45 protein-coding genes, 1 rRNA gene and 1 pseudogene are annotated in these 57,179 nt (G+C 73.4%); 28 read left to right on the forward strand and 19 right to left on the reverse strand.

Features of this window, described 5'->3' with window-relative positions:
* Positions 1–43: 43 nt before the first annotated feature.
* Positions 44–160, forward strand: a 5S ribosomal RNA gene (rrf, locus tag CG736_RS13220).
* Between the two features lie 592 nt (positions 161–752).
* Here rrf and CG736_RS38595 read toward each other — a convergent pair.
* Entirely contained in the window at positions 753–2,873 is a 2,121-nt protein-coding gene (locus CG736_RS38595; RefSeq protein ID WP_100586414.1) for an alkaline phosphatase family protein, read from the reverse strand.
* A gap of 377 nt (positions 2,874–3,250) precedes the next feature.
* Between CG736_RS38595 and CG736_RS37060 the strand changes: the two genes are divergently transcribed.
* Entirely contained in the window at positions 3,251–4,483 is a 1,233-nt protein-coding gene (locus CG736_RS37060; RefSeq protein ID WP_198520484.1) for a C40 family peptidase, read from the forward strand.
* 57 nt (positions 4,484–4,540) lie between these two features.
* Here CG736_RS37060 and CG736_RS13250 read toward each other — a convergent pair whose 3' ends face one another.
* The 7 genes from CG736_RS13250 to CG736_RS37065 form a co-directional block, all read right to left on the reverse strand.
* Entirely contained in the window at positions 4,541–6,391 is a 1,851-nt protein-coding gene (locus CG736_RS13250) for an alpha-keto acid decarboxylase family protein (RefSeq protein ID WP_100586415.1), read from the reverse strand.
* Positions 6,388–8,481, reverse strand: coding sequence for an NAD(P)/FAD-dependent oxidoreductase (locus CG736_RS13255; RefSeq protein WP_100586416.1), 2,094 nt, complete (start codon positions 8,479–8,481; stop codon positions 6,388–6,390). Before CG736_RS13255 ends, CG736_RS13250 begins: the two co-directional genes overlap by 4 nt.
* A 26-nt stretch (positions 8,482–8,507) precedes the next feature.
* Entirely contained in the window at positions 8,508–10,001 is a 1,494-nt protein-coding gene (locus CG736_RS13260) for a Dyp-type peroxidase (protein WP_198520485.1), read from the reverse strand.
* 228 nt (positions 10,002–10,229) lie between these two features.
* Positions 10,230–11,408, reverse strand: coding sequence for an alpha/beta hydrolase (locus CG736_RS13265; protein ID WP_100586417.1), 1,179 nt, complete (start codon positions 11,406–11,408; stop codon positions 10,230–10,232).
* Between the two features lie 145 nt (positions 11,409–11,553).
* Positions 11,554–12,726: an alpha/beta hydrolase gene (locus CG736_RS13270; protein ID WP_100586418.1), complete on the reverse strand. Its 1,173-nt coding sequence runs from the start codon at positions 12,724–12,726 to the stop codon at positions 11,554–11,556.
* Positions 12,727–12,892: 166 nt separating this feature from the next.
* The gene (locus tag CG736_RS13275; protein ID WP_100586419.1) at positions 12,893–14,539 is read right to left on the reverse strand and encodes a PxKF domain-containing protein; all 1,647 of its coding nucleotides are present in this window, start codon (positions 14,537–14,539) and stop codon (positions 12,893–12,895) included.
* Positions 14,540–14,817: 278 nt separating this feature from the next.
* The gene (locus tag CG736_RS37065; protein ID WP_198520486.1) at positions 14,818–15,090 is read right to left on the reverse strand and encodes a hypothetical protein; all 273 of its coding nucleotides are present in this window, start codon (positions 15,088–15,090) and stop codon (positions 14,818–14,820) included.
* 1,573 nt (positions 15,091–16,663) lie between these two features.
* Between CG736_RS37065 and CG736_RS13285 the strand changes: the two genes are divergently transcribed.
* The 10 genes from CG736_RS13285 (at position 16,664) to CG736_RS13330 (ending at position 32,598) form a co-directional block, all read left to right on the forward strand.
* Positions 16,664–17,713, forward strand: coding sequence for an AfsR/SARP family transcriptional regulator (locus CG736_RS13285; RefSeq protein ID WP_100586420.1), 1,050 nt, complete (start codon positions 16,664–16,666; stop codon positions 17,711–17,713).
* 60 nt (positions 17,714–17,773) lie between these two features.
* Positions 17,774–19,987, forward strand: coding sequence for a TOMM precursor leader peptide-binding protein (locus CG736_RS13290; RefSeq protein WP_100586421.1), 2,214 nt, complete (start codon positions 17,774–17,776; stop codon positions 19,985–19,987).
* On the forward strand, positions 19,980–21,938 hold the full coding sequence (locus CG736_RS13295; protein WP_100586422.1) for a TOMM precursor leader peptide-binding protein: 1,959 nt from the start codon (positions 19,980–19,982) through the stop codon (positions 21,936–21,938). The genes CG736_RS13290 and CG736_RS13295 overlap by 8 nt, the downstream gene beginning before the upstream one ends.
* A 61-nt stretch (positions 21,939–21,999) precedes the next feature.
* Positions 22,000–23,610 (forward strand): nitroreductase family protein, encoded by a 1,611-nt coding sequence (locus CG736_RS13300; RefSeq protein WP_100586423.1) that lies wholly within the window; start codon positions 22,000–22,002, stop codon positions 23,608–23,610.
* A 14-nt stretch (positions 23,611–23,624) separates the two neighbouring features.
* Positions 23,625–26,423 (forward strand): lantibiotic dehydratase, encoded by a 2,799-nt coding sequence (locus tag CG736_RS13305; protein WP_369880174.1) that lies wholly within the window; start codon positions 23,625–23,627, stop codon positions 26,421–26,423.
* A complete protein-coding gene (locus tag CG736_RS13310; RefSeq protein ID WP_100586424.1) occupies positions 26,420–27,475 on the forward strand; it encodes a lantibiotic dehydratase C-terminal domain-containing protein in 1,056 nt (351 codons plus the stop codon). The genes CG736_RS13305 and CG736_RS13310 overlap by 4 nt, the downstream gene beginning before the upstream one ends.
* A complete protein-coding gene (locus CG736_RS13315) occupies positions 27,472–28,680 on the forward strand; it encodes a peptidase M50 (protein WP_100586425.1) in 1,209 nt (402 codons plus the stop codon). Before CG736_RS13310 ends, CG736_RS13315 begins: the two co-directional genes overlap by 4 nt.
* Positions 28,681–28,762: 82 nt before the next feature.
* A complete protein-coding gene (locus tag CG736_RS13320; protein ID WP_100586426.1) occupies positions 28,763–29,689 on the forward strand; it encodes an ABC transporter ATP-binding protein in 927 nt (308 codons plus the stop codon).
* Between the two features lie 81 nt (positions 29,690–29,770).
* Entirely contained in the window at positions 29,771–30,520 is a 750-nt protein-coding gene (locus CG736_RS13325) for an ABC transporter permease (protein WP_100586427.1), read from the forward strand.
* A 92-nt stretch (positions 30,521–30,612) separates the two neighbouring features.
* Positions 30,613–32,598 carry a TOMM precursor leader peptide-binding protein gene (locus CG736_RS13330; RefSeq protein WP_100586428.1) on the forward strand — a complete coding sequence of 662 codons (1,986 nt, stop codon included), beginning with the start codon at positions 30,613–30,615 and terminating at the stop codon, positions 32,596–32,598.
* Between the two features lie 87 nt (positions 32,599–32,685).
* On the opposite strand, the gene CG736_RS13335 is transcribed toward CG736_RS13330, so the two are convergent.
* A complete protein-coding gene (locus CG736_RS13335) occupies positions 32,686–32,859 on the reverse strand; it encodes a thiazolylpeptide-type bacteriocin (RefSeq protein WP_073810233.1) in 174 nt (57 codons plus the stop codon).
* 193 nt (positions 32,860–33,052) lie between these two features.
* Between CG736_RS13335 and CG736_RS13340 the strand changes: the two genes are divergently transcribed.
* Positions 33,053–34,339, forward strand: a complete 1,287-nt coding sequence (locus CG736_RS13340; protein WP_100586429.1) for an amidohydrolase — start codon at positions 33,053–33,055, stop codon at positions 34,337–34,339.
* A gap of 96 nt (positions 34,340–34,435) precedes the next feature.
* Here CG736_RS13340 and CG736_RS13345 read toward each other — a convergent pair whose 3' ends face one another.
* Positions 34,436–34,666 carry a hypothetical protein gene (locus tag CG736_RS13345; protein ID WP_100586430.1) on the reverse strand — a complete coding sequence of 77 codons (231 nt, stop codon included), beginning with the start codon at positions 34,664–34,666 and terminating at the stop codon, positions 34,436–34,438.
* Positions 34,667–34,768: 102 nt separating this feature from the next.
* On the opposite strand from CG736_RS13345, the gene CG736_RS13350 reads away from it, so the two are divergent.
* The 3 genes from CG736_RS13350 to CG736_RS13360 all read left to right on the forward strand — a co-directional run bounded on the left by CG736_RS13350 (position 34,769) and on the right by CG736_RS13360 (position 36,960).
* Positions 34,769–35,860, forward strand: a complete 1,092-nt coding sequence (locus CG736_RS13350) for a DUF5937 family protein (RefSeq protein ID WP_100586431.1) — start codon at positions 34,769–34,771, stop codon at positions 35,858–35,860.
* 201 nt (positions 35,861–36,061) lie between these two features.
* On the forward strand, positions 36,062–36,412 hold the full coding sequence (locus CG736_RS13355) for a hypothetical protein (RefSeq protein ID WP_100586432.1): 351 nt from the start codon (positions 36,062–36,064) through the stop codon (positions 36,410–36,412).
* A gap of 182 nt (positions 36,413–36,594) precedes the next feature.
* A complete protein-coding gene (locus CG736_RS13360) occupies positions 36,595–36,960 on the forward strand; it encodes a hypothetical protein (protein WP_157815562.1) in 366 nt (121 codons plus the stop codon).
* A gap of 69 nt (positions 36,961–37,029) precedes the next feature.
* On the opposite strand, the gene CG736_RS13365 is transcribed toward CG736_RS13360, so the two are convergent.
* Together CG736_RS13365 and CG736_RS13370 are read right to left on the reverse strand one after the other, a co-directional pair.
* Positions 37,030–37,671, reverse strand: coding sequence for a carbonic anhydrase (locus tag CG736_RS13365; RefSeq protein WP_043907821.1), 642 nt, complete (start codon positions 37,669–37,671; stop codon positions 37,030–37,032).
* A gap of 239 nt (positions 37,672–37,910) precedes the next feature.
* Positions 37,911–38,192, reverse strand: coding sequence for a hypothetical protein (locus CG736_RS13370; RefSeq protein ID WP_100586434.1), 282 nt, complete (start codon positions 38,190–38,192; stop codon positions 37,911–37,913).
* Positions 38,193–38,453: 261 nt separating this feature from the next.
* Between CG736_RS13370 and CG736_RS13375 the strand changes: the two are divergent.
* A pseudogene (locus tag CG736_RS13375) lies at positions 38,454–39,358 on the forward strand (class I SAM-dependent methyltransferase).
* Here CG736_RS13375 and CG736_RS13380 read toward each other — a convergent pair.
* On the reverse strand, positions 39,318–39,995 hold the full coding sequence (locus CG736_RS13380) for a YoaK family protein (protein WP_369880179.1): 678 nt from the start codon (positions 39,993–39,995) through the stop codon (positions 39,318–39,320). The pseudogene CG736_RS13375 and the gene CG736_RS13380 overlap by 41 nt on opposite strands.
* Before the next feature lie 166 nt (positions 39,996–40,161).
* On the opposite strand from CG736_RS13380, the gene CG736_RS13385 reads away from it, so the two are divergent.
* The 3 genes from CG736_RS13385 to CG736_RS13395 all read left to right on the forward strand — a co-directional run bounded on the left by CG736_RS13385 (position 40,162) and on the right by CG736_RS13395 (position 44,109).
* Positions 40,162–41,817, forward strand: a complete 1,656-nt coding sequence (locus tag CG736_RS13385; protein ID WP_198520487.1) for an FAD-binding oxidoreductase — start codon at positions 40,162–40,164, stop codon at positions 41,815–41,817.
* A 187-nt stretch (positions 41,818–42,004) separates the two neighbouring features.
* On the forward strand, positions 42,005–42,730 hold the full coding sequence (locus tag CG736_RS13390; protein ID WP_100586436.1) for a WXG100 family type VII secretion target: 726 nt from the start codon (positions 42,005–42,007) through the stop codon (positions 42,728–42,730).
* Positions 42,731–42,924: 194 nt separating this feature from the next.
* Positions 42,925–44,109, forward strand: coding sequence for an alpha/beta hydrolase (locus CG736_RS13395; RefSeq protein ID WP_232733976.1), 1,185 nt, complete (start codon positions 42,925–42,927; stop codon positions 44,107–44,109).
* Positions 44,110–44,232: 123 nt separating this feature from the next.
* Here CG736_RS13395 and rox read toward each other — a convergent pair whose 3' ends face one another.
* Complete coding sequence (rox, locus tag CG736_RS13400) at positions 44,233–45,669, reverse strand: rifampin monooxygenase (protein WP_100586437.1); 1,437 nt, start codon at positions 45,667–45,669, stop codon at positions 44,233–44,235.
* A 411-nt stretch (positions 45,670–46,080) separates the two neighbouring features.
* Between rox and CG736_RS13405 the strand changes: the two genes are divergently transcribed.
* Positions 46,081–46,509, forward strand: a complete 429-nt coding sequence (locus CG736_RS13405; RefSeq protein WP_100586438.1) for a hypothetical protein — start codon at positions 46,081–46,083, stop codon at positions 46,507–46,509.
* A gap of 248 nt (positions 46,510–46,757) precedes the next feature.
* Complete coding sequence (locus tag CG736_RS13410) at positions 46,758–48,242, forward strand: SulP family inorganic anion transporter (protein WP_100586439.1); 1,485 nt, start codon at positions 46,758–46,760, stop codon at positions 48,240–48,242.
* A 214-nt stretch (positions 48,243–48,456) separates the two neighbouring features.
* Here the strand turns inward: CG736_RS13410 and CG736_RS13415 are convergent, their stop codons facing one another.
* The gene (locus CG736_RS13415; RefSeq protein WP_100586440.1) at positions 48,457–49,275 is read right to left on the reverse strand and encodes a hypothetical protein; all 819 of its coding nucleotides are present in this window, start codon (positions 49,273–49,275) and stop codon (positions 48,457–48,459) included.
* A 350-nt stretch (positions 49,276–49,625) separates the two neighbouring features.
* Here CG736_RS13415 and CG736_RS13420 point away from each other — a divergent pair, with 350 nt between their 5' ends.
* From CG736_RS13420 to CG736_RS13435, 4 genes are all read left to right on the forward strand, one after another.
* Positions 49,626–50,075 carry a hypothetical protein gene (locus CG736_RS13420; protein ID WP_198520488.1) on the forward strand — a complete coding sequence of 150 codons (450 nt, stop codon included), beginning with the start codon at positions 49,626–49,628 and terminating at the stop codon, positions 50,073–50,075.
* Between the two features lie 185 nt (positions 50,076–50,260).
* Positions 50,261–50,494, forward strand: a complete 234-nt coding sequence (locus tag CG736_RS13425; RefSeq protein ID WP_043907810.1) for a DUF6296 family protein — start codon at positions 50,261–50,263, stop codon at positions 50,492–50,494.
* A 159-nt stretch (positions 50,495–50,653) separates the two neighbouring features.
* On the forward strand, positions 50,654–51,679 hold the full coding sequence (locus CG736_RS37070) for a hypothetical protein (RefSeq protein WP_198520489.1): 1,026 nt from the start codon (positions 50,654–50,656) through the stop codon (positions 51,677–51,679).
* Positions 51,680–51,767: 88 nt separating this feature from the next.
* Entirely contained in the window at positions 51,768–52,733 is a 966-nt protein-coding gene (locus CG736_RS13435; RefSeq protein WP_100586441.1) for a TIGR03557 family F420-dependent LLM class oxidoreductase, read from the forward strand.
* Between the two features lie 87 nt (positions 52,734–52,820).
* Here the strand turns inward: CG736_RS13435 and CG736_RS13440 are convergent, their stop codons facing one another.
* Positions 52,821–53,711: an alpha/beta fold hydrolase gene (locus CG736_RS13440; protein ID WP_100586442.1), complete on the reverse strand. Its 891-nt coding sequence runs from the start codon at positions 53,709–53,711 to the stop codon at positions 52,821–52,823.
* A gap of 110 nt (positions 53,712–53,821) precedes the next feature.
* On the opposite strand from CG736_RS13440, the gene CG736_RS13445 reads away from it, so the two are divergent.
* A complete protein-coding gene (locus CG736_RS13445) occupies positions 53,822–54,493 on the forward strand; it encodes a TetR/AcrR family transcriptional regulator (RefSeq protein WP_232733977.1) in 672 nt (223 codons plus the stop codon).
* A gap of 79 nt (positions 54,494–54,572) precedes the next feature.
* Here CG736_RS13445 and CG736_RS13450 read toward each other — a convergent pair whose 3' ends face one another.
* Both CG736_RS13450 and CG736_RS13455 read right to left on the reverse strand, forming a co-directional pair.
* Complete coding sequence (locus CG736_RS13450; RefSeq protein ID WP_100586444.1) at positions 54,573–55,139, reverse strand: DJ-1/PfpI family protein; 567 nt, start codon at positions 55,137–55,139, stop codon at positions 54,573–54,575.
* Positions 55,140–55,190: 51 nt separating this feature from the next.
* Complete coding sequence (locus tag CG736_RS13455; RefSeq protein ID WP_100586445.1) at positions 55,191–55,766, reverse strand: hemerythrin domain-containing protein; 576 nt, start codon at positions 55,764–55,766, stop codon at positions 55,191–55,193.
* A gap of 254 nt (positions 55,767–56,020) precedes the next feature.
* Here CG736_RS13455 and CG736_RS13460 point away from each other — a divergent pair, with 254 nt between their 5' ends.
* Complete coding sequence (locus CG736_RS13460) at positions 56,021–56,434, forward strand: DUF3788 family protein (RefSeq protein ID WP_100586446.1); 414 nt, start codon at positions 56,021–56,023, stop codon at positions 56,432–56,434.
* Between the two features lie 151 nt (positions 56,435–56,585).
* On the opposite strand, the gene CG736_RS13465 is transcribed toward CG736_RS13460, so the two are convergent.
* Entirely contained in the window at positions 56,586–56,813 is a 228-nt protein-coding gene (locus CG736_RS13465; protein WP_157815563.1) for a DUF6213 family protein, read from the reverse strand.
* Positions 56,814–57,179 lie beyond the last annotated feature (366 nt).

The raw sequence follows: 57,179 nt of genomic DNA on the forward strand, positions 1-57,179 counted from the left end.
ACCCCGTTCACCAACGGGTTCCGGTTCGACAGTTTCATAGTGTTTCGGTGGTCATAGCGTGAGGGAAACGCCCGGTTACATTCCGAACCCGGAAGCTAAGCCTCACAGCGCCGATGGTACTGCAGGGGGGACCCTGTGGGAGAGTAGGACGCCGCCGAACAATTTTTCAGGGAAAGCCCCTCGCCTTTATGGCGGGGGGCTTTTTCGCGTTCCCGGGGGAATCCGGAGATGTGGGGCTCCGACCTGCGGGGATGAAACGGGCCGGGCCGACCCGGGCGTGTGCTGCCCCGACGGCTTCCCGCTCCTCGGCGCTCAGCTGGGCGAGGGCGACCGGGAAGACACCGTCCTGCTCCTTGAGGTGGTGCCGAGAACGGGGCGAGTGGCGGGAGGGCGAAGCCGAGGGCGGTCAGTGCTGGCACCAGGGTCTGCTTGCCAGAGGTTGGCGCGGTGGGTCTGTCCGCGGCACCGCCGTCGGGCCGGCGGACTTCCTGCACCGCGCGCTCACCGAGGCGGACGCCCGCCTGCCGGTCGACTCCGGGGCCGTCCGCTTCGGCCACCCGTACGACACCCGCCTCCGCCCGGTGACGCTCACGGCGGGCACCGCCCTGCCCTCCCGTTCGAGGGCCCGGACATGCTCCGCGGCCTGGCCCTCGTCGGCGCCCTGGCGGTCGTCCCCCCGGGCGGAGTCGCGGCCGGGGGGACGGCGGAGGTGCTGGACGTGCCCGGCCGCTGATCGCGGCCGGGGTGCTGCGTCAGTTCCAGATGTCGTTGAGCGGGGTGGCGAACTGGTCGTTCTGGGTCAGGCGGCCGGGGAGGCCCAGGCCCTGTTCGACGGTGCGCAGGACGCTGTAGTGGTTGTACGGGGCGGGGGAGCGGTAGCCGGGCTTGGTGAGGCCGGGCGAGCTCGTGACGATGGTGGGGATGCGCTGGCCGTGGTTGTTGTCGTCCTCGTCGAAGGTGATGACGAGCACGGAACGCTGCTGCGTCCAGGCGGGGGAGGCGAACAGCTTCGGGAGGTTGGTCCGCATCCAGGTGTCGCCGGTGGCGACGTCGCAGTTGTGCATGGTGTTGCAGCTGTTGGGTTCGAACCAGACGAAGTCAGGGGTGGTGGCGGTGGATTGGAGGTCGGACCAGAGCCGGGTGATCGGCTGCAGCTTGTCCTGGCAGCGGGCCGCGTCTCCGGTGACGTCCTTGAAGTAGACGAACGGGATGTTGTCCGCGTCGTAGTTGCCGCTGGAGCTCAGGTTGCAGGGCGACTTCATGTCCTCGACGTAGCCGCGCCAGGACCGGCCGGCCTGCTCGACCAGGTTGCCGAGGTGCGGCGAGGTGAGCGCGCCGGTCAGCGCCGGGTAGGGGTTGTCGGTCCGGCCGAAGGTGGAACCCCCGGACACGGCGAGGTAGTTGGGGTCGCTGGGGTGGACGACGCCGTAGGACTGGGTGAGCGTGACGCCGCTGTTCGCCAGCTGGTTCAGGTAGGGCGCGGCGGAGCTGCCGATCACCTGGTCGTAGGACCTGTTCTCCAGCATCACGAAGAACACGTGGTCCAGCGACGGCACTTGGGACGCGACCGGGGCCGGCAGGGCGGGGGCGGGGACGGCGGCCGAGATGGTCAGCGACAGGTTGTCGGCGTAGGCGTCGTTGTACGCGGTGCCGGTGCGGCTCGACTCGCGGGTCAGCTGCAGCACGACGGCGATGCTGCGGGTGCCGACGGGCAGCGCGCCGGTGGCGGTGCGCTGGAGCAGGGCGGTGGCCAGGCCGCGGTCGGTGGCGCTGACCGGCCCGATCCGGGTGGTGCCGAGGGACGCGCCGGAGCTGCCCCGGAACGTGGCGGTGAGGGTGGCGGTGGAGTTCTCCACGGCGTAACCGCCCAGCCAGCCCGAGAGGTTGTACGTCACCCCGCCGGCGTCGATCCGGTCGGCCGCCGCCGACACGTCGGCGGTCTGCGAGAGCGTGGAGCTGCCGACCGGGCCGCCGGAGAAGAAAGCGTTGCCGCGGTTGCCCGGCCCGGGGGTGCCGGTCGACGGGAAGCCGTTCGGCGCGCCGTAGGCCACGGCGGTCGGGACGCCGACGGCCTGCCAGCCCGGGAGCGTCACGCCGTCGTAGCCGCTGACGGAGGCGTCGGCGCACTCGGCGTCCCCGTTGACGATCAGGTTGGCGCTGCCCGTGGTCCCGGGCGCGGTGACGGAGAAGCGGGCGGGGCGGGCGAGTGCGGTGTAGCCGCCGCTGTAGAGGTAGTCGGCCAGGTAGGCGCCCGGGGCGAGCGCGTCGGTGGCGAGGGACACCGAGCCGGTCCCGTTCGGCGCGTAGGCCCAGGCGAGTGCCGGACTCCCGCCCGGCTGCTGGCCGTTGTCGGGGTAGACGCCGATCCAGTTGGTCGCGGAGACCCGGCCGGTGCCGTAGGAGGCGACCACCGCCTGGCCCTGGGCGTAGGAGGTCTGGCCGACGCACAGCATGCTGCTCTGCGTGTCGAGGACGGTCGAGGAGGTCACGGTGAACAGCACCGGTGCGGCCAGCGGGGCGTAGCCGTCGTTGGCGAGCAGGTACGTGAGGTAGCTGCCGGGCTGCAGGGAGCCCGCGGCCAGGGTGACCGTTCCGCTGCTGTTCGGCGCGTACGCCCAGGCCAGCGAGGCCGTCCCGCTGCCGGGGCCCTTCGCGGGGTCGGTGGGGTAGATGCCCACCCAGTTGGTGGCGGAGGGCTGACCGGTGCTGTACGTCACCGGCACGGCCGAAGTCCGGCCCTGGACGTAGCTGGTGGCGGCCATGCCGATCGAGCTGCCCGCGGCGGCGGCCGGGGTCGGTAGCAGCGGCACGAGCAGGGCGATGACGGCGAGCAGCAACAGGTGCAGCCGTCGGTGCGCGGAGGGGTTCCGCATGGAGGCACTCTCCTGAGGGTGGGAGGGCTTGGCGAATGGCGCGCGTCAGGATGGCAGGCCCGATGCCGCGGATTCAAGAACGCCCGACGGAACTCCTCGCGAAGCCCGGGTGAAGAGTTGTCCGGCCAACTCCGGTCGGCTCGGGCCGGCTCCAGGCGGCTGGCCTGCGGTGAAGCCTTCGCCGATCTTCCTCCGTTGTGTGACGATACGTCAGTTTCCGCTTTTGGCACGCATGTTGGCAGATCGTTGATAACATTGACAAGACGCCTGTGTCCTTATCGGGTTTGCACAATGTGGTCAACCGCCAATGCGCAGTCAATTCCCCTGTGTGAAATCCCCATTGATGCAATGTCAGGCCGCCGGAAGGATCCGCGGCTATGACTACGCGCGTAAACCTTCTGTCGCGGTGGCTGGTCGCCCCGCTCCGGTGGGCGGCTCTGCTGTCGTTGCTGGTGTCGGTCGGAGTGTTCTTCGCCGGGGCCGGGGCGGCGCAGGCTGCGCCCGCTTGTGGGGTGCTGTCCACCGGTGCGGCATCGCAGGCGACCGCCGCCGTGCGATCCGCCTGCGGGCTGATCGGGACTCCGTACTCCTGGGGCGGCGGCCACGGTTCGCAGCCGGGGCCGACGTACGGGATCTGCGACTCCTCCAACGGCGCGCCCAACGACTGCAACGTCCGCGGCCTGGACTGCTCCGGGATGGTCCGCTACGCCTACTCGCTGGCGGTCGGTGCGGACGTCATCAACGGCACCACGCGGACGCAGTGGCCGACGTCCCGGGCGGTGGCCCGGTACTACCGGGCGGACGGGACGGCGCCGCTGCTTCCCGGCGACCTGGTGTACTTCGGGAACACGGCCTCCACCATCCACCACGTGGCGATGTACCTGGGGCAGGGCTGGATCGTCGAGGCCCCGTACTCCGGCGGGTACGTCCAGGTGGCGGCGCTGTCCTCGCACGGCGACTACTACGGTGCCATCCGGCTGTACGGCTCGGGCAACACCACCCCGGCGCCGAACCCGCCGCCGGCGGGTGGCGGGCAGTACTGGGTGAACACCTTCGCCAACGCGCCGGTGTTCGGCTCCCCGACCTCCACCAGCAGCACGGGGACGCTGTACCAGGGCACCAACTACGTGTACTGCAAGGCGTGGGGGCGCGAGGTGTCGAGCGGCGGCAGCTTCAACCACTGGTGGTTGAAGACCGACCCGGACGTCGGCCCGAGCAGCCAGTGGGTGTCGGCGTTCTACCTGTCCGGGTGGGGCAACGACGTGGCCAAGGACAACAACGGCACCGTCGTCCCGGACTGCGCGGGCGGCGGCGGCACCCCGGCCCCGACCGGCAAGTACTGGGTGGACACCTTCGCCGACGTGCCGGTGTACGCCTCCGCGACCTCGACCAGTGGCGGCCCCACGGGGACGCTGTACCAGGGCACCAACTACGTGTACTGCAAGGTGTGGGGCCGTGAGGTGTCGAGCGGCGGCAGCTTCAACCACTGGTGGTTGAAGACCGACCCGGACGTCGGCCCGAAGGGTCAGTGGGTGTCGGCGTTCTACCTGTCGCGGTGGGGCAACGACACGGCCAAGGACAACAACGGAGCGACCATCCCCAACTGCTAGCGCGGAACGCGGCCGGCCCCCGTCGAGGACGGGGGCCGGTTGCGTCGTTGCGGGAGGCTACGAGGACGGCGGGGGCGGGCAGTTGTCGTCGATCTTGTACTGGAGGGCCCTCGGGTAGTCGTGTCGGCTGAGGCGGACGCGGGCCAGGATCGGGGCGTGGTTGAGCTGGTTGGTGGGGTCGGCGAGGTCGGTGAGGAGGGCGTCGAGTTCGGCGTAGGTGCTGAGCTTGAAGCCGTGCATCTGGTCCTTCTCGCTTCCGAAGACCTGCGCCAGCTTCTCGTAGTGCCACGGGTGCAGCACGTTGTAGAAGTCGGCGCCGTCGGACGGCTTGCCCTGGTAGTAGCAGGGGCTGACCAGCATCTGCTCGATGCCGTAGAAGCCCTCGTTGTCGAGGACGAAGACCACCGGCCGCAGGTGGTTCCGGACCTGGGTGGACAGTTCCTGGCAGATCTCCTGGAACGAGCCGTCGCCGACGAAGACCATCGGGCGCTTGAGCGGCTGCTGCCGGCCGAGGGCGACGCCGGTGGCCGCGCCGACGGAGTAGCCGATGGACAGCCAGCTGTTCTGGGCCAGGAAGCCGGCCCGCTCGTTCATCCGCAGGTTCATCGAGCCGAGCAGCGCGAACCCCGCGTCGGAGACCACGGTGAACGGGGCGGGGGCCTCGGGGTCGCCGCCGGTGGCCTCGTTCTCCAGGAAGTAATTCATGCGTTCGAAGAAGCCGTCGTAGGTCAGCTCGGTCTTCTTGTGGTGCTTGGCGCTCAGCGAGCGCAGGAACTCGGCGGTGGTGGCGGGGACGTCCAGGCCCGCCTTGTGGGCCAGCGCGAAGTGGTCGTCGGGGAACGTCCTCCCCGCCAGGGCGGTCTTCAACGCAGGCACGAAGAACCGGAGTTGGACATCGGGGAAGTACATGGCGCCGACGCTGACGCCGCCGCGGGCCGCCACGATCCAGTCGTCGCCGATGGACTGCTCGCCGTTGAGGTTCTTGGAGGTGGACCACGTTCCCAGGCCGATCCGGCAGCCCGCGTTCTTGAAGGTGTCGCGGATCTCCGGGAGGCTCGCCTTGCCGTTGTAGACGCCGGCGAACAGCGGGTGCCGCTCGGAGACCACGGACTTCGCGCCGACCGTGGTGCAGAACTGCATCTTCGTGGCCTCGACGAACTCCAGCAGCTCGTCCTCCAGCCGCTGGTGCATCAGTTCCTCGCCGGCCCAGACGATCGGCGTCCTGAACTTCGTGATCAGCTCCACCGCCGCTGCGACGGCCTTCGTCAGGATGTCCTGGTTGCGCTTGGTGAACGGCCGCTCGTGCGCGCGCAGTTGACCCTGCGGCGGTTCGCAGGGCGCGTGCCAGAGGTCATCCATGATCTCCAGGTAGACGGGCTTGCGCTCGGTCAGGCAGGCGGTGATGGCGCTGTCGATCTGCGAGGGCGCCAGGCCGGGGTTGGAGAGCACCTGCGCGTCCACCGTGACCTGCCGGTAGACCTCCAGGTTGGCCTCCCGGCGCGGGCTCATGTGCGTGGTGAGCAGGCCCACCGCCTGGAAGTTGAGCCACTGCTCGTAGGACGGCGCGCCGTTGATCGCGATCAGCGGCACGTCCTCGACGTACGCGCCGCCGATGGTGTTGAGCAGGCTGAACGCGCCCACCCCGTACGTCACCGCGACGGCCGCGACGCCCTGTTCGGGCTGGTCGGGGGCGGCGTCGGCGAGCCGTACCCGGGCGTAGCCGTCCGCGGCGTAGCCGGCGCCCATCTCGGTGGGGGTGCCGACCCAGCGCACCGAGGTGGTTTCCTGCATGATCGTCAGGAACGGGCCGAGCAGGTCGCCCGGCACGCCGAACAGGTAGCGGATGCCCAGCTGTTCGAGCCTGGTGGCCAGGTAGCGGCCCACGGTCCATTCGGTGTTGCTGCTCATCGGTGCAGTGCCTCCTGCTGGTTCTCCTGGTGGAGCTGGGCTTCGGGCCGGAGCTGTCGTTTCGTCGCGGCCGGCGGGGCGGCCGCCCCGTGCACGGCGAGGGCCGCCCGGACGGCGGTCTCCACCGCGCCCTCGATCCAGGCGTGCTTGAGCGAGACGTGCTCGCCGGCGAAGTGCACCGGGCCTTCCGACTTGACCGCGTCGAGGTGGAAGCTGGTCATCTGGTGCGGGGTGTACACCGCGGCCTCACCGAAGGCGTACGGGTCGCGCAGCCAGCTCTGGGTCTTCCCGTAGCCGGTGTAGAACACCTCGATCCGACGGCCGTGCACCGACTGGAGGTTGCGCAGCGCGTACACGTACCGCTCGTCGTCCTCCATGGAGTCCCAGCGCGCCGCGTCGTCCGACCAGCTGTAGCTGGCGAGCACCACGCCGCCGCCGTCGCCGTCGGGCACCGGGTGGGAGGGGTAGTACATGAAGCGGTTCGGGTTGTCGGTGGTGGAGCCGCCGCCGAAGCAGTCGGTGGCGGGGCGGACGCTCGCCCGCAGCAGCGGGGTGTGCCGGTAGACCTCCAACTGGCCTTCGCTGATCCGGCGTTCGTCCACGCTGCGGTGGGCGCCGAGCAGCGTCTCCGGCAGGTCGCGCGGCGGCCGGTGGCCGTTGTGGGCGGCCGCCACGGCCGCCTCGGCGTCGTCCTCGCCCGCCCGCTGGTAGTACTCGTACAGGCCCGGTGCGATGGAGTCGAGTTCGGCCTGCCAGCCCGCCTCGGTGAACTCCCACCAGCGGCGGGAGAACTCCAGCAGCACCTTGGTGGCCTGGTCGTAGTGGGTCTCGATGATCGCCCGGCGCTTCTTGTAGGAGAACGGCGGCGTCACCTGGACGAAGGTCAGCGCGGAGAACGGCACCGTGACGATCGCCAAGTCGCCCTTCCAGACGGTGGGTTCGGCATCCGGCTGGTCCTCGGGGACGGTGTGGACGGCGACCTGAGCCCCGACCGGGCCGACGTCCCGGGCTCCCTGGCCGTCCCGGCGCGGGTCCCAGTACTCCATGCGGATCATCCGCCGGCCCATCCGGAGCTCGTCCTGGAGCTGCTCGGCGAGGGTCTCGGGCAGCATCCGGGTGCCGCCCTCGATCTCCCAGTAGGTGGCGTTCGGGTTGATGTCGCTGCGGCCCAGGAAGGAGTGGAAGAAGGCCAGGTGCAGCCGGGAGGTCATGTTCTCGATGGTGCCGATCGCCTCGACGGCCTCGTCGCTGAAGCCGGCGTACTCGCGCAGGAAGCGGCCCATCGAGAAGCCGTCGAAGTCGTGGATCACCCGGGCCCAGCCGTCCAGCCACTCGGCGAACGGCTTGTTCACGCGCTGGCCGTCCTTGAGGTCCGAGTAGTAGTCGCGGACCGGGTCCAGCGCCTGGCTGATCATCGTGGCGGTGGTGATCCGCGCCTCCTCGCCGGTGAGGTGGAAGCCCTCGTTGATGCCGGTCGGGTCGTCGGCGTACTCCTTGCGGCGGGTCTGGATCCGGTTGGTGCGGATCCAGGAGTTGTTGCGCTTGACCGGTTCGCGGAACTCGGGGCTGTCGGCGCCGTACTTCCAGACCGTGCCGTCGAAGGACTCGTAGACCACCGGCGGGACGGGCGCGTTCTGGTTGCCGGTGTCGGGGTCGATGTCGACGTTGAAGAACAGCCGCCGCTTCAGGCCGAGGCTGTCGACCAGGGCGAGGGTGAGCGGGTGGAAGCTGGGCAGCCGCATCGCCCCGGCCTCCGCGTACTGCTTCGGGTCGTGGAACGGGCCGTCGCCCTCGCCCGCGCCGTCGTCGGCGTGGAAGGTCTTGATCCGGCCGCCCACCCGGCTGGCGTTGGCCTCCAGGATGGTGACGTTGTGTCCGGCGTCCTTGAGCAGTTTGCCGGCGACCAGGCCCGCGATGCCCGCGCCGATGATCAGCACGTCCTTGCGGGCGCCGTTCGGCGGGATGCCGTCCTTGACCAGGACGTCGAGGTACCGCAGCTTCAGGTCCTCGTCGTCCGGGCCGATCAGCAGCAGCTCGCGCGCCAGCTGTTGGGAGACGTGCCGGGCGCTGCCGGTGTCCGGGGTCTTCATGGGTGCCTCCTCGGTGGGCGGGTCGGTCAGGAGCCGACGGGCGTGTTGGGGAGGTCCTGGCCCCCGGCCAGCAGCCGCAGCGTGCTGACCGAGGGGGTGAAGGCGTAGAGCGCGCCCGTGGTGCGGACGAAGCGCGGCATGTCGACGGTGCCGTGGGTGCCGTCCGCGAGCCCGATCGAGGCCTCGCCGGCGAGGCCGACGACCTTGTCGAAGCCGTTCGGGGCGGGCGTGGGGCCGTTCGACTGTCCGGGCGGGAACGTGTCGCTGTTGGCCCAGAACCGCTGGACCAGCTCGAACTGCTCCTCCAGCGAGGTGCCGTAACAGACGAACATCAGCCCGCGGTCCACGCCGTCGTCCGCGCCGCCCGGGAACTGCACGCCGTACGGGATGCCCCGGCGCATCAGCCGGTGGCTCTTCGGGTGGCCGTCGCCGATGCCGGCGAAGACCCGCGGGTGGGTGCGGCGGATGTGCGCGACCCACGGGGTGTGCTCGCCCGCCGGGTCGTTGCTGTAGTCGAAGTCGTTGCGGTCGCTGCCGACACCGGTCACGGTGCCGTTCGGCGGGGCGAGCGGCGTGCCGTCCTTGAACCGGCCGACCAGGCAGCCGCCGAGGCGGGTCGGGTCCATCGTCCCGGTGAACTTCGTGGCGCCTTCCACTACGGCCGCGTTCCAGCCCGCGACGTCCTGGCGCAGCCGGCGCACCACCTGGAGCGAGCCGTTCGCCATCCACTGCGGGGCCGTCCGGTCGCCCGCCTCGCTCTTGTGGCCGAAGACGAACTCGCCGGCCTCGATCATTTCGGTGCCGGGGTGGACGTCGCGGAAGCCGGGCTGGTCCGGGTTCTCCTGGTGGAAGTCCTTCACGCCGGGCTGGGAGATGCCGTCCTTGTAGCCGAAGTGCTCGTGGCCCTTCAGCGCGCCCGTCAGGGTGCGGCCCTCGTCCACGTGGACGCGGACGACCTGGTTGGCGGCCTCGACCGCGTCGAGGTTCTTCAGCTTCTCCTGCAGCAGTTCGTCGGTGTCCGCGGCGACGATCAGGACCGCGTGCACCACCTGGTCGCCGGTCCCGGCGCCGAACAGCCACTGCTTGGGGTCGCTGTCGCCGGTGTCCCCGAGGTCGGCGGCCCGGGCGGCGGCGCCCGCGACGAACGACGGGAACGGCTTCTCCAGGTCCGACCGGACCTGGGCGGGGTTCTTGGCGACGGTCGTCAGACCCTCGAAGGTGAGCGAGACCCCGCAGCGGACGACGGTGATGCCGGGGTCGCGGCCGAAGGCCCGGCGGGCCACCGAGAACTGCTCGTTGAAGTCCTCGGTCTCGCTGGTCGTCGCGACGGTGTTGAGGATCGCGGAGAGCCAGCCACGGCCCTTTGCGGCGTTCGGGAAGTGCAGGTACCGGAAGTCCATGAAGTCCTTGTTGAACGCCGCCAGGATGTTGCCCTGGATGTCGGTGCTCGTGCGCAGCATCGGCTGCGGCAGCTGCTCGATGGCGGGGACGGTGCTGGGGCGGGCGGAGGTGGTGGTCACGCTCGGGCTCCTCGGGTGCAGGCAGCGCTGATCACATGATGCGGTCGGCCGGATACTCAACGTAGCTTTCCGGTCGAGCGGCCCGCCAACCGGGCATCGGCCTTCCGAAGCCCTTCAGGACCCGTCCGGCGCACTGACGGTGTGCCATCGAACCAGGGGCGGCGAGGGGCGGCCCGAGCACGCGCGAGGCCGCCGGCGGGGAGCCGGCGGCCTCGGTGGCAGCACGGGTTACGGGTGGAAGGTGATCTCCGGGTTCTGCGGGGTCGGGCCGTCGAGGATCGGCCGGGAGACGCCCTTCAGTTGGAGGTCGAAGAACGCCGCGACGTACTGGCGGGTCAGCTCGACGCCGCGGGCCGCCGCGACGGTGGTGCCGGGCGGCTGGGGCATGCCGAGCGTCTCGAAGAACACCGGGTTGTCGGTGAACGTGCCGTGGTTGGAGCCGGCGACGGTGAGCCAGCGCTTCCAGCCGTCGAGGTGTGCCCAGGTCTCCGTCCAGGTGGGGTCCTCCTGGCCGGGGGCCGGCGGGTGGCCGATCATCAGGAACGGCCGGCCGCCGAGCCCGCCGGCGGGGACGGGGACGTTCATGGTGCCGTCCAGGTTCGCGCCGGCCCGCACCCGCGGGTCGGCCAGCATGGTCGGGACGGCCGCCGCGCCGCCCAGGGAGTGCCCGGCCATGCCGATCCGGCTGCGGTCGATCAGGTGGGCGTAGCGCCAGGCCGGGTGCGGGCGGTCGGTGAGCCGGTCGAGGACGAAGGAGACGTCCTTCGCCCGGCTCTCGTTCAGGGCCACCCGCTGCTGCTCACTGGGCGGGATGTCGCAGGCGGCACAGGTGGTGGTGTGCCCGTCGGGGAAGGTCGTGCCGGCGTTCTCGTAGGTGTGGTCGACCAGCGCGACGACGTACCCGCGGCTGGTCAAGTCCTCGGCCAGGCTGGTCAGTTCACTGCGGGGCATGGTGAAGCCGGGGGAGAGCACGATCAGCGGGAAGCGGCCGTGCTGCGGGGCTGCGTCGGTCCTGGACCAGGTCCGGGCGCCCGAGACCGCCTCGGTGGGGACGGTGTTGCCCGGCAGCTTCAGATCGAGCATGAGCCGTGCGGCCTCGGGCGTCATGTAGGGCGCCGGACTGCCCGTGCCCGGCTTGGCCGGGTAGTACATCGAGACCATCAGCTGACGCGGCCCGGCGGAGGGCACCCACGGGTCGGTCCGGTTCTGGTCGACCAGGTGGACGATCTCCCGGCCGACCGCGAACGGCCCGGTCGGGCGCGGGAGTTCGACGTGGACGTCCGCCGGGGCGCCGGACGCGGCGGCCGGCGCGGGGGCGGCCAGTGCGGGGGCGGCGGTGGCGACGGCGGACAGCGGCAGGGCGAGCAGCAGTGCCGCTGCCGCGGCGGTGCGCGGAATTCGGATCATGGCTCGTACCGTAGGCCGCACGCACGGAAGTTGACGTCCCGTCAGAGATGTAAGGGATTCCACTGAGGCGGCGCGGGGCGGTGGGCCGTCGCCCCTAAGGGATCGCCGGACGGTGCGGTCGGCGACCCCTCGGCGGCAGGGGCGGTTACGGGTGGAAGGTGATCTCGGGGTTCTGCGGGGTCGGGCCGTCGAGGACCGGCCGGGGAATGCCCTTCAGCTGGAGGTCGAAGAACGCGGTGACGTACTGACGGGTCAGCTGGACGCCGCGTTCGGGGGTGATCGTGGTGGTGGGCGGGTGCGGGAGGCCGAGCTGCTCGGCGAGCACTGGGATGTCGGTGAAGGTGCCGTGGTCGGAGCCGGTGACGGTCAGCCAGCGCTTCCAGCCGTCGAGGGCCGCCCAGCCGTCCGTCCAACTGGTGTCCTCCTGACCGTCCTCCGGCGGGTGGCCGAGCATCAGCAGCGGCTTGCCCTTCAGGCCCGTCGCGGGCACGCCGAAGTCCATGCTGCCGTCCAGGTTCACCCCGGCCCGGACCCGGTCGTCGGTCAGCATGGTCGGCACGGTGGCGGCGCCGCCGACCGAGTGCCCGGCCATGCCGATCCGGCTGCGGTCGATCAGGTGGGCGTAGCGCCAGGCCGGGTGCGGGCGGTCGGTGAGCCGGTCGAGGACGAAGGAGACGTCCTTCGCCCGGCTGGCGTCCAGACCGGCCCAGTCCTCCCTGGTCAGGAACTTGCCGCACATCACGCAGGTGGTGGTGTGCCCGTCGGGGAAGGTCGTCCCGTAGTTCTCGTAGGTGTGGTCGACCAGCGCGACGACGTAGCCGTGGCTGGTCAAGTCCTCGGCGAGGGCGGTCAGTTCGGTGCGCGGCATGGTGAAGCCGGGGGACAGGACGACCAGCGGGAAGCGGCCGTGCTGCGGGGCCGCGCCGGTCCTGGACCAGGTCCGGGCGCCCGAGACCACCTCGGTGGGGACGGTGTTGCCCGGCAGCTTCCCGTCCAGCAGGAGGCGCGCGGCCTCGGGCGTCATGTACGGCGCCGGGCCGTCCGTGCCCGGCTTGGCCGGGTAGTACATCGAGACCATCAGCTGACGCGGCCCGGCGGAGGGCACCCACGGGTCGGTCCGGTTCCGGTCGACCAGGTGGACGATCTCCCGGCCGACCGCGAACGGCCCGGTCGGGCGCGGGAGTTCGAGCTGGACGCTCGCCCGGACGGTGGCGGCGGCCGGCGCCGGGGCGGCCCACGCGGGCACGGCGGTGGCGGCGACGGACAGCGGCAGCGCGAGCAGCAGCACCGCCGAGGCAGTGCGACGAAGTCGAGTCATGCCTCGAACGGTAGGCGGCGGTACGGGAGTTGACGTCCGGTCGGAGATGTAGGGGAACCCACGGAGAAGGCGACGGCGTGCCGGCCGCGCCCCCTAGGGATCCACCCGGTGGCACGAGCGACGCCCGCCCCCGGGCGCTCTCCGTCCCGGGGCGGGCGTCTTCGTGTCAGCTGAACTGGAACAGGGCGGTGTGCAGGGTGCCGTCGTTCAGGCCGAGGGTGAACACCTGGCAGGTGCCGGCGTAGGCCCGGTCGGTCTTCCAGACGTAGTGGTAGCCGCCGTCGGCCAGGTCGTACGACAGCGCGCCGTCCCCGGCGGTGGTGGGCACGGGCGGGTCGAGCGGCGCGCCGGTGGTGCAGTCGACGTGCTGCGCGACCGGGTAGTCGCGGGCGATGACGTTCGGGCCGAAGTCGCCGCCCAGGGCGAACTTCATCGGGACCGCCCGCCCGGCGTGCATCCGGTTGACGGCGGGCGAGTTGGCGACCGGCGGCCGGAAGCCGCTGAACGGGTACGCGTAGGTGTACCGGCCGGCGACGGAGGCGGCGCTGGTGCCGGCCGGGGTGGTCACCCTGACGTCGACGGTGCCGCCGGCGCCCGCGGGAACGGTCGCCCTGAGGGTGCCGTCGTTGACGACGGTGACCCCGGTGGCCGGCGTAGCGCCGAACAGGACGGCCCGGGCGCCGGCCAGGTGGGCGCCGACGATCGTGACGGTGTTGCCGCCCGCATCGGGCCCGTGGCCGGAGCGCACCCCGGTCACCGTGGGCGCGACGGGGGCGACGGCCAGGCTGTACGGGCTGCTCCCGGTGGCGACCGTGCGGGTGACCGAGTCGGTGGCGGTGTCGATCACCGACAGGGTGCCGTCGTGGCTGTTGGCCACGTACGCGACGCCGCCGGCCGGGTCGGCCAGCACGCCGACGGGGGTGCCGCCGACCGGGACGGTGCCGGTGACGGTGGAGGTCGCCGTGTCGATCACCGAGACCGTGTTGTCGTACTGGTTCGTCACATAGGCGTGCGCGCCGTCCGGGGCGATCGACACGCTCCCGGGGCCGGTCCCGACGGGGATGACGCCGGTGACGGCGTTGGTGGCGGTCTCGATCACCGAGACGGTGTTGGTGCCGTAGTTCGCGCTGTAGACGCGGCTGCCGTCGGGGGAGACCGCCACGGCGGTCGGCATCCAGATCCGGCTGTCGGTGATCGTCTCGCTCAGGGAGTTGGTGGCCGTGTCGATCACCGAGACGGAACCGCCGATGAGGTTCGCGACGTACGCGTGGGCCCCGTCGGGGGCCACGGCGATGCCGAACGGCTGGCTGCCGACCGTCACGGTGGTGGTGACCGTCCGGGTGGCGGTGTCGATGACGTCGACGCCGCCCATCCGCGCGCTGACGTAGTGCCCGACGTAGGCGCGGGTCCCGTCCGGGGAGAAGGTCACCGGTCCGGGCAGTCGGCCGACCGCGATCGTCGAGGCGACGGTGCCGCTGGCGGTGTCGATCACGGAGATGGTGCTGCTGCCGTTGTTGACGACGTACGCCTGGGAGCCGTCCGGGGAGACCGCGACCGCCTGCGGGTAGGCGCCGACCGGGATGGTCGCGACCGGCGACGCCGTCGACGGGTCGTAGGCCGTGACCGAGTTCGCACGCGAGTTGGCGATGTAGACCAGTCGGTGCGCGGTGGTCTCCGGGGCCGCGTGCGCCGACGACACCGGCACGAGCACGGTGAGTGCGCCGAGCGCGCCGGCCGCCGAGACGACCGTCGCACGGTGCCGCAGCCGTCGAAGACGGCCCGGCGATCCGGCCCGTCCGTGGGGGACTGCCATGTGACTCCACCTCTCTGCTCGGCGCACCGACCGGGGATCTGCCCGTCGGACGCCGTGGGGGCTGTGGGGGTTGGGATGCAGGGGAGCCCCCGAGAAGCCTGGCCGACCGGGGCGCGTCGCACCAGGGCGCGCGACGGCGCTGACGTGTCATGTACCCGGCGCACAACCGCGGCGCGGCCTCGATCAACTTGCCTTGAACGATGGTGAGTTGTTGTTCCCGGCGAGGATGGGCGGTCGCCGGGCGGGAAGGGGCGGCGGTCTCGCGGTGGCGGTGACGGTCAGGAGGCGGGCCGTCGAGGATCGGCCGGGGGACGCCCTTCAAGTGGAGGTCGCGGCGGCGTCGATGGTGGCGCCGGGCCGCGGGGGAGGCCGAGCTGCTCGAAGAGCGGCGCGTGGTCGGTGAAGGTGCTGTGGTCGGAGCCGGCGACGGTGAGCCGGCGCTTCCAGCCGTCGACGCGGGGCCGGCCGGCCTTCCAGCCGGGGTCCTCCTGGCTGTCCGCCGCGCTGCCGATCATCAGGAACGGCTTGTCCTTGAGCCCGGTGACGGGCACCTGAGGGTCCGGGCTGCCGTCCAGGTCGACCCCGTCCCGGTTCCGGGCTGCGGACAGCAGGGCGCGACGGTCGCGCCGCCGCCGCTGGGGTGCCCGGCCATGCCGATGCGGTCACGGTCGACCTGGTGGGCGCGGCGGGGCGGGTGGTGAGTCGGCCGACGACGAAGGGGGCGTCCTTGGCGCGGTTCGCGACGATGCCCGCCCGGTCCGAGTCGGGCGTCAGCGCGTCGCACAGGACGCAGAGCAGGGTCCGGCCGTCGGGGAAGGTGGTGCCGGTGTTCTCGCCTGTGGTCGATCAGCGCGACGACATAGCCTCGGCTGGTCAAGTCCTCGGCCAGGCCGGTCGGTTCGGCGCACGGCATGGTGAAGCCGGGGGAGAGCACGAGCAGCGGGAGCCGGCGCTGCGGCGGCTGCGCGCCGGTCCTGGCCCAGGGCCGGGCGTCCGCGAGCGCCTCGGTGGGGACGCCGACCTCGGGCGGCGTGGCGTCCAGCAGGAGTCGGGCGGCCGCGTCAGGTGCGGGGCCGCCCCGTTCGGCCGGGTGGTACATCGACACCATCGGCCGGAGCGGCCCGGCGGACGGCACCCTGCGGGTCGGGTCCGCCCGGTCGAGCAGGTGCAGGATCTCCCGGCCGACCGCGTACGGACCCGCCGGGCGCGGGAGTTGGAGGTGAACGCCCGCCGAGACGCCCGCCGAGGCGGCCGCGGAGACGGACACCGGTAGCGGGAGGGCGCGGCGGCGGTCGGCGGCAGGGCGAGCAGCGCGGCTGCCGCCGCGGCAGTCGACGAAGGGCGGCGGCCATGGCGCCGACCGTAGCTGTGAGTTACGGGAATTGACGCCGCGTCAGGCCGGGCGCTTCCGGTGAGCGTGTCGGGCGCGCGGCCGAGCGGCGGTGGACTCGATCGAGGGCGCACGAGTCTGGCGCAGTTGTTGACGGTGCGCAATCATGGATGGTCACCGGTGGGCGTGGATCGATCAAGCGGGCGGCTCGGCCGTGCGCGGGGTCGTGGCGGCCGGTGGTCGTGCCCGTTGCCCCCTGTGCGGAAGGACGATGCCGGATGCCGAATCGGACGAGTGCCGCGCCGCCGCGGTGGGGGCCGGCCATTGCTGTGAGTGTCATTAATTTTCGCTGGAGTTGATGCTTCCACTGCTTCCGCATTGCTTACGCTTGCCGTCCTTCGGGCAGGCGTGCCGATGGCCAGTGCGGTGGGGGGGAGGTGACGCCCAGGCAAACGGTCAGTATGCGTACTGGTGGGCCGCGAAGCGCTGTGGCCTTGGCCTTTACCGGCGTGCGTGCGGTTGGAGTCGGCCTCCCGCGCGTCATGCAAGTGTTTGCAGAAATTCGCTGAAATGCCGTTCGCGACCATTGACGTGACTCAACGTCAGCTCATACGGTCTGGCCTTGTCGTACTGGGCGGTAGCAGCTCGGGCGAATGCGCAGGACAGGTACGGACCATGCTGCCCGGGGGCGGCGTGGTGCGATGTCGATCGTTCGTCGGCAGGGGTGTCTTCGGCATGCCCTGCGGTGGTCGGGATCGTCGGATCGAGAGCGTCGGAAGGGGAGCGGGGTGAGCATGGCAGCGGAAGCCGGAGCCGGCGGCGGCGCCAGATTCACCGTCCTCGGCCTGCTGGCGATCGCCGACCGCCGAGAGACGGCGGTCCTCCAACCCTCCAAGCCCGCCTCGCTGTTGGCGGCGCTGCTGACCAGGCCGAACGCGGTCGTGCCGGTGGAGTCGCTGCAGCGGGCGATCTGGGGCGAGGAGATCCCGGCGACCGCCAAGGCGGCCCTGCACTCGTGCGTGCTGCGGCTGCGGCGGCTGTTCGCCAAGTACGGCATCTCCGGCAGCACCATCGAGGCGCTGCCCGGCGGTTACCGGATGACCGTCGACACCCGCACCCTCGACCTGCTGGAGTTCCGCGACCTGCTCGCCCGGGCCGACAGGGCCGCCGAACCGGCGGCCGAACTCGCCCTGCTGCGCGCCGCGTTGGCGCTCTGGCAGCCGCCGGTGCTGGGCAACGTGCACTCCGACGTGCTGCACCGCGAGGAGGTGCCGCGGCTCTCCGAGGAGTGGCTGCGGACCGTCGAGCGGGCCTACGACATCGAGCTCGCCCTCGGGCGATGTCGCGAAGTACTCGCCGAACTGTGGTCGTTGGCCCGGTCGCACCCCGCCCACGAGCGGTTCTGGGAGCAGCTGATCGAGGCCCTGCACCGCACCGGCCGACGCGCCGACGCACTCGCCGAGTACCGGCGGGTCCGCGACCACCTGAGCGACGAACTCGGCGTCGAACCGGGCCCCGCCCTGCGACGCCTCGAACTCGCCGTGCTGCGCGGCGAATCGCTGACGCCCGACGCCGCGCCGGCCGTCCGGGAGCTGACCCGCCGGGCAGCCGCCGCCGCCGTCCGGCCCGATGCCGAACCGACCGGCGCGCCGGGCGGGACGGCCGACTCCACCAGCGGAGACGTCGTCCTGGCCGGTCTGGTGCAGGCCGGGCTGCTGGCCGAAGGCCCCGGGGGCCACTACCACGTGCACGAGCTGCTGCGGGCCTTCACCCGTGCCGCGGCGGGCAGTTGGGCCCGCGCCCCGGGGGAGCAGGACCCGGCGCCGCCCGCATCCTGCGCCTGACCGCTTCCGTCCGTGCGGCCCCGAGCCGCTCCGTTCGCGTACCACTGAGGTGTGAGGGACATGCCCCCGTTCGAGGAGATCGCCGACAGCCGTCCACGGATCCGGCGCGACGTGCTGTACACCCAGACCCCCGAGGGGGTGCTGTTCCACAACGCCCACGGCGGGTTCGGCGTCACCGCCAAGGACGCCTACCGCTTCGCCTCGCTGATCGTGCCGCACCTGAACGGCCGTCACACCGTCGCCGAGATCAGCCAGGGCTTCGGCGAGCACCACCGCACCATGTTCGCCGAGCTGGTGCGCACCCTCTACACCCGCGGCTTCGCCCGCGACGCCGGCCCCGCCCCCGACGGCCCCTCGCCGCTCACCCCCGAGGCCGTCGCCCGGTTCGGCCCGCAGATCGAGTACGTCGACCACTACGTGGGCGACGCCGAGGAGCGCTTCCACCGCTTCCGGGAGACCAGGGTCGCCGTCCTCGGCACCGACGAACTCGCCCGCTGGGCCGTCCTCAGCCTGGTCCGCAACGGCTGCGCGACCGTCGGCGTGCTCCCCGAGCTGACCGAACTCGCCGGCTTCGCCGAGATCGAGACCGAGACCGCCGCCCTCGCCAAGGCCGGCTGCCCCGCCACCGTCGCCACCCTCGCCGCCGGCGGAACCGACCGCGGATGGGCCGAACTCGACGGCTACGACGTGGTGCTGGTGACCGGACCGGACGGCGCCCGGCAGGTCGTCCGCCTGCTGGAGGCCGGCCCCCCCGACGGCCGCCTGCTGCTGCCCGCGTGGACCATCGGCGGCAGCGCCGTCATCGGCCCGCTGATGTCCGCCGACCGCACCGGCTGCTGGATGTGCGCCGCACTGCGCCTCGGCGCCGGCGCCCGGGCCGGCGACGCCGCCGAACTGTGGAGCGGCCTCGCCCCGCTCGCCCCGCTGAGCACCGGCAGCCGCCGCCCGCACGGCCCGCTCGCCGCGATGCTCGGCAACCTGCTCGGCTACGAGGTCTTCCGGATCACCACCGGCGCCCTGCCCGCCGAGACCGACGGCCGCCTGCTGCTCCAGGACCTCGACTCCCTCGACGTGGTCGCCGAGCCGCTGCACCCGCACCCGCGCTGCGCCCGCTGCACCACCCACGACGGCACCGACCTGGTGACCCTCGACCTCGACGGCCTCGACCTCGCCGGGGCCGGACGCGAGGAGGACTTCTCCACCGAGGACGGCGCGTCCGAGGCCGCGCTCGCCGAACTCGACGCCCGCGCCGTCCTGGTGGGCCCGCACGCCGGCGTGTTCGCCCGGTACGCCGACGACGACTGGCGGCAGACCCCGCTGAAGGCCGGCACCGTCACCCTGGACCTCGCCCCCGGCGTGCACCGCACCGTCTCCGCCGGCGACGTCCACCACGTCGCGGGAGCCCGGTTGCGCGCCCTGTACCGGGCCGCGGAGGTCTACGTCGAGCACGCCGTGCCACCCGTGACGGCCGCCGAAAGCACCGAACTCCCGCGCGTGCGGCCGGAGTTGCTGAGCACCGCCAGTGGCGTCCCGGCCGGCACCGTCCGCGGCTGGAGCCCCGCCGCCTCGCTGCAGAGCGGCGAGCGGACCCTCGTCCCCGTCGCGGCGCTGCGCACCTTCGGCCCGCACAACCGCGACCGCGCCTTCGAAGCCACCTCCGCCGGCACCGGCGCCGGCGGCACGATCGCCGAAGCCACCGCGCGCGGCCTGCGCACCGCCCTCGGCTACGACGCGCTGCGCCGCGCCCTGCGCGGTCGACTGGACGTGCGGGAGCTGCCGTTGGAGATCCTCGGGCGGGATGCACAGCTCACCTTCCTGGGCCGCTCGGCGCAGAACCACGGCCTGGCGCTGGAACTGCTGCGCCTCGGCGGCGCCGACGAGCCGCTGCCGGTGGTGCTGGCCCGGGCCGCGGACGAGACCACCGGCCGGCACCGCTGGACGCTCGGCAGCGGCCTCGGCCTGCGCGACGCCGTATTGGAGGCCGTCCGCGACCTGCTCACCGCGGTGCAGCTGGACCGCGACCCGGCCGCCGGGGCGCAGGGCGGCAGCGACGCCGGCGACCCGCTGATCGGCGAGCTGGACCCGGCCGTGCTGACGTCCGCCGGAGCGGCCGAGGCGGAGCTCGGCGGGTACCTGGAGTGGCCGCAGACGCTGGAGCGGCTGCGCGCCGCCGGCCGGGACGTCCTGCTCGCCCCGTGCGGCCCGGCCGACCTGCGGGCCGGGCGGATCGAGGTGGTCAAGGTGCTGCTCACGGACGGGACTTCGGATGTCTGAGGACGTCCTGGACCGTCCGCCCGGCACCGCCGCCGCTCCGGTGGGGGTGGCGTACGCCGGCCCTTGGGACGAGTTCTTCGCGGCGCTGGCGGCCGAGTTGACGGACCGTGGGGTCGGGCCGGCGGAGCTGTCGCTGCTCGGCGCGCGGGACGAGCTGACGGTGGGTGAGGAGCCGGAGCGACGGGGCGGACGGCCGGTGCCGGTGCACCTCTACGGGCACCACGCCACCGTCGGGCCGGACAGCCCGCCGGTCGTGGGCGGGAAGGCCTCGCCGTGCCCGCGCTGCCTGGCGCGGCGTTGGCAGGCGGTGCGCTCCGGGCAGCTGCGCGACGCGCTGGAGCTCGGGTCCGGCACCCGGGCGGCGGGTCGTCCGCCGTTCGCGGTGCCGTTCCTGACCGACGCGCTGGCCGCGCTGCTGGCGGCCCGCGCCGAGGGCGGTCCGCGGGTGCGCGAGGGGCTTCCGGTGGTGCACCTGCTGGACCTGGAGACGCTGCGGGTAAGCGGTTTCCCGTTGCTCACGGACGCCGAGTGCCCGCGCTGCGAGCACCGCGTCGAGGACAGCGCGGAGGCGGCCCGGATCGAGCTGGCGAGCCGTCCCAAGCGGGCGGTGGACGACTTCCGGCTGCGGCCGGTGGAGGAGTACGGGCTGTCCCTGCCGGCGTTCGTCAACCCGGTGGCGGGGATGCTCGGGCCGTCGGTGGTGCCGGACCTGGTGTCCGCCTCCACCTCGTCCACGGTCGGCTGCTTCACCATGCGCTCCGGCGACTACCTGCGGGAGTGCTTCTGGGGCGGCCACACGGCCAGCTACCGGGCCAGCACCGAGGTCGGCCTGCTGGAAGGGCTGGAGCGGTTCGCCGGGATGCGGGCGCGCGGCAAGCGCACCACCGTGGTCGCCGCCCTGGACGAGCTCGGCGAGCAGGCGCTCGACCCCCGGGTCTGCGGCCTGTACACCGAGGAGTTCCACCGGGCCACCGGCGTCCGCCCGTTCTCGCCGAGCACCCCGATCCCGTGGGTGTGGGGCTGGTCGCTGCGCGACGAACGGCCGCTGCTGGTCCCGGAGATCCTGGCGTACTACCACGCGCCCGGCGGGCTCACCCACCGCTTCGTCCAGGAGAGTTCCAACGGCTGCGCGTCCGGCGGCAGCCTGGAGGAGGCGATCTACTACGGCCTGATGGAGGCCGTCGAACGGGACGCGTTCCTGATCGCCTGGTACGGACAGCTGGCGCTGCCCGAACTCGACGGCCGCAGCAGCAGCCGCCCGCAGACCAGGGCGATGGTCGACCGGCTGGAGATGTACGGCTACCGCGCCCGGTTCTTCGACACCCGGATCACCTTCCCCGTCCCGGTGGTGACCGCCGTCGCCGAACGTCTCGACGGCGGCCCCGGCCGGCTCTGCTTCGGCGCGGGCGCGAGCCTCGACCCGGAGGCCGCGCTCTGGGCCGGCCTGTGCGAGATCGCCACCGACGCCGTCAACCTGCGCAGCCGCACGGCCCGTGAGGAGCGCCGACTGCGGGCGATGGCCGAGGACTTCGACCGGGTGCGGGTGCTGCACGACCACCCGCTGGTGTACGGGCTGCCCGAAATGGCGCAGTACGCCGACTTCCTGCTGAAGCGTCGGGACGGGCCCGGGCCGGTGCCCGTCGGCAGGCTCGCGGACGGCTCGATCGCCCCGTCCGAGGACCTCCGCACGGACCTGCGGCGGTGCGTCGACGCGGTCGCCGCGGCCGGGTTCGACGTGGTGGTGGTCGACCAGACGATGCCCGAGCAGCGCGCGTCCGGCCTGCACACCGCCTCCGTGCTGGTGCCGGGGCTGCTGCCGATCGACTTCGGCTGGCAGCGCCAGCGAGCCCTGACCATGCCCCGGCTGCGGACCGCGCCCCGCGAAGCCGGACTGCGCCCGCACGACCTGCGGGCCGACCAGCTCAACCCCGCACCGCACCCCTTCCCCTGAGCCCCGCCCGGCCTGCTCCCCCCGACAGCGGGGGTGGCAGGCGCACGAGAGAGGAACGATCATGGGCTACGCCCGCGCGTACGCGTCCGCGGTGCTGTGGCGGGGCCGGGTCCCGATGGAGCCCGCCGACTTCGTGCCCGACTGGGCCGACCGCCCGCGCAAGGACAAGTACTTCCCCGCCGCACCGCACTTCCCGCTGCCGGACTGCCCGCCCGGCCCCGCCGCCGCCGTCGGGCGCGGTCTGTTCGGGCCGCGCGGCGAGGGGGGCTTCACGCTGCCGCTGCTCGGCGGCATGCTGCGCGACTCCTACGGCCTGACGGGCCGTCGGCTCGGCGTGCAGGCCAACTCGGACCTCGGCACGCTGCCCCGCTACCCGCACGCCAACTTCTCCCGCGGCACCGCCTCCGGCGGCGGCCTCTACCCGATCGGCATCCACTGGGTCAGCGGGCCGAGCGGGCCGCTGACCCCCGGCGTGCACCACTACTCCACCCCGCACCACTCGATGCGGCGGCTGCTGACCGGCGACGTCACGCCCGACGTGCGGGCCGCGCTCGGCGGCCGCTCCGAGGAGTGCGACCAGTTCCTGGTGCTGACCGTCAAGTTCTGGCAGAACGCCTTCAAGTACAACAGCTTCGCCTACCACGTGGTCACCATGGACCTGGGCGCGCTGCTGGAGACCTGGCGGATCTGGGCCGGTGCGCAGGGCCTGCGGCTGGACGCCGCGCTCTGGTTCGACGAGGAGCGGATCGGCCGGCTGCTCGGCCTGCGCGCCGAGGAGGAGGGCGTGTTCGCCGTCGTCCCGCTGCGCTGGGCCGGCGCGGGCGCCGACCCGCTGTCGGCCGAGCCGACCGGGGCCGTCGTCCGGGCCGCCGAGCAGGAACGGTCGCGGACCGTCATCGAGTTCGAGACCGTCCGGCGGATCCACCGGGCCACCCTCGACGGCGCGGCCGAGCGGCCCGCCGAAGGGGTGCTGGACGCGGCGCTGGACGAGGCCTGGGCGCGGCTCCGGGCGGCGTCCGCGCCGGCCGGGCCGGTCGGCGAGCCGATCCGGCTGCCCGCACCGCGGGAGGCCGCGCTCGGCGTCCGCGAGGCGCTGCGGGCCCGGCGCAGCAGCTTCGGACGGTTCACCGGCAACCCGCCGATGTCCGCCGAGCAGCTGTCCACCGCGCTCGCCGCCGCCGCCTCGGCCGGAAAGCTGATCAATTGTCAGGAAGGGCCGGTGAACGGCCCGTTGACGCGGCTGCACGTGTTCGTCAACCATGTCGCGGGCGTGCCGGCCGGCGCGTACGCGTACCAGCCGGGCGAGCGCACGCTGACACCGGTCGAGGCGGGACCGCAGGGCGGGTTCCTGCAGCGGAACTACTTCCTGGACAACTACAACCTGGAGCAGGCCGGTGCGCTGATCCTGGTCAGCGCCCCCACCCCGGCCGTGCTGGACGCCGTCGGCGACCGCGGCCTGCGCCTGGTGAACGCCGCCGTCGGCGCGACCTCGCAGGCGCTGTACACGGTCGCCCCGGCGGCCGGGCTGGCCTGCGGAGTGGCCCTCGGCTTCGACTCCGTCTCCTACACCGAGCACCTGGGCCTCGTGGACGGCGAGGAACTGCCGCTGCTGATCATGATGATCGGTCAGGAGCACCGCAGCCCGGCCGACTTCGACCACGCGATCGCCTGACCGGCGGAGGAACGTTGACCACCACTGTGACCGCGGGAAGCGCCGCACCCGCCGGCCGGGCACTCGGCCTCGGGCCCCGCTTCATGCTGCGCGCCGGCGGGTTGCCCGTCGAGGCCGTGCATGGCCTTCGCTCGGCCGAAGTCTTCGGCTGGGCCGAGGAGTTGGTGGCCGAGGAGGAGCGGCTGGCCGACCTCGGCGCCCGGCTGAGCGACCCGCTGTCGGCGCTCGTCAAGCTCGCGCCGGACGCCGACGGCCGCCGCCGGGTGCTGGACCTGCGGCGCAGGGTGTTCAACAACCGGATGCCCGCGCGGCCCGCCGAGGCGCTCGCGCTGGTCGCCGAACTCGACCAGGACGCCGCCGAGTTGCTCGCCCAGTGGCTGCCCGCCCGGCAGCGCCTGGCCGAGCTGCGGGACGCCGGAGGCCCGGTCTTCGAGCGCGAACTCGTCCGCACCCGGGCCGAGTTGCGCCGCCTGGCGAGCCTGGACGAACTGCGGCTCGGCCTGCTGCTGGCCTCGCCGCCGCTGGAGGCCCGCCTGGACGGCATCGGCGCACCGAGCGCCGCGCCGGACAAGCGGACCCGCAAGATGGAACGCTCGCTGCTGTCGTACCTGTACCGGACGGCCTGCAAGACCAGCCCGTTCAGCACCTTCACGCCGGTCGCCGTCGGGACGTTCGGCGAGCCGGTCGCCGGTGCGGAGCCCGCGGACGGCACCGAGCTGCTGCTGGGCGACGGGCGCCGCAGCCACCCGCGGCTGAACGTGGTGGTGCTGGCCCGGCTCGCCGAACTGGTCGCCGCCGACCCGGAGCGCCGCGCCGACCTGCCGGTGGCCCCCGCCTCCGGCATGGAGCTGACCGAGGACCGAGTGCGCTACGTGCGGCGCTCGGTGACGGCGGGCGACGCCGGCGCGGCGGTGAGCTTCGACGCGGCCCGCGACCGGCTGTTCTTCCTGCGTCTGAGCGGCGTACTGGAGCGACTGCTGGAGCTGTTCCGGCAGCGCCCGCGGATCCGGTTCGGCGAGCTGGCGGCCGAACTCGCCGCGCAGCTCGGCCCGGACGGCGGCGCCGCCGACGCGGGCGACGCCGAGCGGTACCTGGCCGCGCTGCTGGACGTCGGCATCCTGCAACTGCCGCTGCTGGCCACCGACGTGCACACCGGCGACCCGCTGAGGTCCTTCCAGCGGGCGCTGCGCTCGCTGGAGCGCCCGTGGGCGACCGCGGTCGCCGACCGGCTGGCCGGGCCGATCGCCGCGCTGGAACGCTACCCGGCGGCCGACGTCCCGACCCGGCGGGCGCTGCTGGTCGAGATCCGCTCCGAACTGGCTGCCGTCCAGGCCGAGTTGGGGGAGGAACGGGCGAGTGTCCCGCAGACCCTGCTGTACGAGGACGTCGCCGCCGGCCAGGTGACGGCCGACCCGCGGCCGTGGGCGCGGCTGGCCGCCGAGCCGCTGGCCGAACTCACCAGGATCCTCCCGGTGTTCGACCTGGGCCTGGCCCAACGCCTCACTCTGAAGGGCTTCTTCCTGGCCCGGCACGGCCGGGGCGGCCGCAGCGACGACCTGCTGCAACTGGTGCACGACTTCCACGAGGACATCTTCAACCAGTACCTGCAGTTCACCGCCGCCAAGTCGGGCGACGCCGAGCACCGCGGCTACCCGCCGGAGGAGAACTGGCTGGGCCAGCCGCAGATCACCGCGCTCGACCGGGCCCGCGCCGAACTGGCCCGCCGGATGCGCCACTTGGCGGAGCAGCTGCCGGACGACGCGGAGGAACTGGCGCTCACGGACGCCGACCTGGCCGCCGTCGCCGCCGAACTCGGCACGGGCGTCGGCGAGTTCGCGCCGCACAGCCACTTCGTCCAGCTGTCCGCGCAGGACGGCGAGCCGCTGGTGGTGCTCAACCACTCGTACGGCGGGCTGTGCTTCCCGTTCACCCGGTTCACGCACTGCTTCGACGACGACCGCGTCGCCCTGCCGGCCGGGCTGCGCGGCACGCTGCGCCGGGTGGTGCCCGAGGGCGCGGTGCTGGCGGAGGTCACCGCGGGTGCGGCCACCACCAACCTGAACCTGCACGCGCGGCTGACCGACTACGAGTTGGTGTGCCCGGGCGAGACCAGCACCGCGCCCGAGGGCGCGCAGATCCACCTGGACGACCTGTACGTCGAGCACGACCCGGCCGCCGACCGCCTGGTGCTGCGCTCGCGGCGGCTCGGCGTCGAGGTGGTCCCGGTCTACCTCGGCTACCTGGTGCCGATGGTGCTGCCCGACATCCCGCGCAGCCTGCTGCTGTTCTCACCGACCTCGCGGGTGACGCCCGAACTGTGGCGCGGCGTGCCCGCCGCCGCCTCGGAGACCGGCGTCGCCCGCCGTCCCCGGGTCCGCCTGGGCAGCCTGGTGCTGCACCGGCGCAACTGGACCGCCACCGCCGCGGCACTGCCGCAACTCCCGCCGGGAGCAACCGAGTCGGAGCGATACCTGGAATGGCAGCGCTGGCGTCGCCGGCACTCCCTGCCCGACCGGGTGTTCGCCCGGGCGTACCCCGAGGGGCCCGGCGTCCCCCTCGGGGCCGCCAAACCCCAGTACGTGGACTTCGCCAGCCCGCTGTCGCTGACCGCGCTGGACGCCCTGCTGTCCGGCGGCGCCGGACGGCTGGTGCTGGAGGAGATGCTGCCCGGCGAGGACGCGCTGCACGTCCGCTCCGCGCACGGGCGCCACGTCGCCGAACTGGCCCTGGAAATCCTGCCGTCGGTGCCGCCGGAGCCTTCGGTGGAGCAGAACGGTGCGATCGAGACCCGGCTAGGAGAGCCGAACCAATGACCGATCTGTCGTCGTCCCCGGACACCCCGGGGGACTGGCTCGCGCTGCACGTCTTCTACGCCGCCAGCCCGCGGCCGCTGCTGCTGCAGTGCGTGCGCCCGCTGGTGACCGAACTCGCCGACGAGGGCCTGCTCGCCGGGTACTTCTTCATCAACTACTGGGTGGAGGGCCCGCACCTGCGCCTGCGGCTGCGCCCCGCCCGCCCCGAGGCCGCCGAGCAGGTCCGCGAGCGCGCCGAGACCGCCGTCGCCGAGTTCCTGCGCCGCCGCCCCGCGCTCTACCAGGTGGCGGACAGCTTCTTCGCGGAGCTCTACAACACCATGTTCGAGCTGGAGTTCACGCCCGACGAGCGGGCCGAACTGGTCGGCCCGGACGGGAGGATGAGGCTGCGGGAGAACAACACCTTCAGCCGCGAGGAGTACGAACCCGAGTACGGCAAGTACGGCGGCCCCGCCGGGATCGACCTCGCCGAGTGGCACTTCCAGCACTCCAGCGACCTGGTGATCGAAGCCACCCGCACCATGAACCTGCACCTGCGCACCGTGGTGCTGGGCCTGGCCACCCAGCTGATGATGACCATGACGGCGTGCTTCCTCCCCGAGGAGGACGACCTGCTGGCCTTCCTCGACCGCTACCACGCGTTCTGGAACCGCTCGTTCGCCGGCACCAACTACACCGCGCAGCAGGGCTACGACCGGGCCTACGCCAGCATGGGCGACACCCTGCCGGCCAGGTTCCGGGCGATCCGCGCGGCGATCGTCGACCGGGCGCCCGAGCGGCTGCCCGCCGTGCTCCGCGGCTGGGCCGAACACTGCCTCGAACTGCGCGAGAAGGCCGCCGAGTTGGCACGCCGCGGCGAACTGGTCTTCCGCTCCTGGGACGGCACCCGCGACCTGACCGTCACCGACCCCGCCGAGGCGCTGCCGATGCTGCTGTTCCCGTACGCGCACATGACCAACAACCGGCTGTCGGTGACCGTCCGCGACGAGGCGTTCCTGTCGTACATCCTGGCCCGTGCCCTGCGCGAGCCGCAGCCCGCGGCGGCGCCGTGAGCAGCCGTCGCCTGCTGGAGCTGCGGCCGGCGATCCGCCCCGAACTGCGGATCGCCCGGCCGCTGCGCCGCGGCACCGCCGTCGTCCACCTGCTGCACGACCCGATCGGCGGGCGGCAGTTGGAGATAGGGCCGAAGGAGCACTTCATCATCGCCCGGCTCGACGGCACCCGGACCCTCGCCCAGGTCGGCGAGGAGTACGCGCAGCGGTTCCGGGTCCGGCTCGGCGAGCCGCAGTGGCAGCAGATGATGGGCCTGCTGTACACCCGCGGACTGCTCGTCGACGCCCCCGTCCCGGTGCCGCCGAAGGCCGCCGAGCGGCCCCGCTCCGGCCTGCTGAGCGGCCGGGCCAAGCTGGTCGCCGACGCGCCCCAACTGCTCGACACCCTGCACCGCGTCACCGGATTCGCCCGCCGCCGCGCCGTCCTGGCGCCGCTGCTGGCCCTGGTCGCGGCACTGCTGGTCGCCGTCGCCGTCCAACTGCCCACCCTGATCGACGAGACCCGGCGGCTCAGCGACAACCCCGTCGCACTGTTCGCCGTCGGCACCCTGCTGTGGACCAGCCTCGCCCTGCACGAACTCGCCCACGGCCTGGTCGGCCGTGCCTACGGCGGCCGGATCGGCGAGATCGGGCTGCGCTGGCGGCTGCCGATGACGTACCTGTACTGCGAGGTGGAGGACGTCCGGTTCTTCGCCCGCCGTCGCGAGCAGATCGCCACCGCCGCCGCCGGCGCGGTCGCCAACCTGGCCTTCCTGCTGCCGTTCTACCCCGCCTGGGCGCTGCTGCCCGCACACGCCCAGGCCCGGCCGTTCCTCGGCGGACTGCTGCTGCTCGGCACCGCCGTCGCCCTCGGCAACCTGCTGCCGCTGCCCCCGCTGGACGGCTACAAGGCGCTCGGCTACGCCCTGGACACCCTTCAACTGGCCACCGAGAGCCGCACGTTCGCCGCCGTGGCGGTCCGCGCCGCGATCCGCCGCGACGGCGCCGAACTGCGCCGCTACCCGGCCCGGCTGCGCCTGGTCCACGGCGGCTACGCGCTCGGCTGCGCGGTGCTGGCCGCCGCCCTGCTGGCCGCAGCGAGCGCCCTGCTGGCGGCCTGGTTCGGCCCGCTCGCGGGCTGGCTGCCGGCCCTCGCGGTGGTGGCCGCGCTGCTGCTGTGGGCGGCGGGCGGCGCGCTGCGGTCGCTGCGCGGGGGACGCGAATGAACGGACCATGACCGGAGCAACTGTGCGGTGCAGCAAGGCGGGTGACGTGAGGTCGCGTGATGTCGGCAAGGAGAGAACACAGATGAGCACAGGTGACGGCCGCCCCGACGCGGCAGTGGCGCTGGACGGCGTCCGCAAGCGCTACGGCACGGTCCAGGCACTCGACGGAGTGTCCCTGACGGTCGAACGGGGTGAGTTCTTCGGCATCCTCGGCCCCAACGGCGCCGGCAAGACCACCCTGGTGGAGATCGTCGAAGGACTGCGAACCCCCGACTCCGGCACCGTCAGCGTGCTCGGCGAAAGCCCCTGGCCGCGCAACACCGCACTGCTGCGCCGCCTCGGCATCCAGACCCAGAGCTCGGCGTTCTTCACCCGGCTCACCGCCCGGGAACACCTGGAGACCGTCGCCGCGCTCTACCGCCTGGAGCGGCCCGCCGCGCTCCGCGCCCTCGATCTGGTCGACCTCGGGGACCAGGCCGACCGCCGCATCGACCAGCTCTCCGGCGGCCAGCGCCAACGCCTGGCGCTCGCCACCGCACTGATCCACGAACCCGAACTGATCTTCCTGGACGAGCCGACCGCCGCCCTCGACCCGGCCGCCCGCCGCTCGCTCTGGGAGGTGCTGCGCGCCCTCAAGGGCGACGGCCGCACCATCGTCCACACCACCCACCACCTCGACGAGGCCGAGGCGCTCTGCGACCGGGTGGCGATCGTCGCCCGCGGCGCCGTGCTCGCCGTCGACAGCCCCCGCCACCTGATCAAGTCGCTCTCCGCGCCCACCACACTGCGCGTCCCCGCCTACCGGCTCGGCGTCGAGGACGTCCGCGACCTGCCCGGCGTCGAGAGCGCCGGCATCGAGGGCGGCGAACTGGTGATCTCCACCCACACCGCCAACCAGGTGCTGCTCGCCCTCGGCGACCTGGTCGACCTGGAGGAGATCACCACCCGCACGGCGACCCTGGAGGACGCCTACCTCGCACTGACCACGACGGAGCAGCGCCGGTCGTGACCGCCCACCTCGAACCGGCTGCGACGGAGCAGTGCCGGTCGTGACCGCCCACCTCGAACCGATCGCAACGGAGCACCGACCGTGAACGCCTACACCGCCGTGACCAGGGCCAGCTACCTCGCCTACCTGCGCGACCGCACCTCGGTGATCTTCACCTTCGCGTTCCCGCTGGTCTTCCTGATCGTCTTCGGGATGATCTTCCAGGGCCAGGCGGTGGACGGCGGCCTGTCCTACATCAACTACATCGCGCCCGGCGTGCTCTCCTGGGGCATCGGCAACGCCGCCCTGTTCGGCGTCGCCTTCACCCTGATGCACTGGCGTCGCGACGACCTGCTGCGCCTGATCTGGCGCACCCCCACCCCGCTGCCCACCGTGCTCGGCGCCCGCTACGCCGTCGCCCTCGGCACCGGCCTGGTCCAGGCCGTGCTGTTCACCGCCGTCGCACTCGCCGCCTTCGGCCTGCACCTGTCCGGCTCCTGGCCGCTCGCGCTGCCCGTGCTGGTCTTCGGCATCACCGCCTTCGCCGCGCTCGGCCTGGTCGTCGGCACCCTCGCCAACACCCCCGAGGCGGTCGCCGCGATCGCCAACTGCGTGATGGTCCCGATGGCGTTCCTGTCCGGCGCGTTCTACCCCATCGACCTGATGCCGGGCTGGCTCCAGGGCCTCTCCCGGGCCCTGCCGCTGCGCTACTTCGACGAAGGCGTCACCGACGCCGTCGGCGGCCGCGGCGGCATCGCCATGCCGTTCCTCGACTGCGCCGCGCTCACCGGCTTCACCCTGGTCTTCGCGCTGATCGCCGCCAAGACCTTCCGCTGGAGCAACCGAAACTGACGCACCGTCAGGTTCGAACTCGCTGACCCGCCGCGCGGGCAGACCGATCCCACCCCCGGCCCGCCCGGCCGGGGTCTCCCCGGAGGCACCAGATGACCACCCCCGCCGAGGCCTCGTTCGAAGCCGCCAGGGACCGGATGGAGCGTCGACTCGCCGAACGCGCCGCCGGCGACGGGCACCCCGCGCCCGCGGTCGCCGTCCTCGGCGGCACCGACCTGCTGCGCCCCGAACCCGCCGACGCCGCCCGCCGCCGCGCCCGCGCCACCGTCCACCTCACCGCGCAGACCGTCCTGATCGGCCCGTGGGGCGGCGACCCCGACGGCGCGTGCGGCACCTGCCTGGCCATGCGCTGGCAGCGCCTGCGCAGCCGCACCGAACGCGAAGCCCTGGAGACCGGCCGCACCAGCACCCTGGCCGGCCCCGGCCTGCCCCCGCTGCCCGACCACGCCGTCGACGCCGTCTGGGCACTGCACCTGCTCACCGCCGACGCCGCCCCGACCGCACTGCCCCAGGTCTCCCGGCTCGACCTGGAGACGCTGCGGGTGCAGACCTTCCCGCTGCTCGCCGAACCGCTCTGCCCGTCCTGCGCGGACCGTGACGGGGAGGACGGTGACGGCGTGGTCGGTGGCGGGGAGGACCGTGGCGGCGTGGTCGGTGGCGGCGCAGTCCGTGACGGGGTGCCGGGCGTCGAACAGCCCGTGCTGCCCCTGGTCTCCCGCCCCAAGCCCGCCCCCGACCGCCGCCGGCTGCGCCCGGCCGACGGCTACGACCTGCCCGAAGCGGCGCTCGCCAACCCGGTCTGCGGCGTGCTCGGCGCCGGCACCTGGACCGACGTGGTCTCGCCGACCACCGCCCCCGTCGCCGGCTCCGTCTTCATGCGCGGCTACGCCGGACTCACCGACGTCACCTGGAGCGGCCAGGCCAACTCTTTCCGGGCCAGCCGCTCGCTCGCCTTCCTGGAAGGCCTGGAACGCTACGCCGGTACCCATCGCCGCTCCAACACGCCCCTCCTGACGGACAGTTACCGCAACCTGGGGGCCGCCGCACTCGACCCGCGGGAATGCGGCCTGTACAGCGAACGCACCTACCGCGACGACCCGATGCTCGGCCCGTTCGACCCCGACCGGCCGATCCCCTGGGTCCAGGGCTGGTCCCTGCGCGACCAGAAGCCCGTCCTGGTGCCCGCCCGGCTCTGCTACTACAGCGCCGGCGTCGCCGCCGACAACTTCGTCTTCGAATGCTCAAACGGCTGTGCCATCGGCAGCTGCCTCGAAGAGGCCATCCTGTACGGCCTGCTCGAACTGATCGAACGGGATGCCTTTCTGATCGGCTGGTACGGCAACGCCCGGCTGCCCGAGATCGACCTCACCGCCAGCACCGGGCCCGCGCTGCGTGCCATGCTCGACCGGGCCGCCCTGCTCGGCTACGACGTGCACGCCTTCGACAACCGGATCGACCTCGCCGTCCCCGTCGTCACCGCCCTCGCCGTCCGCCGCGACGGCGGCCCCGGCACCCTCGCGTTCGCCGCCTCCGCCGGATTCGACCCCGAGGACACCGTCGAATCCGCGGTCTCCGAGATCCTCACCTACATCCCGCACCTGCCCGGCCAGGTCCACGAGCGACCCGCCGAACTCGTCGCGATGGCCTCGGACTTCGACCTGGTGCGCCGCCTGCCCGACCACGCCGCGCTGTTCGGCCTGCCGCAGATGGCCCAGCACGCCCGCAGCTACCTCGAACCCACCGCCCCCGCCCGGCCCGCCGCCGAGCTGTACGCCGACTGGGCCGAGACCTGCCCGCGCGGCACCGACCTGCTCGACGACCTGCTGTTCTGCCGCGACCGGTTCACCGACGCCGGGTACGACGTCATCGTGGTCGACCAGACCTCACCCGAACAGCGCCGCCTCGGCCTGCACACCGTCAGCACCCTGGTGCCCGGACTGCTCCCCATCGACTTCGGCTGGACCCGCCAGCGCGCCCTCCAACTGCCGCGCCTGCGCACCGCGTTGCGCCGCGGCGGGCTGCGCGCCACCGATCTCGCCGAGGACGAACTGCGGCTCGTCCCGCACCCGTTCCCGTAGGCGCCGCCGAGGCCCTGGCTGTTCGGAAACGGCCGATGGCCCCCCGCCCGTGAGGGAGGAGGGCCACCGGACGACTGCGCCGCAGGCTCAGGCGGTGCAGGAGGTGGTGCTGGTGGTGCTGGAGCAGGTGCTGGTGCTGGAGCAGGAGGTCGAGGAGCCCAGCATGACCTCGGAGGTGTCCGAGTAGTCGCTGATCTCGAAGGTCTCCGACTCGAGGTTCAGGATCTCCTGGGCCAGCGACGCGAGCGAAGTGTCAGCCATGGCACTTCTCCTTTCGGTGCAGGGGGGCGGTCCGGCCGTCACAGCCGGACCGTGGACGGAAGGAGCCGGCGGCGCTTCTCGCGAATCGCCGTCGCGCACACGTCAGTTCTACCGAGGGCCGCTGGCAGTACCCGGCGAACCCCACTGACAAGTCACTGACCACCCGTCGCCACGCCCCAGGAGCGCCGCCCCGATGACCGCTGCCCCGCCCGACGCTGCCCCCTCCGACGCCGGCCTCGCCCGGGCCGCCGAGCTCTACCTCGACCTGCACCGGCACCCCGAACTGTCCGGCGCCGAGGAACGCACCGCCGCCCGCTTCGCCGACCGGCTGGCCGGGGCCGGGTACCAGGTGACCCGAGGCATCGGCGGCCACGGCGTCGCCGCCGTGCTGCGCAACGGCCCCGGACCGGTGGTCATGCTGCGTGCCGAACTCGACGCGCTGCCGGTCGCCGAACGCACCGGCCTGCCGTACGCCAGCACCGCCACCGGCCGCACCCCCGACGGCCGGGAGGTGCCGGTGATGCACGCCTGCGGCCACGACGTCCACCTCGCCTGCGCGGCGGGGGCCGCCGCCGCACTCGCGGACGCCCGGGACGCCTGGCGCGGCACCGTGCTGGTGGTCGGCCAGCCCGCCGAGGAGACCCTGTCGGGCGCGCGGGCGATGCTGGCGGACGGCCTGTACCGGCGTTTCGAGCCGCCCTCGGTGGTGCTCGCCCAGCACACCGCGCCGCTGCCCGCAGGAATGGTCGCCCACGGCCGGGGCCCGGTGACGGCCGGCAGCCGCACCCTGCGCGTGGTGATCCACGGCCGCGGCGGGCACGCCGGCGCACCCCACCTGGCCCTGGACCCCGTGGTGGCGGCCGCCGCCGTCGTCCTGCGGCTCCAGTCGATCGTCGCCCAGGAGACCTCGCCCGCCGAGCAGTTGGTGGTCACCGTCGGCTCCCTGGAGGCGGCCGGCCAGGGCAACGTGATCCCCGACCGGGCGGTGCTGGCGGTGACGGTGCGCGGCTTCGCCGAGGAATCCCTGGAGCGGGCCTGCACCGCCGTGCGGCGGATCGTCCGCGGCGAGGCCGCCGCCTCCGGCTGCCCCCGGGAACCCGAGTTCGAGGAGCTCTCCCGCTCCGGCGTCAACACCCCCGATCCGGCCCTCGCCGAACAACTGCGCACCGTGCACCGGAAGTTGTTTGGCCCCGCCCGGGTCTCCGAGTGGCCGCCCGCGCTCGCCACCGAGGACTTCCCGCTGTTCGGCCCCGCCGGCGAGAGCCTTCACGGCGTGCCCGGCATCCGCACCGCGTACTGGATGCTCGGCATGGTCGGCCCCGAGCAGTGGGCCGCCGCCCCCGGCCCCGACGCCGCCCGGAAACTCGCCGCCCTGCCCGCCAACCACTCACCCGAGTTCCGCCCCCAGGTCGGCGCCACCCTGCGCACCGGCATCGCCGCCCTGCACGCGGCCGCGCTTGCGAGCCTCGGCAGGCCGTAGCCGGTCGACGGAGCGTCGGTGTCCACGGCCGTCGCTGCGCCAGTGCGGAGCGTCGGGAACGGAGCGTCGGGGCCGTGGGTCGGGGCCGGTGGGTCGCTACGGGCGGCCGAACCAGTCGCGCAGACGGTGGCGGAGGCCTGCGGCCGGGCGGCGGGGCTCGTAGTGGTGGGCGTCCCGGTCGCGGGTGGGTCGGTGGCGGGTCTCGCGGTGGTGGGTGAGGGCCGCGCGCAGCGTCGCGAGGTCGTGGGTGCCGGGCAGGGGCGGGGCCGGTTCGCCGTGGTGGGCGGCGCGGGCGCTGTCGAGCAGGTGCTGGTGCAGTGCGTTCACCCGCCCACCCTGGGCCACGGGCCGCCCGGCAGTCCCGTCGTTTGACGGCTCCCGTCAAACGACCCGAGGGGGTTTCTCCGCCCGAGGCGGCACCATGGACAGGTGAGCGTGACCATCGACATCACCGGCCTGCCGCACGAGCGCATCGTCTTCCGCCCCTCGCCGCTGGCCGAACTCGGCAACGCCTTGCACGCGCTGGCCGAGCCCGACCACCACACCGGACTGCACGCGTGGACGACGGCGACCACCGCCGCGCTCGCGCCGGACCTCGCCGACCGGCTGCTGGAGGCCGAGTTCATGTGGCAATCGACACGCTCCGACTTCCTGCTGCCGCCGCACCCCCGGGAGACCCTCGCCGAGGAGCTCGACGACCTCGACCGGATGGACGACGAGAAGTTCGTCGGCGCGGCGCTGGAGATCTCCTGCAGCACCAGCTTCTACTCCAGGGGCCTGCCGTCGCCCCTGGTCGACGAGTGGTCCCGGCGGCGGGCACTCGACCTCGCCGCCGCCCGCGGCCCGCGCCAGGCGGCGTTCGTGGAACGGATGCTCGCCGACCCCACCGCCGCGCGCGCCTGGATCCGACGCCTGCTGGAGGACTGCGACCGGGCGTTCTTCGCCGACACCTGGCAGCGGGTCCGCGACGGGCTCGCCGCCGACGCCCGGGACAAGACCGAACTGCTGCGCCGCAAGGGCCTGGCGGCGGCGCTCACGGCGGCGTCCCCGGCGCTGAGCCTGGCGGAGGACGAGCACGGCACCCGCATCGTCGTCGACAAGCTCGTGCAGGGCCGCACCCGGGCGGACACCGCCGTCACCCTGCTGCCGAGCGTCTTCGGCCGGCCGCACCTGTTCACCCTGTACGCGCCGGGCTGGCAGCCGGTGATCCAGTACCCCGCCGCCGCCGGCCACGGCCTCGACCACACCGATTCGACGGAGACGATCGTGCTGCGGCTGGAGGCGCTCACCCACCCGGTGCGGATCAGCCTGTGCCGCCACCTCGCGCGCGGCGCGTACTCGACCAACGAGCTGGCCGACGCGTCCGGCATCACCGCCCCGGAGGCCTCCCGACACCTGGCCGTACTGCGGAAGGCCGGGCTGGTCGTCACCCGGCGGCGGGGCCGCTACGTCCTCCACCAGCTCGACCTTCCGGTCGTCGCGCGGATCGGCGGCGACTTCCTGGAGTCCGTGCTGCGCTGACCCGGCCGAATCCGCCCGGAACGCGGACTGCTGCGGCGCCCGTCGGGCGCTCCCGTGACCCGGGTCAACCGGCAGCGGCTGGTGGGTCGTTGTGCGCAGCCGGAGGCCGGAGCGGGTGACGGGGAGGCGCCGTGACGAACCCCGGGAACGTCGCCCCCGCCACCGGGCCGCAACCGTCCCGCTCGGAGGCCGGAGAACCCGATGACCCTGCCCGACCCCGACCGCCTCACCGGCCGTCAGGTCCTGCTCGCCGCCCTCACCGAAGAACCCGCCTGCGCCGACACCGCCGCCGACCTCCTCACCGAGTCCCGCCTCGGCGGCGCGCTCGCCCTGGCCGGCGTCGTCGTCCTCGCCGCGGTCGTCGCCTGGCTCCAGACCGAGGCCGACATCCGCTTCCCAAAGCCGGTGTGTGGGACGCGGCCGGCCGGTTGGCGGTGCACCTTGCCGAGCGTGCGGAGCCGCGCGATCTCCAGGAACTGGGTGTTCATGCCTGGTACTTCTGGACCTGCAAGGCGTCGGCGGCGGTTCGAGTGCTGCTCCGCCGTGGGCTGATCGCCCGAGCCGACCCATGGGAGTGTGCGGACTACGAGGCGCACGTGGACGTTCTCGAAGCGCTCCACTTCGCCGGGGAGACCGCTGCGGTCAGGTCCTTCGCGCGGCGGTGCGTGACGGACATCAGCATGGAGGACACGTAGGGGGTCGGCGCACTGGTGGGCTTCCTGACCCGGCAGGGAATGACCGATCTCCGGGCGACCTTGATCGAGCGGGCCGTCGAAGGGGCGGATCTCGACCACGTCCAGAGTGTGGCGAGGCTGTTGGAGGCGCTGGCGGAGGCCGGCGACGGCGACGCCGTCGCCCGGCTGCTGCGCCGGGATCCGGTGGGATGCGTCGACCTGAGGCGGGCGTCGGCCGACCACAGCCAGCAGCTCCTGGACGTGCTCAGGAAGGTCGGCTGCCCGCAGGCGGAGGAGTTCGCCCGCCGGGCCAGGGCGGTCGGCTGCTTGCCGGGGGAGGAGTACCTGCCTCACGGGCTGAACCCGGACGGCACCCGCGCTGCGCCGTGGACCTGGGCCGAGCTGGTGGCGCAGGGCGAGTGCTGACGGCGCGGGCCGGGAATGCCGCAGCCCCGGCCGGGGTGGCCGGGGCTGCGGGTGGGGTGGCTGGGGTGGTCAGGCGGCGGCGGGGGTGGGGAGGTCGAGGCCGCGGGTGGTGACCAGGTGGGCGGTGCCGTCGACCAGGCGGTAGGAGAGGCCGACGACGGCGGTGCGGCCGGCGGCGACCGCGTCGGAGAGGATGCGCGAGCGCTCCATGAGGAGGGCCACGGTGTGCCTTATGTGCTCGTTGATGAAGTGGGAGTTGTCGGTGTGGCCGGCGGCGTTCGCGGCGAGCACGCTCGGGGTGACCCGCTCGATCACGTCGCGGACGAAGCCCTCGCCGGTGGCGCCGGCGGCGACCGCCTCGCGGGTGGCGGCGACCGCGCCGCAGGAGTCGTGGCCGAGGACCACGACCAGCGGGGTGCCCAGCAGGCTCACGCCGTACTCGATGCTGCCGAGAACCTCGGGGCCGAGCACGTGGCCGGCGGTGCGGACCACGAACAGGTCGCCGAGGCCCTGGTCGAAGATGATCTCGGCGGCGAGCCGGGAGTCGGAGCAGCCGAACATCACCGCGAACGGGGCCTGCGCCGGTGCGGTCTGGGCGCGGCGGGCGGCATCCTGGTTCGGGTGCTCGGGGCCGCCGGCGACGAACCTGCCGTTGCCCGCCAGCAGCATCTCGAAGGCTTCGGTGGGAGTGAGGTGCGCGGCGTCTGTCATGCCCGCAGACTACGTCCCCTGCCTATCGGGAGGCTCGTCCGGGCCACCTCCTGGACTCTTTCGAGTCGTTCGGAAACCGGGGCGAATCGGTGGAGACCGGGCGGAATCGTTCGGATATCGGTGTGTCGAAGGCGATAATTATGCACCGAATGCGCCATTGGTGCGGACACCGCCGACCCCGTCGATACCGCCGATTGCCGCCGCGGCGCCGTTGACTCCCGGCCGGGGTCGGGCGCCGCTCAGTAGCAGCGGTAGTCGCGGGTGCCCTCGTAGGTGTCGCCGAAGCTGTTGCGGAACACCACGTTGTAGTGGCCGTAGCGGTAGCCGTTGCCGCCGGTGTACGTGTACGACAGGGTCTGCACGAAGCCGCCGTTGCCGTAGTAGTTGGTGTAGGAGTCCGGGCAGCCCATGCCGCTCAGGTCGGCGATCGGCGCGGCGAAGGCGGTGCCCGCCAGCCCGAGCGTCAGGGCGCCGCCGAGGGCGAGCACGGATGCGGCCTTGGCGGCGCGGCGAACGGGCATGGGGGGCTCCTTGGAGTGTGGGGGCCGTCTGGGGTGTGCGGAGGCCCTTGTGGGGGCGGGCCGATCCTGCCCGGGTTGAATTGATCGCGTCAATGGTATGGACCAATTCGGGCGAGAGGGTGGCTGGATTCCGGCCCGGCGGGCGGTAATGTCCGGTTGCGCCGGTGTGATGTACGGGCGGCGGCGACGCGGGACGGGCGGCCGACGGCGTCGCGGAGCGAGAAGCGGGCGTCGCCGGACGGGACGCGGAGGGCGGGCGCGGTGGACGGCTGGGAGTGGGACGAGACGCTGTTCGCCGGCGCGGCCGAGCACTGTGCGCGCGGGCGGCTCCCGTGCGCCCCGGGCTGGCTCGGGCACTCGCCCCCGGGCCGGCGCAGGCACTCGCCCGCGCCCTGCAACTCGACGGCGCCGGACGGCTGTTGGACCTCGGCTGCGGTCCCGGGACGCTCGTCCTCGGCCTGGCCGGGCTGTTCGGCGAGGTGGTCGGCGTGGACCCGGACGTCGGGATGCTCGCCGAGGCGGCCCGGGCCGCCGGGCGCGCCGGACCGGCCGGCCGGGCCCGCCGGGTGAACGCCCGCGCCGAGCAACTGCCGTCCGGGCTAGGCACGTTCACCGTCGCCACGTTCGGCAACTCGCTCCACTGGATGGACCGCGAGCAGGTCGCCGCCACCGTCCACGACCTGCTCCGCCCGGGCGGCGCGGCCATCCACCTCGCCGACTGGAAGGCCGAACCGCGAACCACCTCCGGCCTCCCGCACCCGCCGCTGCCGCAGGACGCCGTCGACGCCCTGGTCCGCGCCTACCTGGGCCCCGTCCGACGCGCCGGGCGCGGCCTGCTGCCGCACGGAACGCCCGGCGGCGAGTCCGAGGTCTTCGCCCGGGCCGGTTTCGCGGGCCCCGAACGCCTGATCGTCCCCGGCGGGGCCGTCCTGGAACGCACCGAGGACGACGCCGTCGCCGCCGTGCTCTCCCTCTCCTCCTCCGCCCCGCACCTGTTCGGCCCGCGCCTGCCGGCCTTCGAGGCCGACCTGCGCCGGCTGCTCCGCGAGGCGTCCCCGTCGGGCCTCTTCGCCGTCCGGTTGCCGAGCACCGAGGCGGTGATCCGGCGCGCGGACCGATTCGGCGTCAGGCGCGGTCCCGGTAGAGGACGGCCGTCGCGGCGGTGAGGACGGCGGCCAGGACGAGCGCCCAGGGGAGGTGGTGGTGCAGGACCAGCAGGGCGCCCGGGACGGTGCCGGCGGTCATGGTGAGGGCGGCGAGGACGCGGCGGCGCTGGTGCGGGGAGTGCCGGCCGGCCAGGCGGGTGTCGGCGGCGAGGCCGGTCAGGGTCATGGTCAGGACGGTGGTGGTGAGGTCGGGGACGCCGAGGCTGCGGACGGTGGCGTTGCGCAGGCCCATGGCGACGGCGAGCAGCGCGATCACGCCGTACTGGAGCGCGCCGCCCGTGCCGAAGGCGAAGGCCACGGCGGCGGCCGCGAGGTGCAGCAGCGTCTCGGCGGCGAGCGCGGGCCGCAGCCGGCCGAGGGTGAGGCGTCCGGCGAGGGCCGCGCCCAGCAGGAACGCGGCGAGCGAGGTGAGGGAGCCGAGGACGGAGAACCCGGGCGCGCCGGCCAGCGCGAAGCCGATGACCACCACGTTGCCGGTCATGTTGGCGGCGAACACGTGGGACAGCCCGAGGTAGCTGACGGCGTCGATCAGGCCGCTGACCGCCGTGAGCCCGAACAGCGCGAGGGCCAGCGGGTCGCCGTCCTCGGTGGTCGCGCCGATCGGCCGGGGCGGCGGGGTGGCGGCGGACGTGGACACGGCTCCTCCGGGCGGACGGACTGACGGGCGGTCAGTAGCCTGCCAGAGCGCCGCCGCACGGGGACGGAACCCGCCGACACGTCCGGCCGAACCCTGGGCGCGGGCGGCGTCGGCAGGCATCCTGGGGAGGATCGGCGGAACCGGCCCTCGGCAAACGGGAATGACGATGGATCAGCAGGACGTGTCCGGAGTGCGGCTGAACCGTCGGGGCCTGCTGGCCGCCGCCGCGGTCGGCCTGGCGGCAGCGGGAAGCCCGGGGAGCGCCGTCGCGGCGGGCCCGCCCACGGGCCGGGACCCGGAGACGTTCGGGCCGGCGGGGGTGCGGCCGGGGGACCCGCGGTACGAGAGCCTGCTCAGGGGCGACAACCACCGGTTCGTCGGGCGCCCGGACGAGGTGCGGGTGGTGGGCAGCACCGCGCAGGTGGTGCAGGCCGTACAGGACGCCGTCCGCGACGGGCGGCGGATCGGGGTGCGCAGCGGCGGCCACTGCTTCGAGGACTTCACCGCCGACCCGGAGATCCGCCTCCTGCTGGACCTGTCGCAGCTGGACGCGGTGGGCTACGACCCGTCGCGGCGCGCGTTCGAGGTGCAGCCCGGCGCCACCCTGGGCCGGGTCTACCGGACGCTGTTCAAGGGCTGGGGCGTGACCATCCCGGCCGGCGGCTGCCCCGAGGTGGGCGCGGGCGGCCACCTGGTCGGCGGCGGGTACGGCCCGCTCTCCCGGCGGTACGGCTCGGTGGTCGACCACCTGTACGGCGTCGAGGTGGTGGTCGTCGACCGGGACGGCACCGCCCGCGCGGTGGTCGCCACCCGCGAGCCGGACGACCCCCACCGGGACCTGTGGTGGGCGCACACCGGCGGGGGCGGCGGCAACTTCGGCGTGGTCACCCGGTACTGGCTGCGCTCGCCCCGGGGCGACGCGGAGGCCCGGGCGGCCGCCCCCGACCCGCGCCGCCTGCTGCCGCCCGCCCCGGCCGAGATCCTCGAAGCCGTGGTGGAGTGGACCTGGGACCCGGCGAAGACCACCGAGCAGGCCGTCACCACCCTGATCCGCAACTTCTGCACCTGGCACGAGACTCACAGCGACCCGGGCTCGCCCTACGACGCCCTCTACGCGATCCTCCAACTCGCCCACCAGGACGCCGGAACGTTCTCGATGGTGGTGCAGATCGACGCCGGCGTCCCCCACGCGGCCGACCTGGTCGACGAGTTCGTCACCCACGTGAACACCGGGACCGGCCTCGACCTCGACGGCGGCAGCGCCACCGCGCCCTGGCTGTACGTGATGACCTGGCCGGGCAACGGCGAGTCCGGCAACCTCGTCACCCGCCGCTACAAGGGCAAGGCCGGCTACCTGAAGCGCTCCTTCACCGACGCCCAACTCGCCACGATCCACCGCCACTTGACGAACAGCACCGGAAACGCCGCCTGCGGCATGCTGATCGTCGGCTACGGCGGCCAGGTCCGCGCGGTGGATCCCGGGGCGACCGCGGTGGCCCAGCGCGACGTGGTGATGAAGGCGGTCTACCACAGCATCTGGGCCGCGGAGCAGGACGACGCCGCCAACCTGGCCTGGGTGCGCGAGCTGTACCGCGACGTCCACCGGGACACCGGCGGGGTGCCCGTCCCCGGCGAGGTCAGCGACGGCTCCTACATCAACTACCCGGACGTCGACCTCGCCGACCCGGCCTGGAACACCTCCGGCGTCCCCTGGCACACCCTCTACTACAAGGACAACTACCCCCGCCTGCAACGCGTCAAGGCCCGCTGGGACCCGCGCGACGTGTTCCGGCACGCCCTCTCGATCGAACCGCCGCGCTGACCTGAATCGACGTCGTCTCGGGCCGGCAGACCGTGCCGGCGGTCGGCGCCCGGCCCCTGACGGGCTGGACCGCCCAGGCGCGGGGGAGCGCGGTCGTCTGCGGGAATCCCCGTTCCTGTCCTCCCGAGTGCGATTCTGGACTACGGTCACAACGGCGTTCGCGTTCCATCGGGGGAAGGTGTCAGCTGTGGCGATCGAACTGCCCGGTGAAGTGGTGGAGTTCCTCTCGTTCATCGGCATCAACTGGCCGACGGTGAACGAGGACAAGGTGCGCGAGTTCGGCGCGCACGTGCGGGAGTTCGCGCAGAACGTGGAGTCGGTGCACCAGCAGTCGACGTCCACGGTGCAGCAGTTGGGGCAGGCGTACGAGGGCGCGTCGTACGAGGCGTTGCTCGCCAAGTGGGCGGCGCTGTCCGAGAGCCACCTGAACGAGCTCGTGCAGGCGTGCCATGTGGTGGCGGACGCGCTGGACATCGCGGCGGACGTGATCGTGGCGATGAAGGTCGAGACGATCGGTGAACTCGTCGTGCTGGCGGCGGCGTTCATTGCCGACCAGGCCGCGGCGGTGGCGACGCTGGGTGCGGCGGAGGCGGCGGTGATCCTGATCGAGGAAGCCGCGAAGCGCCTGATCAACTACCTGGAACAGCAGTTGGAGCAGTACATCATCGCGCAGGTGGTGGAGGCCGCGATCGGTCCGCTGGTGGACACGGTGGCGAACGCGGTGCAGGGGCTGGTGTTCCAGGCGGCGGAGTCCGCGCTCGGGGTGTCGGGCGGCGGCGGGGGAGGCTCCGGCTTCCGGATCGACCCCGACGCGCTGGAGGAGCACGCGCGGATGATGCACGAGCAGGCGGACGCGGTCGCCGGGCACGCGCAGATGTTCCAGTCGAAGCTCGCAGGCGTGAGCTTCGAATGAGCAGGGTGTCGGCCGGCGCCTTCGCGTCGGACCGGACGCCGCGGCGAGTCGAGGGGACCGTCGAAGGCGGCGTTCGACGATGCCGGCGAAGGGAACCTCGCGCCGGCGGGGATCTCAGGGTGTAGCCAGTACCACCCTCAAGACGGAAGCCTGCATGATCGAGCGTCAGGGCGGGGCCGGGCAGGATCGTGTCCGTGAACACCACCTCGAACCGCAGGCGCCGCATCGGCGCTGCCGCCATCCTGGGTCTCGCCGCATCAGTGGCCGCGACCGGCACCGGAATCGCCGCCACGACCCCGCCGTCCACGGTGCACGCGACCGCCGTCACGGCTGCTGCGGCGCCGCCGCCGCGGTCCTTCCAGGGCGCGCTCCCCGCGCCGACCGGCCCCTACGCCGCCGGTGAGGACGTCATCCACCTCACCGACGCGAGCCGTCCCGACCCGTGGGTGCCGTCGTCCGGCCCCCGCCAACTGACCGTCACGATGGTCTACCCGGCCGTCCCCGGGACGGGCACTCCGGCCCCTTACATGACCCTCGCCGAGGCGGCCGGAATCGTCCAGCGGCAGAATCTGCCGGCGAGCTCCGGCGTCACCCCGCAGACCCTTTCCGGCGTCACCACTCACGCCTTCGACGGCGCGCGGCCGCAGCGCGGCAAGTACCCCCTGGTGGTCCTCTCGCCCGCGTACGAGGACCCGCGCATGGTGCTCACCTCGCTCGCGACCGACCTGGCCAGTCACGGCTACGTCGTCGCGCTCGTCGGCCACACCTACGAGGACAGCGGCGAGACGCTGGCGGACGGCCAGACGCCGCCGTGCGCGATCTGCGACGCCCCGGCGACGCTCGACTTCGACTCCGTCGCCGCCGGCCGTGCGCTGGACGAGTCCTTCGTGATCGACCAGCTGACGCACGGCAATACCGCGTGGCCGCTGGCACACCTCATCGACAAGCACGAGATCGGCACGGCCGGACACTCCCTCGGCGGAGCGGCGGCCGCCGCCACGATGATCGCCGACCCGCGAGTACGGGCCGGAGTGAACATGGACGGCTCCTTCCACCCGGACCCGACGCCCGGCCGGATCAACCGGCCGTTCCTCATGCTGGGTACAACCGCCAACACCGATTGGGAGCACTCCTGGGCCGCCCTCGGCGGCTACAAGAAGTGGCTGACGGTCGCCGGCGCCGACCACTTCAGCTTCAGCGACCTGGACCTGCTTCACGAGCAGGCCGGGTTCCCGACGCCGCCCCTCGCCCCGGAACGCGGGGTGGAGATCACCCGCGAGTACGTGACGGCGTTCTTCGACCGGACGCTGAAGGGGATCCGCAGTCCGCTGCTGGACGGGCCCTCACCGAACAATCCGGAAGTGCACTTCCAGCACTAGCCAGGCGCCGGCGGCGAGGCCTGCTCGCATCGGGTCCCCCGAAGTTGGCGTCCTTCAAACGGGTACTCCGGGAGTCTCGCGGGTCCGGGGTCCCTCGTGGGAGGGCCGGGTGGTGACGACGCGTCAGAGCCGGCCGGGCGGCCGCGGGGCGCCGAACCAGCGGGTCAGGGCGGTGGTCAACTCCGCCTGACTCTCGCCGAGCCAGCCAACGTGTCCGTCCGGGCGCAGCAGGACCGCCGGGGCGGGCAACTCGGGGCAGGGGTCCACCAGGAGGTCGACGCGGTCGGACCAGCCGTCGGCCGAGAGCCGGCCCGTCCGGTCCAGCAGGAGGCCCCGGCCGGTGTGCATCCGGTCGTAGAGGCGGCCGTCGGCGAGGGCCACGTCCCGCTGGTGGCGGCCGAGTCGGTCCGGGCCCTCGCCGAAGTCGTAGCGGATGTCCAGCGCCGTGATGATGCCGGTGATGTGACGGTTCACCTCGGGGACGTCCATCAGCCGGGTGAGCAGTGCGCGCAGCGCCGTCGGGCCCGGTTCGGTGCCGATCAGGGTGATCTGGGCCCGGGTGTTGTCCAGCACGGACGCGCCCACCGGGTGGCGCTCCGCGTGGTAGCTGTCCAGCAGATCGGCCGGGGCCCAGCCGTTGACCTCCGCGGCGAGCTTCCACCCCAGGTTGAACGCGTCCTGCACGCCCAGGTTGAGGCCCTGGCCGCCGGTCGGCGGATGGATGTGCGCAGCGTCGCCCGCGAGCAGCACCCGGCCCACCCGGTACCGCTCCGCCTGCCGCGTCGCATCGCCGAACCGGGACAGCCAACGCGGCGAGTGCACGCCGAAGTCGGTGCCCGCCACCGCGCGCAGCTGCCGCCGGAACTCCTCCAGCGTCGGCGCCGCCCGGTCCTCCGACACTCCGTCGGCCGGTACCACCACCCGGTACTGCCCGTCGCCCTCCGGCTGCAGGCCGAACCGCACCTGGGTGCGCCGCACCCGCGCCACCACCTCGGCGATCCGCTCCGGATCCTCCGTCGCCGACACCTGCCCCAGCAGGGTCTCCACCGTCGCCGGCTCGCCCGGGAACGCCACACCCGCCAGCCGGCGCACCGTGCTGCGCCCGCCGTCGCAGCCCACCAGCCAGCGCGCCCGCAACCGCGAGCCGTCCGCCAGTTCGACCTCGACGCCCTCCTCGTCCTGCGTCAGACCCACCACTTCGCGGCCGCGCTGCAGATTCACGCCCAACTCCTCGGCGCGCTCCGCCAGCAACCGCTCCGTCACCGGCTGCGGCGTCGCCAGGCCGTACGGATGGGCGGTGTCCATGCCCTCCGGCCAGTCCGCCAGCACGCCGCCGAACAATCCGCCGACCCGGTACTCCGAACTCACCGCCCGGAAACGCTCCAACAGGCCGCGCTGATCCATCACCTCCACACTGCGCGCGTGCAGACCCTGCCCACGGGACTCCCCGGTCGGCGCCGTCAACCGCTCAAGGACCACCACCTCCACCCCGTGCAGCCGCAGCTCGCACGCCAGCATCAGCCCGGTCGGCCCGCCGCCGACCACCAGCACGTCGATCATCAATCCTCCGAAATCGCCCAGCAAGTGATTTTCCGTCAGATCCGGCGCGTACTTCGCTTCCTGCGCTTCCCCGCCCTCGGTCGGACATTCTGCGACACCCGGGGGGCCTTGCCACAAGCCCCCCGTCGCGCTATAGCTTGAGAGTGGCAGGAGCGGCCCGACCGCCCTGCCGTTGCTGTTCCGGCCCGGTGTTCCGGCACCTCGGGGCGACGGCACGGCAGCGCGACGGCGCGTCGCCCCGAATGCGGCGTGTGCGCGGCGTGTGCGCGGCCGGGAACCGGACAAAACCGTGGCCGAGATCCCGGCGACCCCCCGCAACCGCACACTCACGGTGACTGTGCGGATACGATGACGGCACATCAAGTCCGACGGTGGGGAGCCGGGTTCGGACGCGAGCCGGGGAGGGCGGGGATGCGCAGAGCCGTGCTGCCGAAGTGGCTGCTGCTCGCCACCCTCGTGGCGACCCTGATCGCGGCACTGCTCCCCGGCCTGACGGCCGACCGGTTCGCGGACGGCCCCGGGGCGACCTCCCGGTCCGCCCCCGCGGTCGGCCCCGTCGCCGGCGGCGCCGTCGGGACCGTCGCCCCGACGATCGGCACTACGGGCGGTGCGGCGGAGGAGGAGCCGGAGGGCGCCGAACGCGGACGCGGTTCCACCGCTCCCGCCGCACCCCTTCGCCGCGACGTCCGGACGGCCGGGACGGCGACCCGGTCGGCGGCCCGCTCGGCAGTGTGCGCGGACGGCCCGACGGCCCCGCGCACTCCGCCCGATACCGCCGGCCGACCCGCACCGGCCGCCCGCCCGGCCGGGCCCGCCGAACTCCGGGTGTTCCGCTGCTGAGCCGGAGCCGCCGCGCCCGGACCTGACACTCCGTCACCGACCCGCACCCGCGGGCCGCACCGCGCCACCTCGCGTCGCGCCGTCCGCCGCCCTGCCTGCTCTCACGCCCGTGCCTGCCCTGCCCTCATGCCCGCGCCTGCCCAGGCCCGCGCCCGCCCTCGCCCGGCCGTCCGTCGGCGTGCCCGCCGGGCGGGACGTGCCCCCGCGCCACCGGAAGTCCCCGTCACTGCTACACCCGAGGACCCGCCATGCCCTGGAACTCCGCCCGGGTGCGCGCCGTGCTGCGCACCGACCTGCCCGCCTCCATCACCGTCTTCCTCGTCGCCGTCCCGCTCTGCGTCGGCGTCTCCGTCGCCTCCGGCGCGCCCGCCGAACTCGGCCTGGTCACCGGCATCGTGGGCGGCCTGGTGGCCGGCGCGCTGCCCGGCAGCAGCCTGCAGGTCAGCGGGCCCGCCGCCGGACTGACCGTGCTGGTCCACTCCGCCGTCACCGCCTACGGGCTGCCCGCGCTCGGCATGGTGGTGCTGACCGCCGGCCTGGTGCAGGTGCTGCTCGCGGTGCTGCGCCTGGGGCGCTGGTTCCGGGCCGTCTCCGCCGCCGTGGTGGAGGGGATGCTCACCGGTATCGGCATCGTGCTGATCGCCTCGCAGTCCTACGTGCTGCTGGACCGGAAGGCCGGCGGGGAAGCGCTTTCCAACCTGGTCGGAATCCCCGCCGCCGCCGTCCGCGCGGTCGACACGGCGGCCGGTGGCGCATCGCTCGCCGTCGGTGCGGGGGTGGTCGCGGTGCTGGTCCTGTGGAAGTACGTGCCGCGACGACTCGCGCTGCTGCCCGGCCCGCTGGTCGCCGTGGTGCTCGCCGCGGCGGCCGTCCGACTGCTGGACCTGCCGGTGGCAACCGTCCGGGTCGACGGCCTGCTGGACACCCTGCAGCCGCCCGGCGTCGAGCAGCTCGCACTGCTGCTGCGGCCCGAAGTGTGGGGCACCGTACTGGCGTTCGCGCTGATCGCGTCCGCCGAGAGCCTGTTCAGCGCGTCCGCCGTCGACCACATGCACGCCGGGCCGCGCACCGCCTACAACCGGGAACTGCTCGCCCAGGGCGTCGGCAACGCGGTGGCCGGAGCGCTCGGCGCGCTGCCGATGACCGCGGTGATCGTCCGCAGCGCCGCCAACGTCCAGGCCGGCGCCCGCACCAAGGCCGCGCGGATCCTGCACGGCGTCTGGCTGCTGCTGTTCGCGCTGGTGCTGCCCGGGCTGCTGGACCTGGTGCCGCTGGCCGCGCTCGCCGGTCTGCTGGTGCACGCGGGCGGCAAGCTCGTCGCGCCGCGGGCCCGGTGGCGGCTGTGGCGCTCCGACCGCTCCGAAGCGCTCGTGCTGCTCGCCACCGCGGTCGGCATCGTCACCACCAACCTGCTGGAGGGCGTGGCCATCGGACTGGTCGCCGCGCTCGCCAAGACCGCCTGGGACGTCACCCACATCCGCCTGCACGTCGAACATTCCGCCGCCGGCACAATCGTCCGGGTGCACGGGAACGCCACCTTCGTCAAACTCCCCACCCTGGTCGACCGCCTGGAGGACGTCACCCCGACCGGCCCCGTGGAGCTCGACCTGTCCGCCCTCACCCACCTCGACACCGCCTGCCGCCAGGCCCTCACCGCCTGGGCCGACCAGCACCGCCGACGCGGTGTCGCCGTCACCGTGACGCCGGAGCACGAGCTGGTCAAGTCGACCTGACGGGGCATCGATTCAGTTGTCCGGCACCGCCGTTGGCCGCGTATCCGGTCGGCGGCGGTGCCGGTTCCCGGCTCGGCGCTCGGGACTTCCTCCTGACGGTCTGTCGAGCAGGCCCGGGTCGGAGGAGTCGAGCGTGCCGTCGAGGTGGAGGAAGAACTGCCGGACGCCCGCCCGCCCGGCACTGCCGGGCGGGCGTCGGTCGGGTTCGCGCGAATCAGCTGTGCGAGCCTTGGCGGCGGCGCAGGGCCACCAGGATTCCGACGCCGAGCACCAGGATCGCGGCACCGCCGACGGCGATCCGCACCGTGTCGCCTGCGCCGGTCTCGGCGAGCTCGGCGCCCATGTGGGCGGCCTGCACGGTCGGACCAGTGGTCGGGGTGGTGGCCGGCCCACTGGTCGGCGTTCCGACGCTGGCGGTGGCGGTGGCGGTGGCGGTGGCGGTGGCCGTGGCGGTCGTCGACGCCGTCGCCGAGTGCGAGGGCTGGGCCGACGGAGTGGCCGTCGTGTCGCCGTCCACCACGGTGAAGTCGTGGGACGTGTATCCGACGAACTGCGTGCAGAACCCGGTGCCGTTCTGGTTGGACGCAGGCTTCTGCTCGGCCGGGTCCGATAGGAGGAACGTGTCGCTGTCGTCCTCCAGGAGCGCCGACCCGCCGCTCTCCGTGGCCTGGTACTTCCCGGCGGGCGCCTTGGCGGTGGCCGCGATGCGGAGGGCGAGCGTCAGCGAGGCGCCCTTCGGGATCTGGTACGTCCCGGACTTGATGATGGAAGAGAAGTCACCGGTGCCGAAGTCGACCTTCTTCCATTCGCCACCGGGAGCCTTGAGCTCGACGGCGAAGGAGCCGGCCGGCAACGCGCCGTGCAGGTAGGCGACGTAGAGCGAGGTCTGGAAGTCCTTGACGTCGTGGGCCACGGAGTTCCGGAAGGTGACGGTCGACTCCACAGCCGGGCCGCCCTTGACCAGCTCGGCGGGGAATCCCGGCCAGGTGGTGGCGAGTTCGGGGTGGTTCTGGACACCACCGAAACACGGCATCTTCGGTGTTTGTGCGAACCGTGTTGTGCGCGTGAACGGTACACACGCGCACGACTGCGCGACTGCACAGGGTGGGCGGGGTGCCGCGCGGCCCGGTGAGCGAAACGCTGCCGGGACGGGGCGGGAACCTGCCGCTACGGTGCCGGGCGTCCCGCGCTCGCAGGACACGGCAGCCCGGAGCCCCGGGCCCGGGGACCCTGGTCTTCTGCCGCACAGGTGCGAACCGGGTGCAGTCGGTCCGCTGCCCGGGCGTGACGACCAGGGACAGCGGGCGGCGGAATCCGTCCGCGCCCAGGTGGATCCTGCTGGTGGAGCTGAGTCGGGTCGACGGTCCGGACAGCCTCGCATCCGTGACGGGGCGCGAGCGGTACACGCGGTATCGGGACGACTCCGGAGTGCCGGCGGCGATCGGAGAACAGCTCTCCGCCCGGATCGGCCGGGTCACGGTGCGGCTGCCCAGGGTCGTGGCCGAGGCCGCAGTGAAGGCGTGGGAGCGTGACGAGGTGGGCGGGCGTGCCACCGAGACCCACGAGCAGTGCACGCAGCGGGACCGGGCAGCCGAGTTGGCCTTTGTCGGCCTCGCGATCTCGGAGCGCGGCCGCCGGGAGGGCGAGGGGGCCGTGGTCGACCTCGATGTCGCCTCCGCCGGGGCGGCGTCGTGGGCCTCGCAGTGGTCAGCCGTGGCGACAGGTGGACGGCCGCCTCCGTCGGCGGCCGCCAAGCCCGGGGACAGTGCGCACCTTGAGGCAGTGCCGACCGGCAACCCGCGATCCCGGATCTCCGCTTCGTCGAAGTGCTGAACAGCGGTCGAGGTCAAGGGAGTTCGCGCGACGGCCGGTGGCGATGGGCCCGGACCGGACCCCGGCGTGTCGGCGGGCTTCGGCGGCGGGTGGTTGGGCGGAACACCGTAGGGGTATGCGCCGAGTACGGGGCCAGGCGGGGATGTGGTCGCGGCCCCCGGACCAGCAGGCGCCGAGGTGGAGCGATGGACAGCCCGCACGGTTACCGTGTCGCGGTTCCCGGCCGTCCCGGTTCGCATGCCCCGCAGATCACCGTGGTGGTGTACCGCACGGACGAGATCACGCCCGAGGGGTTGGCCGTGTACCTGGGCGAGGGCGGCCTGCGGGTCGTCGTGCACGGCTCGGTGGCCCGCTTCCTGGAGCCGTACCCGGACGGGCTGTGCCACCCCTGCGGCTACGCGTACCCGCTCGGCGGTTGACGGCCCCTCAGGAACCGGCCGCCGGTGAGTACGGTGACAGCCGGTGGTTCGGGTGGCGACGGGGGTGGCGGGGTGCACGGGCGGTGGTGGAGGCCGGACGCGGAGCGCGGCCGGTGGGCGGTGGATCCGTTGGTCGGGGTCGGGCCGTTGCGGTTCGGGATGACCGGGGACGAGGTCCAGGAGGCGATCGGCGCGCCCGGTCCGGTCGGGGCGGTGGACGAGATGCGCGCGCCGTGGTGGAAGTTCCATGACGCGGCCGGGGTGAGCGTCATCTACGACCTGGGTTTTCGGCTGGTCGGCGTCGCCGTGGACGCGATCTCCGGCCCGTTGGTGCGGCTCGGCGAGGTCGACCTGGTCGGCCGGGTGCCCTCGCAGGTCGGCACGGAGGTTCGTCGGCGCGCCGCGCGCGAGGGCGTCGCGGTGCGGACCAACCCGGTCGGCGACCCGGAGGTCGCGGCCTGGGGCCTGTCGATGGGTGCCGCCCAGGCCTGGGGGCCGGGACCGCACGGATATCCGCAGCGCGGCGAGGCCCAGCTCTCCGAGGTGCTGCTGGTCGCACCCGAACTCGCTGCGGATCCGTACGCGGCCGAACCCGTTCGGCGCTGGCGCGACCTGGTGGACCGGCCCGCGAACCCGGGTGCCTGGCCGGTCGCCGCCGAGCTGCAGCGGCCGCGGTGGAACTGGACGCCCGGCGCGAGCGTCGGGCTGTTGCGCTTCGGGATGAGCCCCGAGCAGGTGTCGCGGGCCCTCGGCGGCGCCACGCCGACGCTGCGCCGCGGGCATCCGCACTGGACGAACCGGCCCTACCGGGACTGGCCGCACCAGCTGGAGCCGCCCGGGCCTGTTCGGTGGTCGCTCGCGGAGGAGCACTACGCGGACCTCGGGGTGACCGCCGAATACCGGTGCCGCAGGGCCGGATTCCCCGTCCTGGGGGCGGTGACGGTGGCCGGGCGCACCGGCCCGCAGCTGCACTTCGCCGGCATCCCGCTGGTCGGCCGCCCGCTCACCGAGGTCGAGGCCGACCTGACCCGCCACGCCGACGAACGCGACCTCGGCCTGCTGTACGACAGCGAGGACGAGTTCGGCCCGCAGGACGCCCACTTGTACGTGCTGCCCGTCCGGGCCGGCGACCGGACGATCAGCGGCGTCCGCCTGTTCGAACCGGACTGGAACCACCGGCGCTGACGCCGGTGCCGCCCGAGGGCTGCTGCGAACGGCGGGAAAACGGGCGGATCCGGGTGCGAACCACCGCGGTACGGGCACACGCGCAAGCATGGTGCGAATCGGATACACGATGATGACGGAGCAGCGCCGGCCGGCCGATCTGGTCGAGGACGCGGTGCGCGCGGAGCGGGCCGGGTTCGACTTCTCGGTGACCTCCGACCACTACTTCCCGTGGCTGGACGAACAGGGGCACGCCCCGAACGCCTGGGTGGTGCTCGGCGCGGCCGCCAGGGCCACCGACGCGCTGCCGCTGATGACGTACGTCACCTGCCCGACCTTCCGCTACCACCCGGTGGTGGTGGCGCAGCAGGCCGCGACCCTGCAGCAGCTCTCCGGCGGCCGGTTCCGACTCGGCCTGGGCAGCGGCGAGAACCTCAACGAGCATGTGGTGGGCCGGGGTTGGCCCGCTCCTGCGGTGCGGCAGGAGATGCTGGCGGAGGCGATGGAGATCATCCGGGCGCTGTTCGGCGGCGGATACGTCACCCACCACGGGCAGCACTTCCGGGTGGACCGCGCGAAGATCTGGGACCTTCCCGACCCGCCCCCGCCGATCGGCGTCGCCGTCTCCGGCCCGGCCTCCTGCGCGCTCGCCGGCCGCCTCGCCGACCTGGTGATCGCCGTCGAACCGCAGCGTTCCCTGCTGACCGGTTTCGCCGAGCACGGCGGCGCCGGAAAGCCCGCCGTCGGCCAGGTCCCGATCTGCTTCGACCGCGACCGCGACGCCGCCGTCGCCCGCGCCCACCAGCAGTTCCGCTGGTTCGGCGGCGGCTGGAAGGTCAACGCCGAGCTCCCCGGCACCGCCGCGTTCGCCGCCGCCGGCCGGTTCGTCCGTCCCGAGGACGTCGCCGCGGTCATCCCCTGCGGCGGCCGGACCGAGGACTTCGTCGCCGCCGTCCGCCCGTTCGCGGCGGCCGGGTTCGACGAGGTGGCGTTGATCCAGATCGGTGGCGAGAGCCAACCCGCCTACCTGGACTGGGCGGAGCGCGAGCTGCTGCCCGCGCTCCGCGAGATCTGACGGAGTCTCGGAGTGGCGGACCCGCTTCGCATCAAGGCCTCTGCGCTTTCTTCAACCAGGATGACGCGAAAGATAAGTGATGGTTCGTCAATTATTCAGGGCGTGGGCGTGAAGCTCGTCCGCGTACGGTGCCCAGTGCTCGCGGGTGAGCAGGTGGCCCGCGCCCGGCATGACGCGCAGGCGGGCGTTCGGGGCGGCGGCGGCCAGGGCCCGGGCGGCGGACGGGCGGATCAGCGGGTCGCGTTCGGCGTGCAGGGCGAGGGTGGGTGCGGCGATCCGGGCCAGGGGTCCGCCGGACCACTTGGCGCCGATCTGCCGGCTCTGCGCCTGGGCGTCGCGGAAGCTCGCGACGTCGTGCGCAGCCTCCCGGTCGACGAACTCCCGGACGTCCTCGGGCCCGACGGCGCGTTCGGGGGCGGCGAGGATGCGGGCGACCGCCACCGCGAGTGCGAGGTTGCCCTCGGGGGTGTCCGGGAAGTGCAGGCGACCCATCCGCAGCACCGGCCCCGGGCGGACGTGGCGCAGGGCGTCGAGCGGACCGGCGTCGCTGGGCATCGCCGAGGACGAGGTGAGGGTGCTGACCCGTTCCGGGTGGCGGATCGCCACTCGCTGGGCGACCAACCCGCCCAGCGAGTGGCCGAACAGGTGGGCGCAGGGCCAGCCCAGTGCGTCCAGCACGGCGACGGCGTCGTCCGTCAGGTCCTCGGCCCGGTACGCGGGCGCGGTGCGGCGCAGCAGTGCGGAGACGGGGTGTCCGGCCGGCGGGGCGGTGACCCGGCCCGACTCGCCGGCGTCGCGCTGGTCGTAGGCGGCCACGTGGAAGCCGCGCGCGACCAGTTCGCGCACCAGCCCGTCCGGCCACCAGAACCGGGAGGTGCCGAGTCCCATCACCAGCAGCAGCGGCTCGCCGCCCGCCCCGCCGAGGTCTTCGTAGGCGAGTGGCACCCCGCCGTTGTGCGTGAAGCGCGTGGTCGTCATCCGGGTCCTCCCCGAGCTCGGGCCGCACCGCGCGCAGAGAATGCGTACGGCGTTCGCGAACACCGTACGCGATGGATAGGCTGGTCGCCACACCCATTCCGGAGGCGCATGTGACGCAGCGGCAGGACGGCCCGATCTGGCTCCGGCCCGAACAGGCCAGAGCCGGGCGCCCGGCCGAACGCAGCCGGGCCGAGATCACTGCGGCCGCCGTCGAACTCGCCGACCGCGAAGGCCTCGACGCGGTCTCGATGCGCCGCGTCGCCACCGCGCTGGGCACCGGCGCCGCCTCGCTCTACCGGTACGTCGCCACCCGCGACGAGCTGCTCGACCTGATGACCGACAGCGTCGCCGCCGAGTACGACCTCCCCGCGCCCAGCGGCGACTGGCCGGCCGACCTGCTCACCGTCGCCCGCCAGGCCCGGCAGATCATGCGACGCCACCCCTGGCTGCCCGCCCGGGTGATCGGCCGTCCCACGCTCGGCCCGCACGGCGCCGACCTGCTCGAACACGTCCTCACCGTGCTCGCCGACCACCCCGCCGCGCCCGCCCGCAAGGTCGAGGCGTTCGCCCTGCTCGGCGGCCTCACCGCACTGTTCGCGCAGAACGAGGCGTCCGCCGCCGCCGACGATGCCGCGCACCGCACCGCCTACCTGCGCCGCCTCGCCGAGGACGGCGGGCACCCGCGGATCGCCGCACTCTTCACCCCCGGAGGTCCGGCCGCTGCGCCGGGCGACCCGTTCGAGGACGTGCTCGTGCGGGCGCTGGCGGGCGTGCTCGGCTGAGCCCTGGGCCGCCCGTCCGAGGCCTGAGCGCCCCCGGGTGGCGGCCCAGACCTCGGCCGAGCGCCTCCGGGCGGGCGGCTCAGGCTCTGGCCGGGCGGCCCGCGAAGGCGTCCACCAGGGCGCGCTCGAACGCCGGCAGGTCGGCCGGCCTGCGGCTGGACACCAGCGTGTTGGGGCCGTCCACGCAGATCACCACCTCCCGGTCCACCCAGTTCGCGCCGGCGTTCAGCAGATCGGTGCGCAGGCTCGGCCAGGACGTCAGGGTGCGACCGACCACCGCACCCGCCTCGATCAGCGTCCACGGCCCGTGGCAGATCACCGCGACGGGCTTGCCGCGCGCGAAGAACCCGCCGACGAAGTCCACGGCGTGCCGGTCGGTGCGCAGGAAGTCCGGATTCGCCACGCCTCCCGGCAGCACCAGCGCGTCGAAGTCGGCGGCCGAGGCGTCCGCGGCGACTGCGTCCACGGTGAACGCGTCCGCCCGCTCCAGACGGTGGAACGCCCGGATCCGCCCCGGCTTCGTCGACACCAGCCGCGGTGTCCCGCCGTGGTCCACGACCGTCTGCCAGGGCGAGGTCAGCTCGACCTGCTCCGTCCCCTTGGGCGCCGCCAGGAAAGCGACGGTGACGCCGTTCAGCTCGTTCATCCCGACCCTCCGCTCCCGGCCCTCGCGGTCCCCCGCCCCGCAGGTTCCGGCTCAGTTCTCGCGGGTGTCGCCGAAGCGGAAGCGGCGGTGCATGCGTTCGTGCCAGGTCAGTTCGGGTGCGACGAGGTCGTCCGGAGGCAGGGTCTCGTGCGGTCCGGCGGGGCCGGGGTGGGGCGAGGCGGTGCGTTCGGCCTCGCGGGCCTGCTCGCCCAGCACCGTCAGCCGGGGCGGGGCGGCGCTCGCGCGGACGGTCGGGAACAGTTGGGCCTCCTCCAGCCCGAAGTGTCCCGTCGCCTCCTCGATCAGCCGGGCCAGCAGCCGGTCGAACTCGGTCGAGCCGGCCGTCGTCGTCTCCAGCTCGCGCACCAACCCGTACAGCGCCGTGTGCGTCTGCAGGCCGTGGGCCACCGCGTCGTCGTGGGGCGGGCGACCGTCGCGGGCGAGCGGGTACAGGTACTCGTCCTCCGCCGCCAGGTGCCGCACCAGCGTGTCGGCGGTGAGGGACGCCAGCCGGTCCCGACGCGGATCGCCCAGTGGCAGACCCGCCAGTTCGCTGAAGCGCACTCGCAGCACCTCATGGTCGGTCGTCAGCTGTTCCAACAGGTCCAGCCCCTGTTCGGTCGCCATCGTCACGCACCTCTTCGTCCGCGGTCCCACCCCCTCCCCGGCGCGCTTGCCCGACTCCGCGAACCGGAAACCGGGCTGCTCCGGCGGCCTGCGGAAAGCGGTTTCCGATTCCCTGCCGCGGTGCCCAGGGGCAAGGTCGGTAAGCGCTTTCCGCTTCCGTTGCGACGCCGGGGTCGGCCGTTCTCACGCCACCGGGCGCCCGGCGTCCGCGTGCCCCGCCCTCGGACCGTCCCGACCGGGGCTAGCCTCACAGCGTGGCGAATCCGTTCGTGGACCCCGAAGTCGAGCCGACCCCCGACCTGGTCGCCGATGCGCTGGGCCCGGCGGTCGAGGGCTGGGACGCGTTGATGCGGGAGCTGGCGGAGGCCGGGGTCGAGGCGCCGTGGCGGTGGTTCCGCGACGGCGGATGGCTGGTCAAGGCTGCTGATCGGGCACGGACCGTCGCCTGGATCGCGGTCGACGGCAACGCCACGACCTGCAACTTCCTGTTCGCCGAGCGCCTCCGTGACGCCGTCGCCACGCTGCCGGACCTCACCTCGGACCTGGCGCGGAAGATCCGGGACGAGCCCCTTCGCGGCAAGCTCTTCCGCGTCGCGTTCACCGTCAGGACCCGGGCCGACGTCGACCGCCTGCGCCCGGTCCTGAGAGCGCGCATCGCCCTCCGGTAGTCCGACCGGCACCCGTGGTTCCGGTGGCACGGGTGTGCCACCTCGGCAGGTCGGCCGGTCACCGGCCGGACGGGCGATGCGCGGAGCCCGGTCGGCCGCCGGTGCGGCGGTTCGGTGGTGCGGCGGTTCGGCGGTTCGGCGGTTCGGCGGTTCAGGCCGTGCTGGCGATCTCGATGCAGGCCAGGTCGATCTGGTCGGCGAGCTGGCGAACCAGGTCGGCGAGCACCGCGGTGGTCACCGGGTCGAGCCTGTTGTCGTCGCGGTCCGCCCACTCCTGCCACTCCTTGGGCAGCGCCCGCAGCAGTTCGACCACCTGCTGGGCGGGAATGGCCAGCTCACCGGAGAGCCCGCAGATCACCGGAACGCTGAGTCTCCCCATGGTGTCCACCTCCTTCTGCCTGGCGTTTCTGCTTCTCTGCTCATTCGGACGTCTGCCCGGGAGCGGACGGCGGAAACGACCCCCGGTCCGGACCGCCCGGGACGGCGGGCGGAGCGGCGGTTGTGGGCCGATCCGGGGACGCAGCGAGTGGCGTCGCGGCCGGAAGCAGGCGGCTGTGCGTTCATGGGCCACGCCCGAGTTGCGAGTGCCGTCGGGAGAACGACACAGGAGAGTGGGCCGGGAGGAGGTGGAACCGGAATGGGCGCCGGCAGGCACGGAGGACGGCGGGGTGCGGCCCGGGCGGGCTCGGGGGACGGGTCCGGCCTGTGCCGTCCGAGCCGGTGCGGCCCCGGGCGGCGGGTGACG

The sequence above is a fragment of the Kitasatospora sp. CB02891 genome (genome assembly GCF_002803145.1).
Classification (GTDB): domain Bacteria; phylum Actinomycetota; class Actinomycetes; order Streptomycetales; family Streptomycetaceae; genus Kitasatospora; species Kitasatospora griseola.

What these genes read in the sequence shown, in the direction of transcription:
- CG736_RS13425 (WP_043907810.1), top strand. Translation starts at nt 50,261, where the DNA reads ATGGACAGCCCGCACGGTTACCGTGTCGCGGTTCCCGGCCGTCCCGGT.
- CG736_RS13335 (WP_073810233.1), bottom strand. Translation starts at nt 32,859, where the DNA reads ATGGCTGACACTTCGCTCGCGTCGCTGGCCCAGGAGATCCTGAACCTC.
- CG736_RS13275 (WP_100586419.1), bottom strand. Translation starts at nt 14,539, where the DNA reads ATGGCAGTCCCCCACGGACGGGCCGGATCGCCGGGCCGTCTTCGACGG.
- CG736_RS13310 (WP_100586424.1), top strand. Translation starts at nt 26,420, where the DNA reads ATGACCGATCTGTCGTCGTCCCCGGACACCCCGGGGGACTGGCTCGCG.
- CG736_RS13300 (WP_100586423.1), top strand. Translation starts at nt 22,000, where the DNA reads ATGGGCTACGCCCGCGCGTACGCGTCCGCGGTGCTGTGGCGGGGCCGG.
- CG736_RS38595 (WP_100586414.1), bottom strand. Translation starts at nt 2,873, where the DNA reads ATGCGGAACCCCTCCGCGCACCGACGGCTGCACCTGTTGCTGCTCGCC.
- CG736_RS13265 (WP_100586417.1), bottom strand. Translation starts at nt 11,408, where the DNA reads ATGATCCGAATTCCGCGCACCGCCGCGGCAGCGGCACTGCTGCTCGCC.
- CG736_RS13330 (WP_100586428.1), top strand. Translation starts at nt 30,613, where the DNA reads ATGACCACCCCCGCCGAGGCCTCGTTCGAAGCCGCCAGGGACCGGATG.
- CG736_RS13295 (WP_100586422.1), top strand. Translation starts at nt 19,980, where the DNA reads ATGTCTGAGGACGTCCTGGACCGTCCGCCCGGCACCGCCGCCGCTCCG.
- CG736_RS13405 (WP_100586438.1), top strand. Translation starts at nt 46,081, where the DNA reads ATGCGCAGAGCCGTGCTGCCGAAGTGGCTGCTGCTCGCCACCCTCGTG.
- CG736_RS13465 (WP_157815563.1), bottom strand. Translation starts at nt 56,813, where the DNA reads ATGGGGAGACTCAGCGTTCCGGTGATCTGCGGGCTCTCCGGTGAGCTG.
- CG736_RS13440 (WP_100586442.1), bottom strand. Translation starts at nt 53,711, where the DNA reads ATGACGACCACGCGCTTCACGCACAACGGCGGGGTGCCACTCGCCTAC.
- CG736_RS13410 (WP_100586439.1), top strand. Translation starts at nt 46,758, where the DNA reads ATGCCCTGGAACTCCGCCCGGGTGCGCGCCGTGCTGCGCACCGACCTG.
- CG736_RS13340 (WP_100586429.1), top strand. Translation starts at nt 33,053, where the DNA reads ATGACCGCTGCCCCGCCCGACGCTGCCCCCTCCGACGCCGGCCTCGCC.
- CG736_RS13450 (WP_100586444.1), bottom strand. Translation starts at nt 55,139, where the DNA reads ATGAACGAGCTGAACGGCGTCACCGTCGCTTTCCTGGCGGCGCCCAAG.
- CG736_RS13290 (WP_100586421.1), top strand. Translation starts at nt 17,774, where the DNA reads ATGCCCCCGTTCGAGGAGATCGCCGACAGCCGTCCACGGATCCGGCGC.
- CG736_RS13435 (WP_100586441.1), top strand. Translation starts at nt 51,768, where the DNA reads ATGGTGCGAATCGGATACACGATGATGACGGAGCAGCGCCGGCCGGCC.
- CG736_RS37070 (WP_198520489.1), top strand. Translation starts at nt 50,654, where the DNA reads ATGACCGGGGACGAGGTCCAGGAGGCGATCGGCGCGCCCGGTCCGGTC.
- rox (WP_100586437.1), bottom strand. Translation starts at nt 45,669, where the DNA reads ATGATCGACGTGCTGGTGGTCGGCGGCGGGCCGACCGGGCTGATGCTG.
- CG736_RS13270 (WP_100586418.1), bottom strand. Translation starts at nt 12,726, where the DNA reads ATGACTCGACTTCGTCGCACTGCCTCGGCGGTGCTGCTGCTCGCGCTG.
- CG736_RS13370 (WP_100586434.1), bottom strand. Translation starts at nt 38,192, where the DNA reads ATGCCCGTTCGCCGCGCCGCCAAGGCCGCATCCGTGCTCGCCCTCGGC.
- CG736_RS13385 (WP_198520487.1), top strand. Translation starts at nt 40,162, where the DNA reads ATGGATCAGCAGGACGTGTCCGGAGTGCGGCTGAACCGTCGGGGCCTG.
- CG736_RS13250 (WP_100586415.1), bottom strand. Translation starts at nt 6,391, where the DNA reads ATGAGCAGCAACACCGAATGGACCGTGGGCCGCTACCTGGCCACCAGG.
- CG736_RS37060 (WP_198520484.1), top strand. Translation starts at nt 3,251, where the DNA reads ATGACTACGCGCGTAAACCTTCTGTCGCGGTGGCTGGTCGCCCCGCTC.
- CG736_RS13415 (WP_100586440.1), bottom strand. Translation starts at nt 49,275, where the DNA reads ATGCCGTGTTTCGGTGGTGTCCAGAACCACCCCGAACTCGCCACCACC.
- CG736_RS13365 (WP_043907821.1), bottom strand. Translation starts at nt 37,671, where the DNA reads ATGACAGACGCCGCGCACCTCACTCCCACCGAAGCCTTCGAGATGCTG.
- CG736_RS13455 (WP_100586445.1), bottom strand. Translation starts at nt 55,766, where the DNA reads ATGGCGACCGAACAGGGGCTGGACCTGTTGGAACAGCTGACGACCGAC.
- CG736_RS13355 (WP_100586432.1), top strand. Translation starts at nt 36,062, where the DNA reads ATGACCCTGCCCGACCCCGACCGCCTCACCGGCCGTCAGGTCCTGCTC.
- CG736_RS13285 (WP_100586420.1), top strand. Translation starts at nt 16,664, where the DNA reads ATGGCAGCGGAAGCCGGAGCCGGCGGCGGCGCCAGATTCACCGTCCTC.
- CG736_RS13320 (WP_100586426.1), top strand. Translation starts at nt 28,763, where the DNA reads ATGAGCACAGGTGACGGCCGCCCCGACGCGGCAGTGGCGCTGGACGGC.
- CG736_RS13255 (WP_100586416.1), bottom strand. Translation starts at nt 8,481, where the DNA reads ATGAAGACCCCGGACACCGGCAGCGCCCGGCACGTCTCCCAACAGCTG.
- CG736_RS13360 (WP_157815562.1), top strand. Translation starts at nt 36,595, where the DNA reads ATGACCGATCTCCGGGCGACCTTGATCGAGCGGGCCGTCGAAGGGGCG.